General features: G+C 72.0%; 47 protein-coding genes (1 of these 47 running past the window's edge). 26 read left to right on the forward strand and 21 right to left on the reverse strand.

Going from position 1 to position 57,671, the window contains the following annotated elements:
• The 5 genes from ACZ3TI_RS35030 to ACZ3TI_RS35050 form a co-directional block, all read right to left on the reverse strand.
• Positions 1–1,671: glycoside hydrolase family 10 protein (locus tag ACZ3TI_RS35030; protein WP_465733658.1), on the reverse strand; the 1,671-nt coding region annotated here is incomplete at its 3' end.
• A gap of 283 nt (positions 1,672–1,954) precedes the next feature.
• Positions 1,955–2,767: a hypothetical protein gene (locus ACZ3TI_RS35035; RefSeq protein ID WP_465733543.1), complete on the reverse strand. Its 813-nt coding sequence runs from the start codon at positions 2,765–2,767 to the stop codon at positions 1,955–1,957.
• Positions 2,764–3,297: a SigE family RNA polymerase sigma factor gene (locus ACZ3TI_RS35040; protein ID WP_465733545.1), complete on the reverse strand. Its 534-nt coding sequence runs from the start codon at positions 3,295–3,297 to the stop codon at positions 2,764–2,766. The genes ACZ3TI_RS35035 and ACZ3TI_RS35040 overlap by 4 nt, the downstream gene beginning before the upstream one ends.
• 131 nt (positions 3,298–3,428) lie before the next feature.
• A complete protein-coding gene (locus ACZ3TI_RS35045) occupies positions 3,429–4,397 on the reverse strand; it encodes an expansin EXLX1 family cellulose-binding protein (RefSeq protein WP_465733547.1) in 969 nt (322 codons plus the stop codon).
• A 211-nt stretch (positions 4,398–4,608) separates the two neighbouring features.
• Positions 4,609–7,230 carry an RICIN domain-containing protein gene (locus ACZ3TI_RS35050; RefSeq protein ID WP_465733549.1) on the reverse strand — a complete coding sequence of 874 codons (2,622 nt, stop codon included), beginning with the start codon at positions 7,228–7,230 and terminating at the stop codon, positions 4,609–4,611.
• Between the two features lie 397 nt (positions 7,231–7,627).
• On the opposite strand from ACZ3TI_RS35050, the gene ACZ3TI_RS35055 reads away from it, so the two are divergent.
• Positions 7,628–7,990 (forward strand): DUF1304 domain-containing protein, encoded by a 363-nt coding sequence (locus ACZ3TI_RS35055; RefSeq protein WP_465733551.1) that lies wholly within the window; start codon positions 7,628–7,630, stop codon positions 7,988–7,990.
• A gap of 90 nt (positions 7,991–8,080) precedes the next feature.
• Here ACZ3TI_RS35055 and mmsB read toward each other — a convergent pair whose 3' ends face one another.
• The 3 genes from mmsB to chvE form a co-directional block, all read right to left on the reverse strand.
• A complete protein-coding gene (mmsB, locus tag ACZ3TI_RS35060) occupies positions 8,081–9,316 on the reverse strand; it encodes a multiple monosaccharide ABC transporter permease (protein WP_465733553.1) in 1,236 nt (411 codons plus the stop codon).
• Positions 9,317–9,319: 3 nt separating this feature from the next.
• Positions 9,320–10,867, reverse strand: a complete 1,548-nt coding sequence (gene mmsA, locus ACZ3TI_RS35065; protein ID WP_465733555.1) for a multiple monosaccharide ABC transporter ATP-binding protein — start codon at positions 10,865–10,867, stop codon at positions 9,320–9,322.
• A 95-nt stretch (positions 10,868–10,962) separates the two neighbouring features.
• Positions 10,963–12,057 (reverse strand): multiple monosaccharide ABC transporter substrate-binding protein, encoded by a 1,095-nt coding sequence (gene chvE / locus ACZ3TI_RS35070; protein ID WP_465733557.1) that lies wholly within the window; start codon positions 12,055–12,057, stop codon positions 10,963–10,965.
• Between the two features lie 581 nt (positions 12,058–12,638).
• On the opposite strand from chvE, the gene ACZ3TI_RS35075 reads away from it, so the two are divergent.
• The 5 genes from ACZ3TI_RS35075 (at position 12,639) to ACZ3TI_RS35095 (ending at position 19,059) form a co-directional block, all read left to right on the forward strand.
• Positions 12,639–13,631, forward strand: coding sequence for a LacI family DNA-binding transcriptional regulator (locus ACZ3TI_RS35075; protein ID WP_465733660.1), 993 nt, complete (start codon positions 12,639–12,641; stop codon positions 13,629–13,631).
• Positions 13,632–13,957: 326 nt separating this feature from the next.
• Positions 13,958–15,667, forward strand: coding sequence for a ribulokinase (locus tag ACZ3TI_RS35080; RefSeq protein ID WP_465733559.1), 1,710 nt, complete (start codon positions 13,958–13,960; stop codon positions 15,665–15,667).
• Positions 15,664–16,371, forward strand: a complete 708-nt coding sequence (locus ACZ3TI_RS35085) for an L-ribulose-5-phosphate 4-epimerase (protein WP_465733561.1) — start codon at positions 15,664–15,666, stop codon at positions 16,369–16,371. The genes ACZ3TI_RS35080 and ACZ3TI_RS35085 overlap by 4 nt, the downstream gene beginning before the upstream one ends.
• Positions 16,372–16,382: 11 nt before the next feature.
• Positions 16,383–17,891, forward strand: a complete 1,509-nt coding sequence (araA, locus tag ACZ3TI_RS35090) for an L-arabinose isomerase (protein WP_465733563.1) — start codon at positions 16,383–16,385, stop codon at positions 17,889–17,891.
• Between the two features lie 97 nt (positions 17,892–17,988).
• Positions 17,989–19,059 (forward strand): aldose epimerase family protein, encoded by a 1,071-nt coding sequence (locus ACZ3TI_RS35095; RefSeq protein WP_465733565.1) that lies wholly within the window; start codon positions 17,989–17,991, stop codon positions 19,057–19,059.
• Positions 19,060–19,126: 67 nt separating this feature from the next.
• Here the strand turns inward: ACZ3TI_RS35095 and ACZ3TI_RS35100 are convergent, their stop codons facing one another.
• Complete coding sequence (locus tag ACZ3TI_RS35100; RefSeq protein WP_465733567.1) at positions 19,127–20,200, reverse strand: beta-galactosidase trimerization domain-containing protein; 1,074 nt, start codon at positions 20,198–20,200, stop codon at positions 19,127–19,129.
• A gap of 181 nt (positions 20,201–20,381) precedes the next feature.
• The gene (xylA, locus tag ACZ3TI_RS35105; protein ID WP_465733570.1) at positions 20,382–21,554 is read right to left on the reverse strand and encodes a xylose isomerase; all 1,173 of its coding nucleotides are present in this window, start codon (positions 21,552–21,554) and stop codon (positions 20,382–20,384) included.
• Positions 21,555–21,650: 96 nt separating this feature from the next.
• On the opposite strand from xylA, the gene xylB reads away from it, so the two are divergent.
• Together xylB and ACZ3TI_RS35115 are read left to right on the forward strand one after the other, a co-directional pair.
• Positions 21,651–23,081, forward strand: a complete 1,431-nt coding sequence (gene xylB / locus ACZ3TI_RS35110; RefSeq protein WP_465733572.1) for a xylulokinase — start codon at positions 21,651–21,653, stop codon at positions 23,079–23,081.
• Between the two features lie 72 nt (positions 23,082–23,153).
• Complete coding sequence (locus ACZ3TI_RS35115; RefSeq protein ID WP_465733574.1) at positions 23,154–24,347, forward strand: ROK family transcriptional regulator; 1,194 nt, start codon at positions 23,154–23,156, stop codon at positions 24,345–24,347.
• Between the two features lie 81 nt (positions 24,348–24,428).
• Here ACZ3TI_RS35115 and ACZ3TI_RS35120 read toward each other — a convergent pair whose 3' ends face one another.
• Together ACZ3TI_RS35120 and ACZ3TI_RS35125 are read right to left on the reverse strand one after the other, a co-directional pair.
• A complete protein-coding gene (locus ACZ3TI_RS35120) occupies positions 24,429–26,378 on the reverse strand; it encodes an alpha-amylase family protein (RefSeq protein ID WP_465733576.1) in 1,950 nt (649 codons plus the stop codon).
• A gap of 219 nt (positions 26,379–26,597) precedes the next feature.
• The gene (locus tag ACZ3TI_RS35125) at positions 26,598–27,398 is read right to left on the reverse strand and encodes a FadR/GntR family transcriptional regulator (protein WP_465733578.1); all 801 of its coding nucleotides are present in this window, start codon (positions 27,396–27,398) and stop codon (positions 26,598–26,600) included.
• A gap of 359 nt (positions 27,399–27,757) precedes the next feature.
• Here ACZ3TI_RS35125 and ACZ3TI_RS35130 point away from each other — a divergent pair, with 359 nt between their 5' ends.
• The 13 genes from ACZ3TI_RS35130 (at position 27,758) to ACZ3TI_RS35190 (ending at position 40,590) form a co-directional block, all read left to right on the forward strand.
• Positions 27,758–29,173, forward strand: a complete 1,416-nt coding sequence (locus tag ACZ3TI_RS35130) for an ABC transporter substrate-binding protein (RefSeq protein WP_465733580.1) — start codon at positions 27,758–27,760, stop codon at positions 29,171–29,173.
• Positions 29,170–30,078 carry a carbohydrate ABC transporter permease gene (locus tag ACZ3TI_RS35135; protein ID WP_465733582.1) on the forward strand — a complete coding sequence of 303 codons (909 nt, stop codon included), beginning with the start codon at positions 29,170–29,172 and terminating at the stop codon, positions 30,076–30,078. Before ACZ3TI_RS35130 ends, ACZ3TI_RS35135 begins: the two co-directional genes overlap by 4 nt.
• A gap of 55 nt (positions 30,079–30,133) precedes the next feature.
• Positions 30,134–31,042 carry a carbohydrate ABC transporter permease gene (locus ACZ3TI_RS35140; RefSeq protein ID WP_465733584.1) on the forward strand — a complete coding sequence of 303 codons (909 nt, stop codon included), beginning with the start codon at positions 30,134–30,136 and terminating at the stop codon, positions 31,040–31,042.
• A 35-nt stretch (positions 31,043–31,077) separates the two neighbouring features.
• Positions 31,078–33,078, forward strand: coding sequence for a DUF8034 domain-containing protein (locus ACZ3TI_RS35145; protein WP_465733586.1), 2,001 nt, complete (start codon positions 31,078–31,080; stop codon positions 33,076–33,078).
• The gene (locus tag ACZ3TI_RS35150) at positions 33,075–33,422 is read left to right on the forward strand and encodes an L-rhamnose mutarotase (RefSeq protein ID WP_465733588.1); all 348 of its coding nucleotides are present in this window, start codon (positions 33,075–33,077) and stop codon (positions 33,420–33,422) included. Before ACZ3TI_RS35145 ends, ACZ3TI_RS35150 begins: the two co-directional genes overlap by 4 nt.
• A 42-nt stretch (positions 33,423–33,464) precedes the next feature.
• Positions 33,465–34,346, forward strand: coding sequence for an amidohydrolase family protein (locus ACZ3TI_RS35155; protein WP_465733590.1), 882 nt, complete (start codon positions 33,465–33,467; stop codon positions 34,344–34,346).
• 107 nt (positions 34,347–34,453) lie between these two features.
• Entirely contained in the window at positions 34,454–35,497 is a 1,044-nt protein-coding gene (locus tag ACZ3TI_RS35160; protein ID WP_465733592.1) for a zinc-dependent alcohol dehydrogenase, read from the forward strand.
• Positions 35,494–36,255, forward strand: a complete 762-nt coding sequence (locus ACZ3TI_RS35165) for an SDR family oxidoreductase (protein ID WP_465733594.1) — start codon at positions 35,494–35,496, stop codon at positions 36,253–36,255. Before ACZ3TI_RS35160 ends, ACZ3TI_RS35165 begins: the two co-directional genes overlap by 4 nt.
• On the forward strand, positions 36,252–36,893 hold the full coding sequence (locus ACZ3TI_RS35170) for a bifunctional 4-hydroxy-2-oxoglutarate aldolase/2-dehydro-3-deoxy-phosphogluconate aldolase (RefSeq protein WP_465733596.1): 642 nt from the start codon (positions 36,252–36,254) through the stop codon (positions 36,891–36,893). The genes ACZ3TI_RS35165 and ACZ3TI_RS35170 overlap by 4 nt, the downstream gene beginning before the upstream one ends.
• Complete coding sequence (locus ACZ3TI_RS35175) at positions 36,890–37,927, forward strand: sugar kinase (protein ID WP_465733598.1); 1,038 nt, start codon at positions 36,890–36,892, stop codon at positions 37,925–37,927. Before ACZ3TI_RS35170 ends, ACZ3TI_RS35175 begins: the two co-directional genes overlap by 4 nt.
• 43 nt (positions 37,928–37,970) lie before the next feature.
• Entirely contained in the window at positions 37,971–38,822 is an 852-nt protein-coding gene (locus ACZ3TI_RS35180; RefSeq protein WP_465733600.1) for a fumarylacetoacetate hydrolase family protein, read from the forward strand.
• Between the two features lie 11 nt (positions 38,823–38,833).
• Entirely contained in the window at positions 38,834–39,595 is a 762-nt protein-coding gene (locus ACZ3TI_RS35185; RefSeq protein WP_465733602.1) for an SDR family NAD(P)-dependent oxidoreductase, read from the forward strand.
• Positions 39,592–40,590, forward strand: coding sequence for an aldo/keto reductase (locus ACZ3TI_RS35190; RefSeq protein WP_465733604.1), 999 nt, complete (start codon positions 39,592–39,594; stop codon positions 40,588–40,590). Before ACZ3TI_RS35185 ends, ACZ3TI_RS35190 begins: the two co-directional genes overlap by 4 nt.
• Before the next feature lie 257 nt (positions 40,591–40,847).
• Here the strand turns inward: ACZ3TI_RS35190 and ACZ3TI_RS35195 are convergent, their stop codons facing one another.
• The 5 genes from ACZ3TI_RS35195 to ACZ3TI_RS35215 form a co-directional block, all read right to left on the reverse strand.
• Positions 40,848–43,538, reverse strand: coding sequence for an RICIN domain-containing protein (locus ACZ3TI_RS35195; protein ID WP_465733606.1), 2,691 nt, complete (start codon positions 43,536–43,538; stop codon positions 40,848–40,850).
• 326 nt (positions 43,539–43,864) lie between these two features.
• The gene (locus ACZ3TI_RS35200) at positions 43,865–44,560 is read right to left on the reverse strand and encodes a FadR/GntR family transcriptional regulator (protein WP_465733608.1); all 696 of its coding nucleotides are present in this window, start codon (positions 44,558–44,560) and stop codon (positions 43,865–43,867) included.
• Between the two features lie 309 nt (positions 44,561–44,869).
• Positions 44,870–47,329 (reverse strand): SpoIIE family protein phosphatase, encoded by a 2,460-nt coding sequence (locus ACZ3TI_RS35205; RefSeq protein ID WP_465733610.1) that lies wholly within the window; start codon positions 47,327–47,329, stop codon positions 44,870–44,872.
• 119 nt (positions 47,330–47,448) lie between these two features.
• Positions 47,449–48,369, reverse strand: coding sequence for an NADP-dependent oxidoreductase (locus tag ACZ3TI_RS35210; RefSeq protein ID WP_465733612.1), 921 nt, complete (start codon positions 48,367–48,369; stop codon positions 47,449–47,451).
• 179 nt (positions 48,370–48,548) lie between these two features.
• Positions 48,549–49,448: an aminoglycoside phosphotransferase family protein gene (locus ACZ3TI_RS35215; RefSeq protein WP_465733614.1), complete on the reverse strand. Its 900-nt coding sequence runs from the start codon at positions 49,446–49,448 to the stop codon at positions 48,549–48,551.
• Between the two features lie 302 nt (positions 49,449–49,750).
• Here ACZ3TI_RS35215 and ACZ3TI_RS35220 point away from each other — a divergent pair, with 302 nt between their 5' ends.
• Complete coding sequence (locus tag ACZ3TI_RS35220; protein WP_465733616.1) at positions 49,751–51,139, forward strand: jacalin-like lectin; 1,389 nt, start codon at positions 49,751–49,753, stop codon at positions 51,137–51,139.
• Positions 51,140–51,641: 502 nt separating this feature from the next.
• Here the strand turns inward: ACZ3TI_RS35220 and ACZ3TI_RS35225 are convergent.
• Complete coding sequence (locus ACZ3TI_RS35225) at positions 51,642–52,367, reverse strand: nucleoside/nucleotide kinase family protein (protein ID WP_465733618.1); 726 nt, start codon at positions 52,365–52,367, stop codon at positions 51,642–51,644.
• 781 nt (positions 52,368–53,148) lie between these two features.
• Between ACZ3TI_RS35225 and ACZ3TI_RS35230 the strand changes: the two genes are divergently transcribed.
• From ACZ3TI_RS35230 to ACZ3TI_RS35240, 3 genes are read left to right on the forward strand one after another with little or no spacing between them, the layout of a single operon-like run.
• Complete coding sequence (locus tag ACZ3TI_RS35230; protein ID WP_465733620.1) at positions 53,149–53,601, forward strand: hypothetical protein; 453 nt, start codon at positions 53,149–53,151, stop codon at positions 53,599–53,601.
• Positions 53,602–53,605: 4 nt separating this feature from the next.
• On the forward strand, positions 53,606–54,085 hold the full coding sequence (locus ACZ3TI_RS35235; RefSeq protein ID WP_465733622.1) for a hypothetical protein: 480 nt from the start codon (positions 53,606–53,608) through the stop codon (positions 54,083–54,085).
• 43 nt (positions 54,086–54,128) lie between these two features.
• Complete coding sequence (locus ACZ3TI_RS35240) at positions 54,129–54,503, forward strand: hypothetical protein (protein ID WP_465733624.1); 375 nt, start codon at positions 54,129–54,131, stop codon at positions 54,501–54,503.
• Between the two features lie 84 nt (positions 54,504–54,587).
• Here the strand turns inward: ACZ3TI_RS35240 and ACZ3TI_RS35245 are convergent, their stop codons facing one another.
• The 3 genes from ACZ3TI_RS35245 to ACZ3TI_RS35255 all read right to left on the reverse strand — a co-directional run bounded on the left by ACZ3TI_RS35245 (position 54,588) and on the right by ACZ3TI_RS35255 (position 56,029).
• On the reverse strand, positions 54,588–54,923 hold the full coding sequence (locus tag ACZ3TI_RS35245) for an STAS domain-containing protein (RefSeq protein WP_465733626.1): 336 nt from the start codon (positions 54,921–54,923) through the stop codon (positions 54,588–54,590).
• A complete protein-coding gene (locus ACZ3TI_RS35250; RefSeq protein ID WP_465733628.1) occupies positions 54,914–55,432 on the reverse strand; it encodes a J domain-containing protein in 519 nt (172 codons plus the stop codon). Before ACZ3TI_RS35250 ends, ACZ3TI_RS35245 begins: the two co-directional genes overlap by 10 nt.
• A 285-nt stretch (positions 55,433–55,717) precedes the next feature.
• Positions 55,718–56,029: a helix-turn-helix domain-containing protein gene (locus ACZ3TI_RS35255; protein ID WP_465733630.1), complete on the reverse strand. Its 312-nt coding sequence runs from the start codon at positions 56,027–56,029 to the stop codon at positions 55,718–55,720.
• A gap of 162 nt (positions 56,030–56,191) precedes the next feature.
• Between ACZ3TI_RS35255 and dnaK the strand changes: the two genes are divergently transcribed.
• Positions 56,192–57,671 carry the 5' portion of a molecular chaperone DnaK gene (gene dnaK, locus ACZ3TI_RS35260; RefSeq protein WP_465733632.1) on the forward strand. Its footprint extends 374 nt past the window's final position, so the window shows 1,480 of its 1,854 coding nt (coding positions 1–1,480); the start codon lies at positions 56,192–56,194; its stop codon lies off the right edge, out of view.

The following is a 57,671-nucleotide window of genomic DNA, read 5'->3' on the forward strand; positions in this document are numbered from 1 at the left end:
CGACCAGTTGGTGAACGGAGCGAACGCCATCGAACCGTACGAGGAGCCGTTCACGTTCGAGGCGTAGACCAGGTGCTTGCCCTGGTACACCACGTCCGTGAAGTCCTTCAGCGCGCCCCACCCGTTCGCCGGCTGCGCCAGCGCACCGGTTGACGACCAGTGGTACGTCGACGGAAGAGCACACGAGCCACCCGGCGGCGTCGGTGCCGGAGTCGACGAACCGGACGGCCTGATGTTCCAGTGCTGGTTGGTGGCGCCCCAGGAGTCCCAGATCTGGACGGGAGTGCCGTTGGCGGTCTGGTTGCCGGGGGTCTCGAGGGCTCGGCCGCTGGCGACGTTGGTCAGCGTGTACGAGCCGTCGCTGTTCCTGGCGGCCTTCCAGTGCTGGTTGGCGCCGGTGTTGGAGTCCCAGACCTGCATCCGCGTCCCGTTGGCGGTCCGGCCCCCGGGTTCGTCCAGGACCCGGCCGCTGGCGACGTTGGTCAGGGTGTAGGAGCTGTCGTTGTTCTTGGTGGCGCGCCACTGTTGGTTGGCGGCGCCGCTGGCGTCCCAGACCTGGAGCGGGGTGCCGTTGCCGTTCTGTCCCGCGGGCTCGTCGAGGACGCGACCGGAGGCCACGCCGGAGAGCGTGTAGACGGTGCCGGAGGTGATGCCGCCGTCCGGGGTGCCGCCGCCGGCGCTGCCCAGGGTGGTGAGTACCGCGTTGTAGGCGGGCTTCCTGTTGCCGTTGTTGTCGAACAGCAGCGGGTTCTCACCGGTGCGCCACGAGTCCCTGTCACGGATGCCCCACACGGTCATGCCCGTACAGCGAGGGACGTTGAGGCAGTCCTGGACGGCGTTGGTGTACGCCGTGGTGGACGCCTGGGCGATGTCGAGTTCGGTGATCTGGACGTCCACGCCCAGCGCGGCGAAGCTGGACAAAGTGGTCTGGAAGCTGGTCGGCGGGCCGCTCGCGGCGAAGTGGCTCTGGAAGCCGACGCAGTCGATGGGTACGCCGCGGGACTTGAAGTCCTTGACCATGGTGTAGACGCCCTGGGTCTTGGCGTCGGACCAGTTCTCGATGTTGTAGTCGTTGTAGCAGAGTTTGGCCGCGGGGTCGGCGGTGCGCGCGGTGCGGAAGGCCTCCTCGATGAAGCCGTTGCCCAGCACGTTCTGGAACACCGAGTCGCGGTGCTGACCGCTGCCGCCGTCGGCGAAGGCCTCGTTGACCACGTCCCAGGCGTAGATCTTGCCCTTGTAGTGGCTCATCTCCTGGGTGATGTGGTTGGCCATCACGCTGCGCAGGGTGTTGGGGTCGGTGGTGGACTTGACCCAGTCGGGCAGTTGGGAGTGCCAGACCAGGGTGTGGCCGCGCATGCGCTGGCCGTGCGCGGAGGCGTGGCCGACGATCGAGTCGGCGGGAGCGAAGTTGAACGACCCGCGAGAGGGCTCGACGGTGTCCCACTTCATCTCGTTCTCCGGCGTGACCATGGTGAATTCCCGGTCGAGAACGCTGGAGTACGTCGAGTCGCCGAGCCGGCCCGACGCCACCGCCGTACCGAAGTAGCGGCCGCTGCCGGCCGCTGCCGCACCGAGTGCGGTCGGCGTGCCGGCATTCGGTGTGCGTGCGGCCTGGGCCACCAGCGGCACGGCAACACCCACGGCGGCGAGCACCACGGCGGTGGCGATCAGGCGGCGGGTTGCCGGACGGCGGCGATGAGAGCGGTTCTGATCTGGCAAAGGCTTGTCCTTCTGGTGTGATGGGGCCTTGGTCCCGGCCCTGGTTACCCGTCAGTTGCCGCCACGCGTGAAGAGGTTGCCGTGATCTCGGAGGATTTTTCGTCGAGCCGGAGAAGGGTGCGGTCCTCGTCCCGTCGGGGCGAGGCTGCGCGGACCGCGAGGGCGTCTGCGGCGGCCCGAAGGCGCCCGGACCCCGCCCCGCGGACCCCGCTCCGCGGACCCCGCCGTGCCGGCCTCAGCGTGCCGGGCCGAACCCTCCCCAGACCGAGGCGGGGCCGCCGGCCGACTGGGCGTCGACCCGGTAGCTGTCGTTCGCGGCGCTGCGCACGCCGGTGGCGTGGTTGAACTGGCCGGCGAATTCGTGCTGTCCGACCGGAACCGTGCGCCCCGGCTTGAGGACCCAGCGGTAGACCAGCACACCGCCGGACTCCTGGACGGTGACCGTGAAGTCCTCGCTCGGCAGGGTCCGCCAGTTCCCTGTGTCCCGGACCTCGCCGGTCTGGGCGATCCGCAGCTCGACGGTGAGCGAGGTGAGCGGCTGGCCGGTCTTGAGGACGAGGTCGTGCTGGGCCCAGTAGATCGTGCTGTGCGAGTCGACCGATCCCTCCGACCACAGCGATCCGTTCACGGGGCGGCTGCTCGTCGAGGGGGTCGGGCGTGGACTGCCCGGAGTGGTGGCCGGGGCGGTGCCCGGGGTGGGTGCGGGGAGCGGGGCGACGGTGCCCGGGGCGGCCGATGGCGTCGGCGAAGCGGTGACCGCCGGGGACGGGGTCTTCGTCGGGAGCAGGCTGGCCGGAGCGGTGGTGACGGTGTCCGACGGCGGTGGTGTCCGGACGATGCCGGCGACGGCCAGGCCGCCGGTCGCCAGGATGCCGGCGGTGGCGAGGCCGGCGAGGGCGGCCCGGGGCCACGACCTCACGACCGCCGGCGCGCGGTGGCGGACGGAGGGACCGGCCGCTCCGCGTTCGACGCGGGCCAGGATCCGTGCGCGGTCGGGTTGGTGGGCTTCGGCTGCCTCGCGCAGCTGCCGTGTGATGTGCTCGTTCACCGTACGTTCCTCCTTCCTGTCGCCAGTTCGCCGACCGCTCGTGCGCCGAGTGCGCGTTCCAGCTCGGCCATCCCCTTCGAGGTCTGGCTCTTCACCGTACCGACCGAGACGCCCAGCACCGCAGCGGTGTCCTTCTCCGACAGGTCGAAGGCGTGGCGCAGTACCACGCACGCCCGCTTGCGGAACGGCAGCCGGGCGAGCGCCGTACGGACGTCCAACACGGCGGCCACGTCCGGGCCGTCCGTTCTCTCGGGGGCGCGGGACCAGAACAGCAGGACCCGGCGCCGCTCGCGGACCGCGCTGCGGATCCGGGCCCGGGCCATGTTGGCGACCACCCCGCGCGCGTAGGCGAGCGGGTGGTCGGCCGCGCGGAGCCGGTCCCAGCGTTGCCACAGGGCGATCAGAGCGTCCGCGGCGAGGTCGTCGGCCGCGTCCGTCTCGCCGGTCAGGAGGTGGGCGAGACGGGCGAGTTCGGAGTAGTGGCGTTCGAAGAAGTCGTGGAACTCCGCGGACGCGTCATCGAGGAGCATTTCCCCCGGTCGCCCTCTCCCTGCAATGTGAGCGTTAACAAGCGGCATGAGCGTAGCAGTGCCCGTCTCCGGGGCAGGGCGGGGGCCGCCCCGGAGGGGGAGCACCGACGGCCGGTGGGCGGGCGGCGCGTTCAATGCCGGGCGAACTGGACTCGGGTCGGCTGGACGACGTTCGGCTTCACCGCGATCCCGTCGACGGTCAGTTGTTCGCCGTAGACGTCGGTGACCCTGATCGATCCGCCACATCCGCTGCCGTCGGGGGAGAGGAAGTAGTTGTAGTCGGTGCGGGACAGCTGCCGCCAGCCGCCGTTGGTCCGGACCTCCAGCGTCGCCACCGGGTTCCGGTGGCCGATCACCTGGATCCCGCACCACCACTGGCTGGACCCGGTCTTGTAGCGGATCGACAGTGTGTCCGGCGACGTGCCGGGGCTCAGCACCGTCCAGGTGACCGGGAGGCGGCCCACCGAGAGATCGGCCAGTTTGGCGAAGGCCTCGTGGCTGAGGTCGAGCTGCCCGGGCGCGCAGGGCAAGGGGCACTCGTTGACGATCCGCACCCTGATGCTCGCCCCGTTTGCGGCGCGGACGAGCACGGACGCCCCGCACGCCCTGGACGACTCGTAGTCGGTGTGGTTCATCGCCGCGATCATGAGGTCGTCGGACGGCCCGAACGAGCACGCACCGTTGCCGTCGGCGGCGTCGTAGGAGGTCGCGACGCCCTGGTAGTCCGTCCCGGGCTTGATCCGCCCGGACAGGGACGCCGTGGCGGATGCCGTGCCGGCACCGCCGGTGACGGCCGCCGGTGGCGGGGTGGCCCTGGTGGAGGTGGCGGTGGGGGCCGACGGCTGCGGCGTGGGACTGGCCGAGGGCGACGGGGTGCCGGCGGCGGTGGCGGCGGCCGCCGGTGGGTTGGTGACCGGCGGCGGTGCCGCCGAGGGCGTGGGATCGGCCGGGACGTCCGTGCCGGGGGGATCGCTCGGCTCGGCAGCCGCGGCCGAGGCAGCGGCAGCCGGCTGCGCGGCTCCGGTGCCGCCGCCCGGAAGGAGCGCGAAGGCCAGGCACACCAGTACACCTACCGCCACCAGCGCCAACGGAATGCCCATGACCAGCCCACGCCTGCGGTTCGACTGCGGGGCGGCGTGCTTCGTTGCCCTCATTCCCGTCCATTCGGTAGATCGACTCGACGTTGCACTGCCCAGTGGGCGCCGGGAACGGAAAGGTTGCCGCGCCGGCGCAGGTTTCTTCCCTGCGTTCTCCCGGGGCCGGCCCGTGGGAGGGCGGCGCAGGTCCCCGCCCGCCCACGGGCCGTGCCGGTCAGGACGGGTCGCCGTAGACCACGCCGCGGCCGTAGCCTCCGAGGTACACCCGGCCGTAGACGTCGGGGTCGCCGGCTATGACGTTGATGACGCTCCCGCCGAACTGGTGCTGGTCGTCGTTGATCCGGACCCAGGTCGAGCCGCCGTCGGTGGAGCGGAACAGGCCGATGACGCCCTTGACCTTCCCGCTCAGGTAGAGGGCCTGGTAGCCGGCCCCGGGCGCCGCCTTGCCGAAGCCGACGGCGCTCGCCTGCTCGACGCCGTCGAGCCTGCGGAAGGTCGCCCCGCCGTCGGTGGAGTGCCGCAGCCCGTTGCCCCCGCCGGCGATCCACAGGTCACCGGCGACGCCGGGAAGGGCCTTGAGCGGCCCGTCGCCCAGCCCGGTGGCCCGGGGGGCGAAGTGCCGCCCACCGTCGGTGGAGGCGTACAGGGTGCCGCCGCTGAGGGCGTAGAAGGTGTTCGCCGCCGAACGGTCGGCCACCACGGCCGCGTCCTTGGGCAGACCGGAGACCGCCGTCCAGGACGCGCCCCGGTCGGTCGAGAGGAACGGCGCCCGGCCCGCCGGGGTCCACACCACGGTGCCGCCGTCCGCCGAGACGGCCGTGGAACCGCCGCCCGCGTCGCCCACCGGAGCCGCCGCGAAGGGCGTCCAGCCGACCCCGCCGTCGGTCGACCAGGCGCCGTGCTGCGCGCCGCCGAGGCCGACCCGCACCACGAACGCCGGCTTGCCCTGGGCGAAGTCGATGCCGGTGGTGTTGGTGAACAGCGGACCGCTCAGCGCCTTGGCGGGGACCTTGGTCAGGTCGTCGTGCCGGAACCCGCTGACGTCGCCGAGCGCGCTGATCAGCGGCTGGCCGGGCGGCTTGACCAGACCGAGCGTCGCGGTCTCCTCCAGGCCCCTGGCCGGGACGGTCCAGTGCGTCGGACGCCCGCTGTCCGCCGCCGTCACATCGCCGCTGCCCCACAGGCCGGAGCCGGTGCCGTACAGCACGTGCCCGGAGTCGAAGGGGTCGATGGCCAGCGTGCCCATCCAGTGCCCGATACCGGTCCCTACGTAGGGCGCGGCCGAGTTGTCGCGTTCCGAGGTCGCGCCGAGCGCCTTCCAGGTGGCGCCGCCGTCGGTCGAGCGGTAGAGCTCGTCGGACGGCCACCAGCGGTCCAGCGTGGTGACCATCACCGTGGCCGGGTGCTGCGGGTCGACCGCGAGGCCGGCGAAGCCGTAGCTGCCGCTGGACGGCGAGACGTTCTTCCAGACTCCGGTGGCGGGTGTGTACTTCCACACCGAGCCGGCCGTCACCCCGTTCGGACCGGGCGCGTTGGTGTACGTCAGGTAGAACGAGCCGTCGCCGGACAGCACGCCGTGCTGCGGCAGCTGGCCGGTCGGCTGGCCGGGGACGGCCTGCCAGGTGGCGCCGCCGTCGGTGGACCGGTACAGCGACGTCGACTTGTCGGCGACCCCGACGTAGATCGTCCTGCTGCCGGACGGGCCGAAGGTCACGAAGGACAGCCCGACCCCGCTGCTCGCACCGTCCTTGACGGGGAAGGCGGCGACCTGGCTCCAGGTCACGCCGAAGTCGGTGCTGCGCCAGAGGCCGTTCTTGCGGGTGCCCAGGTAGAGCGTGCGGTGGTCGTCCGGGTCCACCACCAGGCGCTCGCCCATGGACCGGCCGTCCTCGTTGCCGCCCAGCTTGAAGGGCAGATCGGTGCGCTGGAACGTCCGGCCCTGGTCGGTGGAGCGCAGGATCGCGCCGTTGCCCGCCCAGTCGTTGGTGTAGGTGCCGCTGGCGAGGTACAGCCGGTCCGGGTCGACCGGGTCGGTCGCCAGGCTCTCGATCCCGAGCAGGTTCCAGTCGGCGCCGCCGATCCAGTCCGTCAGCGAGATCCACCGACCGGCGGCGGCGTCCCAGCGGTACGCGCCGCCGATGTCGGTCCGGGCGTACAGCAGGTCCTTGCGGGCGGGGTTGAAGACCAGTCCGGTGACGAACCCGCCGCCGACGATCTGCGCGTTGTGCCAGGTGTACCCGGCCGTGCCGGACACCTTGACCAGTCTCCACTGCTGGTTGGTGCCGCCGATGTCGCCGTACTGGATGAGGGGCACGCCCTCCTCCTTGCCGCCGCCGCGGACGTCCAGCACCATGCCGCTGCCGCGGGAGACGAACTTCACCGCGCCGCCGCCGACGTCCTGCATCCGCCACTGCTGGGCGGCGGCGGCGCGGTCGGTCTGCTGCTCGACGGCGGCAGCGGGCTGAGAGGAACCGCCGCGCACACCGAGGACCTTGTGGGTGCTGCGGTTCTCCAGCTCGTAGTAGCCGTCCCCCGCCAGCCGCAGTCGCCACTGCTGGCTCGCGGCCCCGGCGACGCGGCTCATCTGCCGGGCCCAGGCGCCGTCGGCGGCGTCCGCACCGGGCACGTCCAGGGCCTTGTCACTGCGGACGGACACCAGCGTGTAGTAGGCGTCGGGATCCACCGACGCCGCGTTGGAGTCGGCCTGCACGAAGAGCAGGTACGGACCGAGCACGCCGGGCACGCCCAGTGCCAGGCCCAGTGTGGTCCAGCGCCGGCGGTGGCGCCCGCGGGGGCGTCGACCACGACCGTTCGTCGTGGGGTCCGTCTCGTTCATGCGGGCTACTCCTTGCTTCGGCCCCGCCGCCGTGAACCGGCCCGTTCGGGCGGGGACACAGCGGTGGGCGGCGGTGTGATGGGGACGACCCGAGGGGCTCTCCGCCCTCGCTGTCACCTGTCAGTTGCCGCCGGTGCGACAGGGGTTGCCGCCGACCGGAAGGAATGTCGGCCGGGGCGTGAGCCGGAAGGACGGCCCGCCCGACCGGCCGAGGGTCACCGGGCGGGCACCACGGCCGGCCGCCCACCGACTCGGCCCGAGCGCGTTCCCGTGGGCCGTCGAGGTCTGCCTCGTGTCCGGGAAGGCGCCGGAGCGAGGCGGATGGCCCAAATCGGCGATTGGCAAGGGCCCGAACAAAATGCCGGTCGCGCTCCGGTCGCGGCGTAGTATGCCCGGCATGTCCACAGCTGCCGTGATCGCCGTTGTCGCGCTCGCCCTCCTTCACGTCTACATCCTGGTCCTGGAGATGTTCCTGTGGACCACGCCCCGGGGCCGGGGCGCTTTCGGCACGTCAGCGGAGTTCGCGGCCTCGACCAAGGCGATGGCCGCCAACCAGGGCCTGTACAACGGCTTCCTGGCGGCGGGTCTGCTCTGGGGCGCCTTCGCCTCCGACCCGGTCGGGTTCCAGGTGCGGGTCTTCTTCGCCTCCTGCGTCGCCGTCGCCGGCCTGTTCGGAGCCGCGACGTCCTCCCGCAAGATCCTCGTCGTGCAGACGGTGCCGGCACTGGTCGTGCTCGCCCTGGTGCTGTCGGCCCACTGATCCTCGTCCGAGGAGGGGCGTCCCGCCCTCCTGAAAACGGGACGGGCCGCGGTGCCTCCGCACCGCGGCCCGTCCCCGCCGAGCAGTTGGTCAGGAGCCGGCCCGGCGCTTGTTGTAGACGTCGAATCCGACGGCCGCGAGCAGCACCAGGCCCTTGATGACCTGCTGGTAGTCGGTGCCGACACCGACCAGGGACATGCCGTTGTTCAGCACGCCGAGCACCAGGCCGCCGATGATGGCGCCGAGGACGGTGCCCACGCCGCCGCTGGCGGAGGCGCCGCCGATGAACGCGGCGGCGATGGCCTCCAGTTCGAAGTTGATGCCGGCCTGCGGGGTGCCGGCGTTGAGGCGTGCCGCGAAGACCAGTCCGGCGAGGGCCGCGAGGACGCCCATGGTAGTGAAGGCGAGGAAGACGACCCGCTTGCTCTTCACTCCGGACAGCTTCGCCGCCGCCTCGTTGCCGCCGATGGCATACGTGTGGCGGCCGATGATGGAGTTGCGCATCAGGTAGCCGAAGCCGACCAGCAGTGCGCCGAGGATCAGCAGCACGATCGGCACGCCGTGGTAACTGGCCAGCAGCAGGGTGAAGGTGGCCACGGCCGCGGTGATCACGGCGAGCTTCGCCAGGAACAGTCCGAGCGGGAGCGGCTCCAGCCCGTACGAGGCGGTCTGCCGCCGGCCGCGCAGCTCCTGGAGGATCACGACGGCCAGCACCGCGAGGCCCAGCAGCAGGGTGAGGTTGTGGTAGTCGGTGTGCGGGCCGACCTCGGGGAGGAAGCCGCTGCTGATGCTCTGGAAGCCCTTGGGGAACGGCGCCACCGACTGGCCCTGCAGGAGGATCTGGGTGCCGCCGCGGAACAGCAGCATGCCCGCCAGGGTGACGATGAACGAGGGGATCCCCAGATAGGCGATCCAGAAGCCCTGCCAGGCGCCGGCGAGGGCGCCGATCGCCAGTGCGGCCAGCACCGCCACCGGCCACGGCACGTGGTGCTTGACCATCATCACCGCGGCGGCGGCCCCGACGAAGGCGGCCAGCGAGCCGACCGAGAGGTCGATGTGCCCGGCGATGATGACGATCATCATCCCGATCGCCAGGATGAGGATGTAGCCGTTCTGCTGGATCAGGTTGGTGATGTTGAGCGGCTGGAGCAGGATGCCGTCCGTCCAGATCTGGAACAGCAGCACGATCAGCGCGAGCGCGACCAGCATGCCGTACTGGCGCACGTTGCCCTGCAGCGCGCGGGCCAGGACGGAGCCGAGGGAGGGGCTCGGGCCGGCCTGCGGTGCCTTCGGGGACGTATCCGGGATGATCTCGGTCGGGGCCATGCCTCACACCTGCTCGTTGCTGGATGCGGCGCTCATGGTCATGAGCCGCATGAGGGATTCCTGGGTGGCGTCGGCACGGGCGACCTCGCCGGTGATCCGGCCTTCGGCCATGGTGTAGATCCGGTCGCACAGGCCCAGGAGTTCGGGGAGTTCGGACGAGATGACGAGCACGGCCTTGCCCTGGGCGGCGAGTTCGGCGATGACGGTGTAGATCTCCGCCTTCGCGCCGATGTCGATGCCGCGGGTGGGCTCGTCGAGGATCAGCACCTCCGGCTCGGCGAAGATCCACTTGCTGAGGACGACCTTCTGCTGGTTGCCGCCGCTGAGCGTGCCGGTCCGGGTGAACACCGTCGGGGCCTTGATGTTCATGGTCCGCCGGAACGACTCGGCGACCTTGGCCTCCGCATGCCGGTCGACCCGGCCGTACCGGGCGACCTTGCCGAGCGCGCTCAGCGAGATGTTCCGGCTGATGTCGTCGATGAGGTTGAGGCCGAGCTGCTTGCGGTCCTCCGTGACGTACGCGATGCCGTGCCCGATCGCCTCGGGTACCGTCCGGGTGCGGACCTCCCGGCCGTGCAGCCGTACCCGGCCGGCCGCCCAGCGCCCGTAGGAGCGGCCGAAGACGCTCATGGCCAGCTCGGTGCGGCCGGCGCCCATCAGTCCGGCGATGCCGACGATCTCACCGCGCCGCACGCTCAGCGAGGCGCCGTCCACCACCATGCGCTGCTGGTCGATCGGGTGCCGCACGCTCCAGTCCTCGACCTCGAAGGCGACCTCGCCGATATCGGGGACGCGTTCGGGGTAGCGGTGCTCCAGATCGCGGCCGACCATGCCGCGGATGATCCGCTCCTCGGAGATGCCCCCGGGGCCGATCGCGATGGTCTCGATGGTCCGCCCGTCGCGCAGGATGGTCACGGAGTCCGCGACCCGGGCGATCTCGTTCAGCTTGTGCGAGATGACGATGCAGGAGATGCCCTGCGCCTTGAGTTCGAGGATCAGGTCGAGCAGCTTGCGGCTGTCCTCGTCGTTCAGCGCGGCCGTCGGCTCGTCGAGGATGAGCAGCTTGACCTTCTTGGCCAGCGCCTTGGCGATCTCGACCAGCTGCTGCTTGCCCACACCGAGGTCGGCGATCCTGGTGTGCGGACTCTCGGCGAGGCCGACCTGGCGGAGCAGTTCGGCGGCGTGGGTGAGCGTGCGGTGCCAGCTGATGATGCCCCGGGAGGCGTGTTCGTTGCCGAGGAAGACGTTCTCGGCGATGGACAGGTACGGCACCAGCGCCAGTTCCTGGTGGATGATGACGATGCCGCGCTGCTCGCTGGCCCGGATGTCCTTGAACCGGCAGGGCTCGCCCTCGAAGAGGATCTCGCCCTCGTAGCTGCCGTGCGGGTAGACGCCGCTGAGCACCTTCATCAGGGTGGACTTTCCGGCGCCGTTCTCGCCGCAGATGGCGTGCACCTCACCGGCGGCGACGCTCAGGTTGACCTCGGAGAGCGCCTTCACGCCGGGGAACGACTTGCTGATCGACCGCATTTCGAGAACGGGTCCAGCCATGGTTGTGCGTCCGTATCGTTCGGGGCGCTGCGGGCCGGTCTCCCGGGCGCCGCACCGCCGGTTCGGCAGGGGCCCGGCGGACCGGGCCCGGCGGGCTACTTGAGCTGGTCCGCGGTGTACTGGCCGCTGTCGACCAGGACCTTCTGGTAGTTGTCCTTGTCGACGCTGACCGGCTGCAGCAGCTGCGCCGGGACGGTCTTCACGCCGTTGTTGTACTGGCTGGTGTCGTTGACCTCGGGCTTGCCGCCGGTGAGCAGTGCGTCGCCCATCTGGACGGCGGCCTTGGCCAGTTGGCGGGTGTCCTTGTACACGGTCTGGGTCTGCTCGCCCGCGATGATCGACTTCACCGAGGCCAGCTCGCCGTCCTGGCCCGTGACGACGGGCAGGGACTTCGCGGTGCCGTAGCCGACGCCCTTCAGGGAGGAGAGGATGCCGATCGAGATGCCGTCGTACGGCGAGAGCACGGCGTCGACGTGGGCGCTGGTGTACGACTTGCTCAGCAGGTTGTCCATCCGGGACTGGGCGAGCCCGCCGTCCCAGCGCAGCGTGGCGACCTGGTTGAAGTCGGTCTGGCCGCTCTGCACGACCAGCTTCTTCTGGTCGATGTACGGCTTGAGGACGCTCATCGCGCCGTTGAAGAAGAAGGTGGCGTTGTTGTCGTCCGGGGAGCCGGCGAAGAGCTCGATGTTGAACGGGCCCTTGCCGTCCTTGAGGCCGAGCTTGTCGGCGATGTAGCCGCCCTGGAGGACGCCGACCTTGTAGTTGTCGAAGGTCGCGTAGTAGTCGACGTTCGCCGTGCCGCGGATGAGCCGGTCGTAGGAGATCACCGGGATGTGGGCGTCGGCGGCCTTCTGCAGCACGTTGGTGAGGGAGGAGCCGTCGATGGCGGCGATCACCAGCAGCTTGGCACCCTTGGTGATCATGTTCTCCACCTGGGAGACCTGGTTCTCGACCACGTTGTCGCCGTACTGCAGGTCGGTCTTGTAGCCCTTGGCCTGGAACTCCTTGACCATGTTGGTGCCGTCGTTGATCCAGCGTTCCGACGACTTGGTGGGCATCGCGATGCCGACCAGGCCGCCCTTGGCGTCCCCCTTGGCCGCACCGTCGCCGCCGCCGTTGGCGCTCTGGCCGCAGGCCGCCAGCGAGAGCACCAGGCCCGCGGCGACCAGGCCCGCCGAAATCTTCCGCACAGTTCCTCCAGTGGTGTTCCACGACCGGCACAGTGCGTCCTCTGACTGGGCGCCTGGGAGCGGTCGGGCGGGGGGCCGGCCGGGAGCGGTCCCTCGGGCTGTGGGGCATCGGGGTTACGGTCACCCTGGCCTGGCGTGACATGAGTGTTAACGCTAACAAGAGCGACGTCAAGGGGCCTGGGATCACCGTTGGATCGCAGTGTGCCGCCGGTCGGTTCGGCCGGGACGGGGCGAGCGGACCCGGGCCCGTGCGGCCGACGGCCGGCTCACCGTGAACCTCCCCGGCGCCACGCTCCGGACGGGTGGCACGACCGCGAACCGTGAAGGCGTCGGCGGGGCCGAGATCACGTCCGCGCCGTGGCGGCCCGACCGGCCCTTTTGGCGGTTGGGGCGAACCCGTGCGCGTTCACCCGCCGCAACGGCCACATGTGGGCGGCCCGAATGGCTGGTAAGAAGAGAGCCGCTCGCTGAACCGAGGGTGACGGATCGGTGTGGACCCGGTCGCGTACTGTGGTCCGCAGCCGAGGAGGGGACTACGCGTGGGAACCGAGAGCGCTGGGACGGAACAGCGACAGCCCGTGATGGCTGACGTGGCGAAACTGGCTGGGGTGTCCCACCAGACGGTGTCCCGGGTGCTCAACGGTGCTCCGCACGTCCGGCCGGACACCCGGGACCGGGTGCTGGCGGCCATCCGGGAGCTGGACTACCGGCCCAACTCCGCCGCCCGGGCCCTGGTCACCCGCCGGTCGCAGACGCTCGGCGTGGTCAGCTTCGACTCGACGCTCTACGGCCCCGCCTCGATGCTGGAGGGCATCGAGCGGGCCGCCCGCAGCGCCGGGTACTTCGTGAGCGTGACCAGCCTTCGCTCCCTCGACGGCCGTTCGGTCCAGGAAGCTGTCGACCGGCTGCGCGACCAGGGAGTGGAGGGGGTCGTGGTGATCGCGCCGCAGACCTCCGCCGTCAGCGCGGTGGCCCGGCTCTCCAGCTCGGTGCCGGTCGTCGCGGTCGGATCGGGCAACCAGACGCAGGTGCCCATGGTGTCGGTGGGCAACCGCGAGGGTGCGGGGGAGGCCACCGGGCACCTCCTCGACCTCGGCCACCGCACCGTGCACCACCTGGCCGGACCGTCCAACTGGCTGGAGAGCCAGGACCGCGAGGAGGGCTGGCGCCTCACGCTGCAGGCGGCGGGGGCTCCCGTGCCGGACGTGGAGCGCGGGGACTGGAGCGCCCGCTCGGGCTATGAGGCGGGGCTGCGGATCGCACAACTCCCCGATGTCACGGCCGTCTTCTGCGCCAACGACCACATGGCCCTCGGGCTGCTGCGTGCCCTGCACGAGGCCGGTCGGGCAGTGCCGGAGGAGATCAGCGTGGTCGGGTTCGACGACATCCCGGAGGCCGCCTACTTCATCCCGCCACTGACCACCGTGCGGCAGGACTTCGGCGAACTCGGCAGGCGGGCCCTGGAACTGCTCGTGCGGGAGTTGGAGGGCGGCGCCAAGCCCTCCCCGGCCCATGAGCGGATCCCGCCGGAGCTGGTGCTGCGCCGAAGCGTCGGGCCGGCCGCCCGGTGGTGAAGCGCCGGCGGTTCGCGGCGCCCTGAGTCGCCCGGCTTTCGCAGTGGTCTACCAGGTGATCTCCCTTGACACCGTGAATGTTAGCGCTAACAATTCCTGTGAGCGCTAACAAGTAGCGCTCCTCCGAACTCCGCCGGCCGGGCGCTGCCATCCCGCTTCGGGTGCCCGGCCGGTGGCCCCTCGTTCCGCCCTTCATGAGGGAGAGGTAGCGGAACGGAGCCTGTCGCCGGTGCGCTCCCCCTGCCCCGGCCACGGACCGCGCCGGCGACAGGCGACCCAGGTTGCTCACGGCTCCAACGCCGTTCCCCCGTACGAAGGATGAGCACGTGACCGTCAATTCCGTTGCCCCCGACGCTGTCTCCGATCCGGACCGGTACGTGGTCGGAATCGACTTCGGAACCCTCTCCGGCCGCGCCGTGGTGGTCCGCGTACGGGACGGGGAGGAGGTCGGCACCGCCGTCCACGACTACCCGCACGCTGTCATCGAGCGCGAACTGCCCGGCATCGGGCGGCCGCTGCCGCCCGACTGGGCGCTGCAGCACCCCGCGGACTGGCGCGAGGTGCTGCGCACCGCCGTCCCGGCCGCGCTCGCCGCCTCCGGCGTCGATCCGGCGGACGTCATCGGGATCGCCACCGACTTCACGGCCTGCACCGTCCTGCCGGTGCTCGCCGACGGTACGCCGCTGGCCGAGACGTCCGCGTGGGCGAGCCGCCCGCACGCCTGGCCCAAGCTCTGGAAGCACCACGCCGCCCAGGCCCAGGCGGACCGGATCAACGCCCTGGCCCACGCCCGGGGGGAGAAGTGGATCTCCCGCTACGGCGGGCGGATCTCCGCCGAGTGGCAGTACGCCAAGGCGTTGCAGGTCCTGGAGGAGGACCCGGCCGTCTACGCCGCGACCGCCCGCTGGATCGAGGCCGCCGACTGGATCGTCTGGCAGCTCACCGGTGCCGAGAGCCGCAACACCTGCACTGCCGGCTACAAGGGCATCCACCAGGACGGGAGTTACCCGAGCGAGGACTACCTCGCCGCGCTCCACCCGGACTTCGCCGACTTCGCCCGCACCCGCCTGGAGCACCCGCTCTCCACGCTGGGCTCCCGGGTCGGCTCGCTCACCGCGCAGGCCGCCGAGTGGACCGGCCTGCCGGAGGGCATCGCGGTCGCCGCCGGCAACGTGGACGCCCACGTCGCCGCACCGGCCGCCCGCGCCGTGGACAACGGCCGGCTCCTCGCCATCATGGGAACGTCCACCTGCCACGTCGTCAACGGCGCGACGCTCGCCGACGTCCCCGGCATCTGCGGCGTGGTCGAGGACGGCATCGTCGCCGGCTCCTACGGTTACGAGGCCGGGCAGAGCGCCGTCGGCGACATCTTCGCCTGGTGGCTGCGCCAGGGCGTGCCCGCCGAGTACCTGGCCGAAGCCGAAGCCAACGGCGAGGACCTGCACCGGCTGCTCACCCGCAAGGCCGCCGCCCAGCCCGTCGGCGGGCACGGCCTGGTGGCGCTCGACTGGATGAACGGCAACCGCTCCACCCTGGTCGACCACCACCTGTCCGGCGTGATCGTCGGACTCACCCTCGCCACCCGCCCCGAGGAGATCTACCGCGCCCTGCTGGAGGCCACCGCCTTCGGCACCAGGGTCATCGTCGAGGCGCTGGAGCGGGGCGGGGTCCCGGTCACCGAGTTCATCGTCACCGGCGGCCTCAAGAAGAACGCCCTGCTGATGCAGATCTACGCCGACGTGCTGCGCCGCCCGGTCTCGGTGGCCGAATCGGAGCAGGGCCCGGCGCTCGGCTCGGCCATCCACGCCGCCGTCGCCGCCGGGGCCTACCCCGACGTACGGACCGCGGCCGACGCCATGGGCCGGGTGCAGCAGGGCGCCTACCAGCCCGACCCGGCCGCCGCGGACACGTACGACCTGCTGTTCGCCGAGTACCGGGCCCTGCACGACCACTTCGGCCTCGGCGCCGACAAGCTCCTGCACCGCCTGCGCGATATCCGGAACGCCGCCCTCTCCACCCCGAGCGAGGCCTTGTGAACGCGACCAAAGCGACCCACGGAACCAACGGAAGCAGCAACGGGACCGTCGACCTGATCCGCCGCCAGGTGAGCGACCTGCACCAGGAGCTGGTCCGCTACAACCTGGTGGTCTGGACTGCCGGCAACGTCTCCGCCCGCGTCCCCGGAGAGGACCTGCTGGTCATCAAGCCCAGCGGCGTCTCCTACGAGGAGCTGACCCCGCAGAACATGATCGTCTGCGACTTGGACGGCAACGTCGTCGAGGGCGACCACGCGCCCTCCTCCGACACCGCCGCACACGCCTACGTCTACCGGCACCTGCCCGAGGTCGGCGGAGTTGTCCACACCCACTCCACCTACGCATGCGCCTGGGCGGCCCGCGGTGAGGCCGTCCCCTGCGTGCTCACCGCGATGGCCGACGAGTTCGGCGCCGAGATCCCGGTCGGCCCGTTCGCCCTGATCGGCGACGACTCGATCGGCCGGGGCATCGTGGACACCCTCAAGGGCCACCGCTCGCCCGCCGTCCTGATGCAGAACCACGGCGTCTTCACCATCGGCAAGGACGCCAAGGCGGCCGTGAAGGCCGCCGTGATGTGCGAGGACGTCGCCCGCACCGTCCACCTCTCCCGCCAGCTCGGCGAACCGCTGCCGATCGCCCAGGCGGACATCGACAGCCTCAACTTCCGCTACCAGAACGTCTACGGCCAGCCCCAGGCCCGGTGAGGAGCCACCCCATGAAGAAGCCACTGGAGGGCCGCCAGGTCTGGTTCCTGACCGGAAGTCAGGGGCTCTACGGCGAGGACACGCTGCGCCAGGTGGCGGAGCAGTCCCAGCGGATCGCCGAGGCACTGGACCGCGACCCCCTGCAGCCGGTCGAGATCGTCTGGAAGCCCGTCCTCACCGACGCCGCGGCGATCCGCCGGGTCTGCCTGGACGCCAACTCCGCGGACGACTGCATCGGCCTGATCGCCTGGATGCACACCTTCTCCCCGGCGAAGATGTGGATCGCCGGGCTGGACGCCCTGCAGAAGCCGCTGCTCCACCTGCACACCCAGGCCGACGTCGAACTGCCCTGGCAGACCATCGACATGGACTTCATGAACCTGAACCAGGCCGCCCACGGCGACCGGGAGTTCGGCTACATCCAGTCCCGCCTCGGGGTGCCGCGCAAGACCGTCGCCGGCCACGTCAGCGACCCGACCGTGTCCGCCAGGGTCGCCACCTGGGCCCGCGCCGCCGCCGGCCGCGCCGAACTCCGCAGCCTCAAGCTCGCCCGCTTCGGCGACAACATGCGCGACGTCGCCGTCACCGAGGGCGACAAGGTCGAGGCCCAGCGGCGCTTCGGGGTCTCCGTCAACACCTACGGCGTCAACGACCTCGTCGCCGCCGTGGACGCGACGGAGGACGGCGACGTCACCGCCCTGGTCAAGGAGTACCAGGAGGCCTACCACCTCGCGCCCGAGCTGCGGACCGACGGGGAGCGCCACGAGTCGCTGCGCTACGCGGCGCGGATCGAACTCGGCCTGCGCGGCTTCCTCGAGCAGGGCGGCTTCCGGGCCTTCACCACCAACTTCGAGGACCTCGGCGGACTGCGCCAGCTGCCCGGCCTCGCCGTGCAGCGGCTGATGGCCGACGGCTACGGCTTCGGCGGCGAGGGCGACTGGAAGACCGCCACCCTGCTGCGCACCCTCAAGGCGGCCGCCACCGGACTGCCCGGCGGCACCTCCTTCATGGAGGACTACACCTACCACCTGGAATTCGGCCAGGAGCTGATCCTTGGCGCCCACATGCTGGAGGTCTGCCCGAGCATCGCGGCGGCCACCCCCTCCTGCGAGATCCACCCGCTCTCCATCGGCGGGCGCGAGGACCCGGTCCGGCTGGTCTTCGACGCCGAACCCGGCCCCGCGGTGGTGATCGGCCTCGCCGACCTCGGCGACCGCTTCCGGCTCGTCGCCAACGAGGTCGACGTGGTCGAGCCGCCGGCGCCGCTGCCCAACCTGCCGGTCGCCCGAGCGGTCTGGAAGCCGCGCCCGGACCTGCACACCTCCACCGAGGCCTGGCTGACGGCCGGCGGACCGCACCACACCGTGCTCTCCGGCGCGCTCGGCACCGAGGAGCTGGAGGACCTGGCCGAGATGCTCGGCGTGGAGCTGCTGGTGATCGACGACGACACCGACATCCGCCGGTTCACCAAGGAACTGCGCTGGAACCAGGCCTACCACCGCCTGGCCCAGGGGCTGTGAGACCCCGTCCGGCACCGGCGACGCCCGCCCGGCGGGCGTCGCCGCCTTCCCACCGGTCCCGCGAGAACGGAGCAATCCCGTGCCGGAAGAAGCGCTCGTGTCCCCGGGTGAACTGACCGTCTGCCAGGAGCTCGCCGCCGTCCTGCCGGGCGGGCGGCCGGTCACCCGCTGGACCATCGGTTCGACGGAGGGCCCGACCGCGGAGGTGCTCAGCCTGGGCGCCCGCCTCCAGGCCCTGCACGCCCCGGACCGGTACGGCCGGCTGGCGAACGTCGTCCTCGGTTGCGAGGGCGTCGAGGACCTGCTCGGCGAGGCCGCCTACCTCGGCGCCACCGTCGGCCGCTACGCCAACCGGATCGCCGACGGACTGCTGCCGCTCGGCGGTACCACGCACCGGCTGACGACCCAGCCGGGCGGCCACACCCTGCACGGCGGAACGGACGGCTTCGCCACCCGGCTCTGGGACGGCGTCCCGGTCCGGCAGGGCCGGCGGGCCGGTGTGCGACTGCGGCTGCACAGCCCCGACGGCGACCAGGGGTTCCCGGGGGCGCTCAGCGCCGAGGTGACGTACCTGCTCGACCCGGCGGGCGCGCTCTGGATCGGCTACCGGGCGACCACGGACGCCCCCACGGTCGTCAACCTCACCAACCACGCGTACTTCAACCTGGCCGGTGAGGGCAACGGCACGGTGCTCGACCACCTGCTCCGGGTGGACGCCCCGGGGTACCTGCCGGTCGACGCGGAGCTGATCCCGATCGGCCCGGTCGCCCGGGTCGCCGACACGCCCTTCGACCTGCGCGAGGCGGCGGTGCTCGGCGAGCGCGTCGCCGACCCGGACCCGCAGATCCGCCGGGCCGGCGCGGGCTTCGACCACAACTGGGTGCTCGACGGGAACGGGTTCCGCAGGGCCGCCGTGCTGAGCCACCCGGCCAGCGGCCGGCGCGTGGAGTGCCTGACGACGGAACCGGGGATCCAGGTCTACACCGGCAACCACTTCGACGGCTCGCTGACCGGCCGCTCCGGCCGCCCCTACCGCGCGTACGCGGGCGTCGCGCTGGAGACGCAGCACTTCCCGGACTCGCCCAACCGTCCCGAGTACCCCTCCACCGTCCTGCGCCCGGGCGAGGAGTTCCGCTCGACGACGGTCTACTGCTTCTCGGCGGATTAGCGGACCGTCCGTCGAGGGGAGCGGGGCGGCGGGCCGGCAGTGGCCCCCGCCCCCTTCACGTCGTTCGTCAGTCCGAGACGAAGACCCGGACGTCCCAGGCGCCGAGGGAGACCGACCCGGCGGCGGGCACCGAGGCACCGCCCAGCACGTCGACCAGGGCCACCGGAGCCTGGGTCCGGACGGGCTGCCGGCTCCAGTTGTGCACCACGTGGACGCGTCGCCCGTCGGGGGCCGTACCGGTGGTCGCGGTGACGGAGGCGGGCAGGTCGCGCCAGCCGCTCGCGGGGGCGGGCGCCAGCCAGGCGGCCAGCGCCCTGGCCAGGTCGCGTCCGGGCACCGCGCCGACGCAGGTCACCCGGCCCGCGCCGTGGGCACGGGTGGTGACGGCGGACCAGCGGCCGAAGTGGGGGTGGTCGTACCCGGCCAGCACCGTCGCGTCGGTGACCGTCAGGCCCTCGACCCACCGGTTCACGGTCGCGCCGGCCGGGAGCTCCAGCGGACTGCCGGGGACGGCGCGCAGCGGCAGGTCCGAGGACAAGTTGCTGAACTCGTCGTAGCACGCGCCCGCGGCGGCGGCCAGCCGCGGCGGAGCGGCCTCGTGGCGGGCCCGGGCCTCGTGGTCGGCGTAGCCGGTGCGGGGGCCGAGCACGAGGTGGCCGCCGGCCTCCGCGTAGGCCACCAGCCAGTCCAGCAGCGCGTCCTCGGCGAGGTAGAGCGCCGGGACGACCAGCACGGGGTGGCGCCGCGCGGCCTCGTCGGGTGCCGGACCCCGGCGCCCGCCCCGGGCGTCGTGCAGCTGCCGGGCGTGCAGGATCCGCACCTGGCGGCCGGCCTCGAAGGCGCCGCGGTAGAACGGGTCGAAGAAGCGCTGGTAGGAGGCCGGGTCCGGGCGGCCGTCCGGGGTCGCCAGCGGCGGGTACTTCTGCCCGCGCTCGTGGGCGCCGTCGAGCACCGGGGCCAGCCAGTCCAGCTCGAACCGGCCGTTCTCGGGCTCCCAGGTGGACCAGACCGACTCACCGACCCGGATGACGGTGAACCTCGCCCCGGCCATCAGGTCGAGGTCTTCCTTCAGCCGCTCGTACGGCTGGTACTCGGGGTAGTAGGCGGCGCCGAACAGCACGCGCGGGGGCAGCGGGAACACGGGTGCACCTCGGAACGTGGCGGGCCGCGGCTGCCGGGGCGGGGAGGAACTGCGGTGTCAGGAGGTGGTTCCGCTCACCGTGCCACCGGACCGGGCGACCGTGTGGGCGGCGGTGGAGCGACCGGCATGCGTCGGGGCCAGGTCGCGCCGGTGGCACGACCCGGCCCGGTCGGCGGTCCGCTCAGCGGGCGCCGAGGAGGTGTTCGAGCGCCAGCTGGTCCAGCTGCTCGAAGGCCATGCCGCGGCGCGCGGCGGCCTCGACGTCGAACTCCTCGAAGGCGGAGCGGTCCGCCAGCAGCCCGGCCAGGCCGTCCCCGGCCGTGGGCAGGGCCAGTTCGGGCAGCCGGGAGGCGGTGAGTGCGGCCTGCACCTCCGGGTCGGCCCGGAAGGCGCGGGAACGCTCGGCCAGCAGCAGGTAGTTGCGCATGCAGCCGGCCGCCGAGGCCCAGACGCCGTCGAAGTCCTCGGTGCGCGGCGGCTTGAAGTCGAAGTGCTTGGGGCCGTCGTAACCGGCCGTTTCCAGCAGGTCGACCAGCCAGAACGCCTGCCGCAGGTCGCCCGCGCCGAAGCGGAGGTCCTGGTCGTACTTGATGCCGGACTGGCCGTTGAGGTCGATGTGGAACAGCTTGCCGTGCCACAGCGCCTGGGCGATGCCGTGCGGGAAGTTGAGCCCGGCCATCTGCTCGTGACCGACTTCCGGGTTGAGGCCGACGCGCTCGGGGCGCTCCAGCTCGTTGATGAACGCCAGGGCGTGGCCGACGGTGGGCAGCAGGATGTCGCCGCGCGGCTCGTTGGGCTTGGGCTCGATCGCGAAGCGCAGGTCGTAGCCCTGCTGCTCGACGTACTCGCCGAGCAGGTCGAAGGCCTCCTTGAGCCGGTCGAGCGCCGTGCGCACGTCCTTGGCCGCGCCGGACTCGGCGCCCTCGCGGCCGCCCCAGGCGACGTAGACCGAGGCGCCGAGCTCGGCGGCCAGGTCGATGTTGCGGATGGTCTTGCGCAGTGCGTAGCGCCGGACGTCGCGGTCGTTGGCGGTGAAGGCGCCGTCCTTGAAGACGGGGTGGGTGAACAGGTTGGTGGTCGCCATCGGGACCTTCAGCCCGGCGTCGTCCAGGGCGGCGCGGAAGCGCTTGACGGTCTCCTCGCGGGTGGCGTCGCCCGCGCCGAAGGGGATCAGGTCGTCGTCGTGGAAGGTGACGCCGTGGGCGCCGAGTTCGGCCAGCCGCTGCACCGTCTCGACCGGGTCGAGGGCGGGGCGGGTGGCGTCGCCGAAGGGGTCGCGCCCCTGCCAGCCCACGGTCCACAGGCCGAAGGTGAACTTGTGCGCGGGGGTGGGGGTGAGGCTGTCGCTGGACATGGAGCGGCTCCGGAACAGTGCGGAGGGGTGTTTGTCAGGGCTCTCAACAAATTAGTATGCCCGAACCTGAGAAGGAACCCCCCATCGGAGGAACGCATGGCTGAGCAGCGTGTCGTGATCGGCGTCGACAGCTCGACCCAGTCCACCAAGGCCCTCGCCGTCGACATCGACACGGGCGCCGTGCTGGGCGAGGGCCGCGCCCCGCACCAGGTGAGCGAGGGCGCCGGCCGGGAGAGCGATCCCGAGCAGTGGTGGCGGGCGTTCGAGGAGGCCACCGCCGGGACGGGCTGGGCCGAGCGCGCCGCCGCCGTCTCGATCGCCGGCCAGCAGCACGGCCTGGTCACCCTGGACGCGGCCGGAGCGCCGGTGCGCCCCGCCCTGCTGTGGAACGACGTCCGCTCCGCCCCCCAGGCGGCCGAGCTGCGCACGGCGATCGGGCCGGCGGAGCTCGTCCGGCGCTCCGGAAGCCTGCCGACCGCCGCCTTCACCGCCCCCAAGTGGGCCTGGCTGCGCGCCCATGAGCCCGCCGCGGCCGACCGCGTCGCCGCCGTCCGCCTCCCGCACGACTTCCTGACCGAGCGGCTGACCGGCGAGGCGGTGACCGACCGCGGTGACGCGTCCGGAACGGGCTGGTGGGGGCCGGACGGCTACGACAAGGACCTCCTCGACCGCATCGGCCTCGACCCCGCCCTGCTGCCGCGGGTCCTCGCGCCCGGCGCGCGGGCCGGCCTGGTCCGCCCGGGGACGGTGCTGCGCGCGGGGGCCCCGGTGGCCAGCGGGACCGGCGACAACATGGCCGCCGCCCTCGGGCTGGGCCTGCGGCCCGGACAGCCGGTGCTCAGCCTCGGCACCTCCGGGACGGTCTACGCCGTCGGCCGGGAGCGGCCGGTGGACCCGAGCGGGACGGTCGCGGGCTTCGCCGACGCCCTCGGCGGCTGGCTGCCGCTCGCCTGCACGCTCAACTGCACCCTCGCCGTGGACCGCTTCGCCACCCTGCTCGGACGCGGGCGCGAGGAGGTCGAGGACGGCGGCACCGCCGTGGTGCTGCCCTATCTGGACGGTGAGCGCACACCGGACCTCCCCGGTGCCTCCGGTCTGGTCCACGGGCTGCGCCACGACACCACCCCGGGCCAGCTGCTCCAGGCCGCCTACGACGGCGCCGCCCACGCCCTGCTCACCGCCCTCGCCGACGTGCTGCGCGCGGGCGGCGGGGACGGGACCGGTGACGAGCCGCTGCTGCTGATCGGCGGCGGCGCCCGCGGCCGCGCCTGGCAGCGGACCGTCCTGCGGCTCTCGGGCCGGGCCGTCCGGGTGCCCGAGGCCCGGGAGCTGGTCGCGCTCGGCGCGGCCGCCCAGGCCGCCGCGCTGCTGACCGGCGAGCCCGCCGACGCGGTGGCGCGCCGGTGGCGCACCGCCGAGGGCCCGCTGCTGGAGCCCGTGGCACGGGACGACGTCGCACTCGAACGGATCGGCGATACCCTGCGTCAGGCCGGGGCCTTGCAGGGAGCCCCGGCCGAGGACCGGTAGGAGGGGCGGCGCGTGACAGTGGTCGGCAGAGCGGGGAACAGCCAGGGGAGCGGGCCCGCGTCGCAACAGGACATGCGGCGGCGGAACCTCTCGGTGGTCCTTGGCGCGGTCGCCGGCAACGGACCGCTCGCCCGCCCGCTGTCGCGCGCCGACGTCGCCGGACGCGTCGGTCTGACCAGGGCGGCCGTCTCCTCACTGGTCGACGAGCTGATCGGACGGGGTGCGCTCACCGAGGCGGAGACCGCACCCGACGGACGGGTCGGCCGCCCCGGACGCGCGCTCTCGGTGAGCGACGAGGGCCCGGCCGGCCTCGGTCTCGAGGTCGGCGTCTCGCACCTCGGCGCGTGCGTCGCGGACCTGCGCGGAGAACCCCGGGTGTGGCGCCGGGTGGAACGGACGAACTCCGGCCGGCCGCCCGGGCAGGTGCTGGCGGAGGTCGCCGAGCTGGCCGCCGAGGCGGAGACCGAGGCCCGCGCCCTCGGGCTGCGCGTCGAGGGCCGGGTCCTGGCGGTGCCCGGTGTGGTGCCGAACGGACCGGCCGGGCGGGTCGAGCGCGCGCCCAACCTCGGCTGGTGCGCGCTGGACGTCGCCGCGCACTGGCCCGAACCGGGCACCGTGCCCGAACCGGAGAACGAGGCCAACCTCGGGGCCCTGGCCGAGTACTGGAACGCCGAGCGGGCCGCGGCGACCTTCGTGCACGTCTCCGCGGACGCCGGGATCGGTGCCGCCCTGGTCCTCGACGGGCGGCTGTTCCGCGGCGCCCGTGGTTTCGCCGGCGAACTGGGCCACGTCCCCGTCCACCCGGACGGCCTGCCGTGCGCCTGCGGCGCGCGCGGCTGCCTGGAGCAGTACGCGGGACAGGCGGCCGTGCTGCGCGAGGCCGGCCTCGCGCAGCACATCCCGGCCGCGCCCGGTGCCGCGGAGGCCGGCGACCCGGTCGCCCTGCTGGCGGAACGGGCCGCCGCCGGGCACGCGCCGACCCTGGCGGCGCTGGACCGCGCGGGCCGCGCCCTGGGCCTCGCCCTCACCTCCGCCGTCGACCTCATCGACCCGGACGGCCTCGTCCTCGGCGGCACCTACGCCGAACTGGCCGAGTGGCTGCTGCCGTCCGTCCGGGCCGAGCTGGCCGACCGGGTCACCGTCCGCCCCTGGGCACCGGAGGCGCTGCGTCCGTCCGCCCTGGGCCGGCGCGGACCCGTGCTGGGCGCGGCGCAGACCACCGTCCGCCGGATCATGGCGGACCCCACCCTGCTGCCCGTCCTCTGACGGACCGGGAGCGCCTCGGGGCCGAGGGGCGCCCGGACCAAGGAGCGTCCCGGACCAGGGAGCGCGCCCCGGGACACGCGGTCAGTCGTGCTCGACCACGACCATCGCGTGCCCGTCCGGGGTGGTGACCCGCACGTGGACGTACTCGCCGTCGTGCCGCCAGAGCAGGTCCTGCCCCGCGGGCTGCAGCCGCACCGAGCGCGGCGCGTCCGCGAGCCGGACGGCGACGGGCACGTCGAGCAGCGGGAAGGGGTCGTGCACCAGGTCGAGCTCCGGCGTCTCGCGGGCCGGGACGAAGCTGATGAGCTGCACCACCGTGCCCGTGGCGGTGCGCTGCACGGTGGTCTCCAGATGGACCGGCCCGCCGGCCCGGACGAGCGGATCCGGGAGGAGCCGGTCCAGCGCGGCGCCGAGCAGCCGGCGGTACGCCTCCAGGCCGTGCTCGTGGAACGCCTCCAGCAGCGGGACGGTCACCACGGCCACCCCGTCGCCGACGACCACGGCCGCCTCGTCGGTCGGGCCGGCCGGGGGCGTGTAGGAGTGGCCGCAGAACCGGTCCCAGGATCGCGGGAAGTAGGGGGCCACCACCCGGGCCAGGACCTCGGTGCCGGGCAGCGCCCGGGCGCTCAGCCGGGCACCGTGGCTGATCACCGGGAAGTCCTCCGGGACGCCGGGCACGTTCTGGCAGGCGAGGAAGGACTCGCCGGCCGGAGCCGGTGCCAGGTCCTCGACCGGTAGGCCGGGGAGGGCGGGCTCGGTGCCGTTCCTGAGCAGGGCCGGACCGACCAGCAGCACCGCGCCGCCGCCCCGCCGGTAGGAGTCGAGGCGCTCGGCCAGGTCGTCGTCGACGGGAGTGCTCTCCGGCACCACGACGGCCCGGTACCCGCCCAGGTCGGCGGTCGGCGGGACCATGTCGAACTGCGCGCGGAGCTGCTGGAGCGCCCGGACGGCGCCGATGTTGGCGGCGCCCGGGTTGTCGCCGAGAGCGGGGTCGACCACGACGGCGACCTCGCTGACGACCCGGCCGCCCTCGAGGAACGGCTCGCACGCCGCGATGTGCCCGTAGGCCGAGCCGATCAGCTCGTACACCGCCCGCGAGGGTACGCCCCGCGGGTGCAGCACGTCACCGACGCCGCCGGTCAGGCCGTGGCTCAGCATCTGGCTGGTCTCGTAGCGCAGGGCCGCCCGGGGCTTGAGGGCGGCGTTGTCTCCCCAGCTCTCGTGGAAGCGCCCGGTGTGGCTGAGCACGGGCAGCCCGAGCGGGCGGACGAAGCGGGCCACGTACGGCAGGAAGGCGTAGCCCCAGCCGCCGGTGGGCAGACCCTCGATCTCGACGTGCCGCACGAAGCGCTGCTCCTCGGACAGCCCGGTCTTGGGCCGGCTGTTGTACCAGGCGCCCTGGACGGCGTCCGCCGGGAGGGCCTTCTCCACCATGGCGGAGTAGCGGGCCATGTAGCGCTTGGCCACGAGGTCGGCGTAGCGGTCGCGGTGGTCCGCGTCGGCCGGGTCGAGGCCCTCGCGGCGCATCCCGTCCACCGCCCAGCGGCTCACGCTCGGCTGGTTCCAGCACATGTCGATGAAGATCCCGTCGACCGGGGCGAAGCGGCGCAGCACCTCGTCCAGCTGGTCGGCGAAGTAGTCGGCGTACGGGCTGGACATGTCGAGGATGTGCCAGGCCGCCTCGAAGGCCGAGGCGCTCCAGCGGGCGAGCTTCAGGTCCTCGCCCTGGGCGATCCACTCGGGGTGCTCCCGGGCCGCGTACTCGTCGACCTGGAGGGACAGGTAGATCGGCGTGCGGATGCCCACGGCGTGCAGGGCCTCGACCTGTCCGGCCAGCAGGTCCAGGTCGGGGGCGAGGCCCGGGTGGCGCTCCGGCCGGTCGGTCCCGTAGTAGAGGTGACCGTGGTGGCACTTGGCGAAGAGGGTGACGCTGTCGACGTGGGCGTCCTGGAAGGCCCGGGCGAAGGTCACCGGGTCGAAGTCCCGTCCCACGTCGGGGATGTCGGGCCCGGTGTGGAAGTCCAGGTGCACGGTTCGCCGGGGGAAGCGGGCGCTCCTGTGAGCGCTAACATCTCCGAGAGTCATGGGACGGGTCTATCGGAGATGCGGTCATGGCGTCCAGAAGGTTCGCGGGACGAGCCGCGAAATCGCTTGTCAGGTCGGTGAATCCGCGAGGGGTATGGCGTCCGGCCCGGGGTCGGGTGATCCCGCCGCCGCCGAGACATGGGATCTCTTTCGGTGTTGGCGTGGCTATCCGAACAGGCGCCGCTGGATCTCCCGCCGGTAGTCCTCCAGCGTCCGGTCGAGGTGCGCCGCCGTGGCCGCCGCCGCCTCGTCGGGCCGGCCGTCGCGGATGGCCCGGTAGATCGCCTCGTGCTCCTCGACCGCGGCCCGGGTGCCCTCGCTGAGCATGTCGTGGATGCCGATGGCGCTCGACTGGCGCTGCAGCCGACGCGCGTCGCGCACGGCGCTGAGCAGGAAGGTGTTGTGCGCGGCAGTGGCGACGGCGTTGTGGAAGTCGTCGTCGGCCTGGTTGAACACCTCGACCTGGCCCTGGACGAACCCGTGGCGGCACTGCTGCGCGGCGACCTCGATCGTGCGCAGCTCGGCCGGGGTGGCGCGGGTGGCCGCGAGACTGCTGGCAGCCGTCTCCTGGACCTTGCGGAACTCGAAGAGCATGAGGACGTGGTCGATGTCGACGGGGCGGAAGAATCCGCCCCAGCGGCTGGTGATGAGCATGCCCTCGTCGTCCGCGACGAACAGGCCCCGCCCCTTGTGCGCCCGGACGCGGCCGAGCGCGGAGAGGATCTTCACGGCCTCCCGGACCACCGCCCTGCTGGTGTTCAGCGTGTGGGCCAGGTCGTGCTCGGTGGGCAGCCGGTCGCCCGGGACCAGGCGCATCTCGGCGATGTACTCCAGGATCTGCTCCGACACGATCTCGTACCCGGGCCGGTAGTCCCGGCGCTCACCGGCCGAGCCGTTCACCGCTGCCGCGGCAGCGGGAGAGGCCTGCGCGGGCAAGGCCGTGTCGGACGTGGGCGTGTCGTTCATCTGTCCTGCCTCCGGTGTGGCTGGCGCGAGGGGCGACTGGCTTTGGAGCTGGGTCATCATATCGCAGGACACTATGAGTACTACTCATTTGCCGAGGTCTGCGGGCTTGGGTCGGGGAATCAAAGGTGACAGAAGCGATGAAACGCCTCTTGTGAGCGCCATCATGGCCGTCCGCCCGGCCAGAACTGTTCTGGATGAGGTTGTGAGAACTCTTGACGAACCTTTCGATAGGGCGGCTAATTAATCCCCCGAGGGCGGCAGTGAACGGCAGCCTTCGGCATCGACGCCAGAGCGGGACGGCCGGCGTCGCCCCACCCCCACCTCCCGACCCGTTCGGGGCCTCTGCAGTGGAGTCGCGCATGACCGTCAACACGCCACCGACCGTCAACACGCCACCGACCGTCAACACGCCACCGACCGTCAACAAGCCTCCGACCGGCGAGGACACCGTGCCCGGCAGGAGACGATTCGTGCTGCTGGCCGCCTGCACGGCCGCCCTGGCCCTGGCCTTGGCCGCCTGCAGCAGCAGTTCTCCCGGCAAGACCACCAAGGACGGCTTCGCCCAGGCGGCGCAGCGCGACGGAGCCCTCACCGTCTGGGTCGACGCAACCCGGCTGGCCGCCGCCAAGCAGTACCAGGAGCTGCACCCGGAGGTGAAGTTGGACATCGTCTCCTACGACGGTGACGCCAACGGGTCCAACTACCTCCAGACCAAGGTCCAGCTCTTCAACCGGACCGGCAAGGGCTGGCCCGACGTCGTCTTCAGCTCACAGAACAACGAAGCCTCCTGGGCGGTCGACGCGGGCTTCGCCGCGCCGCTCGACAAGGGTCTGATCCCGGTGGACACCCTGTCCGGCTTCGCCAAGGGTGCCAACGACGTCTGTACCGTCAACGGCACCGTCTACTGCCTGCGCAACGACCTCTCGCAGGCGGTGCTCTGGTACAACGCGCCGCTGATGCAGCAGTTCGGCTACACCGTCCCGAAGACCTGGGAGGAGTACCAGCAGCTCGGCGAGAAGGTGGCCGCCGAGCATCCCGGCTATCTGGTGGGCGACGCGGGCGACTCCTTCGCCCCCGAGATCTACCTCTGGGCGAGCAAGTGCGGGGCCAACAGGATCACCGGTCCCAAGGCCGTGTCGGTGAACACCACCAGTGCGAACTGCACCAAGATGGCCACCCTCCTGGACGGGCTGATCAAGAACAAGTCCATGTCCATCAGCGGGGTCTTCAGCACCGACTTCGCCAAGAACGAGGCCGACAGGATCCTCCTCATGCCCGGCCCGGCGTGGTTCGGCGGCGCGGTGCTCAAGGACACCCTCAAGACCCCGGAGAAGACGATCGCGGTGGCCCCGATCCCCCAGTGGCAGGGCGACACCGAGCCCGCCACCGGCAACGTCGGCGGCGGCACCTGGCTGGTGTCCCAGCACTCCACCCACCTCAAGGCGGCCACCGACTTCCTGAAGTGGGTCACCACCGACAACGCCTACCAGGGCGCGAAGGCCCCCGGATTCCCGGCGTACGCGCCCGCCGCCGAGAACTGGCTGAAGGCCCAGAGCGCCTCCGGTTACTTCGTCGGGGACCTCGGTGCGCTCAAGGACGCCGCCTCCCAGGTGTGGTCGGGCTGGGGATCGAGTCAGTTCAGTCAGGAGGGGATCTGGGCCGCCACGGTCAAGCCCGGCCTGACCCAGGGGCAGACCATCACCTCCCTCCTCCCCGCCTGGCAGGACTCGATCGTCAAGCATGCCCAGTCCTTCGGATACCAGGTCTCCCAGTGACCGTCACCTCCTCCTCGGTCGGCTCCGGCCGGCGCCGCAACGGTGCCGCCCGGAGCCGGGCCGGCCTCGCGTTCGTCGCCGGCTACGCACTGCTGCTGGTCGCCTTCGGCGTCCTCCCGACCGGCTACGCGATCTACTTCGCGTTCACCGACGCCGGGGGCTCGTTCACCGGCTTCGCCAACTTCGTCTCCACGGCACAGGACTTCCGCTTCGTGGACGCGATCGGCCACGTGGCGCTCTACCTCCTGTTCTGGCTCGTCTCGCTGGTGGTGTTCGTGGTCGGGCTGGCGCTGCTGCTGCACCGCCTGTCCTCGGGGCCGATCAGCCGCACGCTGCGCTTCCTCTACTACATCCCCGGGGCACTGGCGGGCGCCGCGAGCGTGCTGGTGTGGCTGTTCATGCTCGACCCGACGGTGAGTCCGGTCGGTTCGCTGCTGGGGGTGCTGGGTTTCGACACCTTCGGCCAGGTCATCGCGCCCGGCAACCTCCCGGTACTGTTCACCGCCATCGCCTTCTGGACCGGGGCGGGCGGCTGGATCGTCGTGATGTACGGCGCGCTCAACAACATCCCGCAGGACGTCCTGGAGGCCGCGCGGATCGACGGCGCGGGTGCCTGGCAGACCGCCTGGCACGTGCAGATCCCCATGCTCCGCAAGTGGATCGTCTACATGGTGATCCTCGCCTTCGCGGGCGGCGCGCAACTCTTCGTCGAGCCGCAGCTGCTCTCCCTCGCCAGCGTGGGCGTCGCCGGTCGCGACTACTCGCTCAACCAGCTGACCTACGACTTCGCCTTCCAGATGAACGACGTCAACGGCGCCGCCGCGGTCTCGATGGAGCTCCTGGTGGTCAGCGTGTCGGTCGCCGGCGTGTTCGTCGCACGGTCGGGGTTCTTCGATGCCGACTGAGACCGCTGCCACCCCGGCAACCGCCCACGCACCCACGGAACGGGAGCCGAACGTCATGAGCCGAGCTCCGCACCGGGCGCCGCGACGGGCACCCGGCGCCGTACGGAACACCTCGTACCGGCTGCTGACCGGCTCCGTCCTGGCGGTGTTCGTCGCGTTCTTCGTGCTGCCGGTGCTCTGGCTCGTCCTCGCGGCGACCAAGACCGACCGGCAGCTGGTCCACGACCACCCGCTGTCCTTCGGCTCCTGGCAGGCGCTCAAGGCCAACTGGGACGCGCTGTCGGCCTTCCAGGACGGCGCGATCCTGCAGTGGCTCGGCAACTCCGCCCTGTACGCGGTGATCTCCCTGGTCATCACCCTGTGCGTGTCGGTGCCGGCGGGGTACGCGCTGGCCATGACCGAGTTCCGAGGCCGGCGCCTGCTGCTGGTCTCGACCCTGGTCGTGATGCTGATGCCGAGCGCCACGCTGGTCGTGCCGCTGTTCCTGGAGGTCAACGCGGCGCACCTGATCGGCACCATGTGGTCGATCGTCCTGCCGTACGCGTTCTACCCGTTCGGGGTGTACCTGACCTACATCTACTTCACCACCGCGGTGCCCAGGGACCTGCTGGCGGCCGCGCGGATGGACGGCTGCTCCGAGCTCGGCGTGTTCCGCCACGTGGCGCTGCCGCTGGCGACCCCGGTCATCGCGCTCGTGGGCTTCTTCAGCTTCGTCGCCAACTGGACCAACTACTTCCTGCCCTACGTGATGCTCCCCCAGGACGACCAGATGCCCGTCCAGGTGGGCGTCGGCAACCTGCTCAGCAGCGTGCCGCAGTTCAACCCGACCGCCGGATCGCTCGCGATCGAGCGCCCGCAGCTGGCCCTCGCGACGCTGGTGGCCATCACGCCCGTCCTGGTCGTCTTCCTCTTCGCCCAGCGCTTCCTGGTCAGCGGGATGCTCGCCGGCGCCACCAAGGAATGACGCCCGTGCCGTCACCCCGATCGGAGATCCTCCCCATGGCCACCAGTTCCACCGACCGTTCCCCGGGCGAGGACGCCGCGGCCACCCCGGCCGAGATCCGGGCCTCGGTACCGCTGCTCGAACCGCCCGGCTGGGCGCCCGCGCAGCGCGCCCTGTTCGACCTGCTCGACCACGGCTGGCGCCGCTTCGCCCGCGACTTCACCGGCCCGGACGGCCGGCTGAACTACACCGGCCGGCTGACCACCCGCGACGGCGTGGACGACTTCTACGAGGTGTTCTTCAACTGGCCGCAGCTCTACCTCCTCGGCGGCGCCGACGACCTCCTGGGCGCCAGTGAGAAGCACTGGGAGGGCGTGACCAGGCACCTCACCGAACTGGACATGCTCCGCGACGAGTACGAGCGGGGCTACGACTGGTTCCACCAGGGCGAGAGCCTGCTGCTGCTCTACTTCCTGTGCATGGCCGACCCCGAGCGCTGGTCGGAGCGCGCGCTGCGGTTCGCCGAGCTGTACGTCGACCCGGCCCACGGCAACTACGACCCCGCGCACCGCATCGTCACCCGCCCACACAACGGCAGCGACCCCGACCGGCGGGGCGTGTCCGACGGTGACGTCTACCCGTGGCTGCAGAAGGAGGCGGACACCTACGGCTACCCGCTCGAATGGCTCCCCGAGGCGCAGGACGGCCCGTACCCGCTCTCGGCGGACCCGCGGCTGGGCGCCCGGATGCGCGAGCGCATCGGAGTCGGCGACACCGCAGTCAACCTCGCCGTGGCCGGGCTGGTCCTCAACGCCTGGATCCTGTCCGGCGAGCAGCGCTACCGCGACTGGATCGTCGAGTACGTCGGCGCCTGGCGCGAGCGCACCGAGGCCAACGGCGGTCTGATCCCGGACAACGTCGGCCCGGACGGCGTCGTCGGCAGCCGGCTCGAAGGGCGCTGGTACGGCGGCCACTACGGCTGGTCCTGGCCGCACGGCTGGCACAGCGTGGGCCACGCGGCCTGCGTGGCGGCGCTCGCCGCCGCGGTCAGCACCGGGGAGGACGACTACCTCGCGATGGTCGGGACCTCGCTCGACGAGATCATCTCCCGGGCGAAGGTGATGCCCTTCACCGAGGCGGACTCCAGCCTGCAGTCCAAGTGGGCGGTCGAACTCGGCCCGGACCGCGACCGGCCGACGCTCCACCTCCCGTTCCGGCGCAACGACGCGGGCTGGTTCGACTACAACCCGGTCACCCTGCCGGTGCCGATGGCGCTGTGGCACCACACCGCCTCGGACGCCGACCGCGCCCGCATCGAGCGGCTGCGCGAAGCGGACGAGCTCGACTGGACCACCGTGCGGTCGTTCCGGGCCAAGGAGGAGTCCGGGCACGAGAAGGCGTGGTTCGCGTTCCTCGCCGGCGACGACCCCGACTACCCCGAGCGGATCCTCGCCGCCGCCCAGGCGCAGGTCCGCCACCGGCTGCGGCGGATCGACCGCTACCGCGACCTGGAGGTGGAGGAGGCCGACATCCACGTCTGGCAGCAGTGCAACCCGGTGGCCACCGAGGCCCTCGTCCAGCTGACCTGGGGCGGCCCCCAGGTGCTCTACAACGGCGGCCTCCAGCAGGCCCGGCTGCGCTACCACGACGCCGAGGCCCGCCGGGCGGGGCTGCCGCAGGACGTGGCCGCCCTGGTCACCTCCATCGACCCCGAGGCGACCACCGTCGAGCTGGTGAACCTCTCGCCAGAAAAAGATCGGACGATTATCATTCAGGCGGGTGCCTTCGCTGAGCACAGCATCACCTCGGTCCGGTACACGACGTGCACGGACGAGGGCTGGATCGGCGACATGTACGACTACGGCCACACCGAGCCGATGGTCGGCGAGTCGGAAACAGCCGTCAACGGCGCCCACCTGACGGTGCGGATGCCAGCGTCCACCCGGATCCGGCTGACGCTCCGGCTGGAGCTGCGCACCCGTACCCCCAGCTATCGTTCGCCCTTCGGCGCCCCGTCCGACGTGTCGAACGCCGAAACATCGGAGGAATCTGCATGAGGCGCTTCGCTCAGACCATCAGGCTCCGCCCCGAACACCGGGAGAAGTACCTGGAGCTCCACTCCGCCGTCTGGCCCGGAGTCGAGGCGGCCCTCCACCGGGCGCGGATCCGCAACTACAGCATCTACCTCCACGGCGACGTGCTGTTCGCCTACTTCGAGTACCACGGCGAGGACTTCGACGCCGACATGGCGGAGCTCGAGGCCGACCCGGTGACCCAGGAGTGGTGGACGCACACCGACCCCTGCCAGGAGCCCTGGCCCGACCGGGGCGAATCCCGCCAGTGGACCGAACTCCCCGAGGTCTGGCACCTGAGCGAACCCGGCGCCGCCACCGCCGGCTGACCCGACCCCACGCCGGACCGACCACCCGAACCGGAGCCGCCCGTGACCTCCCCGCCACCCCCCGGACTCATCGACGCCCACCACCACCTGTGGGACCTCGCCCGACGCCCGCAAGCCTGGCTCGACGACCCCGATCTCACCTCGATCCGCCGGACGTTCACCCCCGACGACCTGCGCTCCACCGCCACCCGGGAGGTGGCCGGCCGCCGGCTGCGCGGCACGGTCGTCGTGCAGTGCATCCCGGACGTGCCCGAGACCGAGGACCTGCTCGCGCTCGCCGCGCGGGACCCGCTGATCGACGCCGTGGTCGGCTGGGCGGACCTCACGTCCCCCGCGATCGGTGACGAGCTCGACCGGCTGCTCGCCGGACCGGGCGGCGGCCACCTCCGCTCGCTGCGCCACCTGGTCCAGGGCGAGTCGGACCCGCACTGGCTGCAACGCCCCGACGTCGAACGCGGCTTGGCGGCGCTCGGGGAACGCGGGCTGGGCTACGACGTGCTCGTCCGCAGCCACCAGCTCGACCAGGCGATCCGGCTGGCCGAACGCTTCCCGCAGCTGCCCCAGGTGCTCGACCACGCCGGCAAACCGGACATCGCCGGCGGCGAACTGGAGAGCTGGGAAGGCCGGTTGCGCCGGCTGGCCGAGCACCCCCAGGTGGTCTGCAAGGTCTCGGGACTGATCACCGAGGCCGACCACGCCACCTGGACCACCGCCGACCTCCGCCCGGTCTGGGACGTCCTGCTGAGCGCCTTCGGTACCGACCGGTTGATGTTCGGCTCGGACTGGCCGGTGGCGAACCTCGCGGGCGGCTGGAACCGCTGGGCCGCCACCGTGGACGAACTGCTCGACGGGTGTTCCGCCGACGAGACGTCGGCGATCCTCGCGGGCACCGCGACCGGCTTCTACCGCCTTGCCCGTACCTGACCCGCCCGCACCGACCCCGTCCGCACCGACCCCGCCCGCACCGACCCCACCCGCACCGAACCCACCAGCACCGAACCCACCCGTTCCGAAGGGACCCGGGAACCACGATGACGCTTGCTGTGCGATACACGGCCGCCCGCACGCTGGACACCGCTCCGGTCGAACCGTCCGAGCCCGGCCCCGGGGAGGTGCTGCTGGCTCCCGCGTACGTCGGGATCTGCGGCACCGACCTGCACATCTTCCACGGAGACATGGACGCCCGGGTCGCCGCCCCTGCCGTCCTGGGCCATGAGATGTCCGGCCGCGTGGTCCGGGTCGGGCCAGGGGTGGAGGGGTGGCGGCCCGGGGACGCCGTGACGGTGATGCCGCTGCGCTGGGACGGCACCTGTCCGGCCTGTCTGAGCGGCTACCGGCATGTCTGCCAGAACCTGGACTTCATCGGCATCGACTCGCCGGGGGCGATGCAGCAGCGCTGGACGGTCCCGGCCGACACGCTGATCCGGCTGCCGGAGTCCCTCGCGCTGGACCGGGCCGCGCTGGTGGAGCCCACCGCCGTGGCCGTACACGATGTCGGGCGGGCCCAGGTGCTGGCGGGGGAGCGGGTCGTCGTCGTGGGCGGCGGCCCGGTCGGGATCCTGATCGCGCTGGTGGCGCGGGCGGCCGGGGCCGAGGTCCGGGTGGTGGAGCCGAGCGCCCACCGCCGGAAGCTGGCCGAGGAGTCGGGCCTCGCCACCTGGGACCCGGCGGCCGAGGACGTCGTCGAGGCGGTGCGGGAGTGGACCGGCGGCGCCGGCGCGGACGTCGCGTTCGAGGTGTCCGGTGCGGCGGCCGGGGTCGACACGGCGGTGGAGGTGCTGGGGGTGCGCGGCCGGCTGTGCCTGGTGGCGATCCACCCCCGGCCCCGGGAGGTGAACCTGCACCGCTTCTTCTGGCGCGAACTCACCCTGGTGGGCGCCCGGTTGTACGACCGCTGCGACTTCGAGCGGGCGGTGGCGCTGGTCGCCGACGGCACGATCCCGGCCGAGCGGCTGATCAGCAAGGTCGTACCGCTCACCGAGGCACCCGCGGCCTTCGAGGCCCTGGAGGGCGGCGGCGACGTGATGAAGATCCTGGTCGACTGCACCGGCGACACCCAGGAGGTCACAGCGTGAACGCCTTCGACCTGACCGGCAGGCTCGCCGTCGTCACCGGCGCCCGGCGGGGCATCGGCCGGGCCATGGCCCGCGCCCTGGCGGAGGCCGGCGCGGACGTCATCGGCGTCAGCGCCACCCTGGAGGAGAGCGGCAGCGAGGTGGAGAAGGACGTCCTGGCCGCCGGCCGCACCTTCGAGGCGCTGCGCACCGACTTCGCCGACCCGGGCGCGGTGCGCGCCCTGGGCGCGGACCTCGCGGTCCGCGAGCGGCCGGTGGACATCCTGGTCAACAACGCCGGCACCATCCGCCGCGCCCCCGCCGCCGAACATCCGGACGAGGACTGGGACCTGGTGCTCCAGGTCAACCTGAGCGCGCAGTTCGCGCTGGCCCGGGCGGTGGGCGGCGCGATGGTGGCCCGGGGCCGGGGCAAGGTCATCTTCACGGCCTCGCTCCTCAGCTTCCAAGGCGGCATCACGGTGCCCGGGTACACCGCGGCCAAGCACGGGGTCGCCGGTCTGACCAAGGCGCTGGCCAACGAGTGGGCCGGGCGCGGCGTCAACGTCAACGCCATCGCACCGGGCTACATCGCCACCGACAACACCGCGGCGCTGCAGGCCGATCCGGTGCGCAACACGGCGATCCTGGAGCGGATCCCGGCCGGTCGCTGGGGCCGGGCCGAGGACCTGGCCGGCGCCACCGTCTTCCTGGCCTCGGACGCCGCCGCCTACGTCCACGGCACCGTCCTGCCCGTCGACGGCGGATGGCTGGGCCGATGACCGCCGACCTGACCGCCGACCTGGCCACCGTCCTGGCCGGCGCCCGCGTGATGCCGGTGCTGACCGTGCGCGAACCCGCCACCGCCGACCCGCTGGCCGAGGCGCTCGCCGCGGGCGGCGCCCGGTGCGCGGAGGTCACCTTCCGCACCCCGGCCGCCGAACAGGTGCTCAAGGCGATGGCGGCCCACGGCGGCCTGACCGTCGGTGCGGGCACTGTGCTCACCGCCGAGCAGGCGGAACGCGCGGTGGCGGCCGGGGCCCGGTTCGTCGTCTCTCCCGGCCTGGACGAGGACGTCGTGGCCAGGTGCCGGGAGTCGGGCGTGCCCGTGGTGCCCGGCATCGCCACCGCCACCGAGCTGATGCGGGCCCTGCGCGCGGGCATCACCACCGTCAAGCTCTTCCCCGCCGAGCCCCTCGGCGGCCTGCCCGCCCTCCGCGCGCTCGCCGCGCCCTTCCCGCACGTGCGGTTCGTCCCGACCGGCGGGATCGGCCCCGGCGGGCTGACCGGCTACCTCGCCGAGCCCGCGGTCCTCGCCGTCGGCGGCAGCTGGATGGCCACGCCCGCGCATCTGGACACCGGCGCCTACACCGAGATCCGCCGGCTGACGGCCCAGGCCGTGGAAGCGGGTGCGCCGTGACGGAGGTGGTGGCGCTCGGCGAGGTCATGCTGCGGTTCGACCCGGGGGAGGGGCGGATCAGCACCGCCCGGACCTTCCGCGTGTGGGAAGGCGGCGGCGAGTACAACGTCGCCCGCGCGCTGCGCCGCTGCTTCGGGCGGCGGACGGCCGTCGTCACCGCGCTCGCCGACAACGCGGTGGGCCGGCTCGTCGAGGACCTCATCCTGCAGGGCGGTGTCGACACGTCGCTGATCCGCTGGGTGGCCGACGACGGCATCGGCCGCTCCGCCCGCAACGGTCTCAACTTCGTCGAGCGGGGCTTCGGCATCCGCGGCGCCCTCGGGGTCAGCGACCGTGCCCACACGGCCGCCTCCCAGCTGCGCACCGGGGACGTCGACTGGGACGCGGTCTTCGCCGCGGGGGTGCGCTGGCTCCACACCGGCGGCATCTTCGCCGGCCTGTCCGACACCACCGCCGACGTCGCCGAGGAGGCGATGACGGCGGCCCGCCGCCACGGCCTCACCGTCTCCTACGACCCCAACTACCGCCCGAGCCTGTGGGCCGACCGCGGCGGACCGCAGCGGGCCCGCGAGACCGACCTGCGGCTCGCCCGGCACGCCGACGTCATCGTCGGTGCCCTGGGGCTCGCGGGCAGCCACCCCGGGGCCGACCGCTTCGGCGCCGACGAGGTGCCCGACGCGCTCGCCTCGGTGGCCGGCCTGCTCCCCGGGGCGCGGGTGCTGGCGACGACCCTGCGCGAGGTCCCCTCGGCGGGGGTGAACGACTGGACCTCGGCCGCGTGGTCGGCCGAGACCGGTCACGTCACCGGCCCCTCGATGCCCGGACTGCACGTCCTGGACCGCATCGGCTCCGGCGACGGCTTCGCCGCCGGGCTCATCCACGGCCTGCTCGCCGAGGCCGGTCTGGAACGCGCCCTGGCGTACGGCACGGCCCTCGGCGCCCTCACCATGACCACGCCCGGAGACGTCGCCATGGCCTCGCTCGCCGAGGTCGAGGCACTGCTCGCGGGCGCCTCCGCCGCCGTCAGACGCTGACCGGCGCCCACATTCCGTATTCCGCTGTCTAGTTGGGAGTCCCATGAAACTGCTTCGGATCGGCGAATCGGGATCGGAGATCCCGGCGGTCCTCGCCGAGGGCGGCCGCGTGTTCGCGCTGTCGGAGCTGACCGGCGACATCGACGGGGAGTTCCTCGCCTCGGGCGGGATCGACAGGGTCCGTGCCGCCCTGGCCGAGGGCTCGCTTCCCGCGGTGGACACGGCGGGACTGCGGGTCGGCGCGCCCGTCGCCCGCCCGGGCAAGGTGGTGTGCATCGGCCTCAACTACCGCGACCACGCCGAGGAGACCGGCGCCGCCGTGCCCGAGCGGCCGGTGGTGTTCCTGAAGGACCCGTCCACCGTGGTCGGCCCGTACGACCCGGTGCTGATCCCGCGCGGCTCGGTGAAGACCGACTGGGAGGTGGAACTCGCGGTGGTGATCGGCCGCGAGGCCCGCTACCTGGCCGGCCCGGACGTGGCACCGGCGCACATCGCCGGGTACTCGATCAGCAACGACGTCTCGGAGCGGGAGTTCCAGCTGGAGTACTCCGCGCAGTGGGACCTCGGCAAGTCCTGCGAGACCTTCAACCCCCTCGGTCCCTGGCTGGTCACCCCCGACGAGGCGGGCGACCCGGGGGCGCTCGGGCTGCACCTGGCCGTCAACGGCGAGACGAAGCAGAGCGGCCACACCAAGGACATGGTCTTCGACGTCGCCCACCTGGTCTGGTACCTGAGCCAGTTCATGGTGCTGCGCCCCGGTGACGTCATCAACACCGGCACCCCGGCCGGCGTGGCCCTCGGCCTGCCCGGCACCCCCTTCCTGCGCGAGGGCGACACCGTCGAGCTGTCCATCGACGGCCTCGGCACCCAGCGCCAGACCTTCGTCAACGCGTGAAGGGCGCCGGCATGACGAAGGATCTCGAAGGCCTCTCGGCCATGGTCACCGGCGGCGCGTCCGGGATCGGCCTGGCCACCGCGACCCTGCTCGCCGAACGCGGCGCGCGGGTGGCCGTCCTCGACCTCGACCCCGGTTCCGTGCCGGAGCCCCTGCTGGGCTTCTCCACCGACGTCACCGACGACGCCTCCGTGCGCACCACCGTCCAGTCGGCCGCCCGTGTCCTCGGCGGGATCGACATCCTGGTCAACAACGCCGGGATCGGCGCGGTCGGGACGGTGGCGGACAACCCGGACGAGCAGTGGCAGCGCGTGCTGGACGTGAACCTGCTCGGGGTGGTCCGCACCACCCGGGCCGCGCTGCCGTACCTGCGCCGCTCCGCCCACGCCTCGGTGGTCAACCTCGGCTCGATCGTGATCACGACGGGTCTGCCGCAGCGCGCGCTGTACGCGGCCAGCAAGGGCGCGGTCCTGGCCCTGACCCTGTCCATGGCCGCCGACCACGTCCGCGAGGGCATCCGCTTCAACTGCGTCAGCCCCGGCACGGTCGACACCCCCTGGGTCGGCCGGCTGCTCGACGCCGCCGACGAGCCCGCCGCCGAACGCGCCGCCCTGAACGCCCGCCAGCCCCACGGCCGCCTCGTCACCCCCGAGGAGGTGGCCGCCGCCATCGCCTACCTCGCCTCCCCGGCCGCCGCGAGCACCACCGGGACGGTCCTGCAGGTCGACGGCGGCATGGCCAACCTGCGCCTGCGGGCGGAGGCCACGCGGTGAGCCCGCGCCTGCGGCCGCTGGGCCGGACCAAGGTGACGGTCAGCGAGCTCGCCTTCGGCGCGGCGGGCATCGGCAACCTGTTCACGCCGGTGACGGACGAGCAGGCGCGGGAGGCCGTCGACGCCGCCTGGGAATCGGGCGTGCGATATTTCGACACCGCCCCGCACTACGGACTGGGCCTGTCCGAGCGGCGGCTCGGACAGGCCCTGCGGGGCCGCCCCCGCGACGAGTACACGATCTCCACCAAGGTCGGCCGACTGCTGCGCCCGGCCCCCGAACCCCACGGCGACGACCTCGCCGACGGCTTCGCCGTGCCCGCCACCCACCAACGGGTCTGGGACTTCAGCGCCGTGGGCGTGCGCCGCTCGATCGAGGACAGCCTGGAACGGCTCGGCCTGGACCGGATCGACATCGCCTACCTCCACGACCCCGACGACCACGCCGAGCAGGCCCTCACCGAGGCGTACCCGGAACTGGAACGCCTGCGCACCGAAGGGGTGGTCGGCGCCATCGGCGTCGGCATGAACCAGGCCGAGCTGCCCGCCCGGTTCGTCCGCGAGACCGACGTCGACGCCGTCCTGCTGGCCGGCCGCTACAGCCTGCTCGACCAGCGGGGCCTCGCCGAACTGCTGCCGCTGGCCGCCGAACACGGCGTAGGAGTCGTCATCGGCGGGGTCTTCAACTCCGGCCTGCTCGCCGACCCGAAGCCCGGCGCCACCTACGACTACACCGCCGCCCCCGCCGAACTCATCGACCGGGCAATGCGGTTGAAGGACGTGTGCGAGAACCACGGCGTGCCACTGCGGGCCGCAGCGCTCCGTTTCCCCTTCGGGCACCCCTCCGTCGCGTCGGTCCTCGTCGGCACCCGCAACGCCACCGAGGTCCGGGACGCCGCCGCCATGCTCCGCCACCGCGTCCCGGACACGCTCTGGGCGGGGCTCAAGGAACGCGGGCTGCTGCCGCCGGGCGTCCCCACCCCGCAGGAGGAGCACTGATGCGCGTCGCCGTGCACGGCCCCCGCACCCTGGACGTCATCGGCGTCGACGCCGACGGCCAGGTCTGAGAGCACACCGAAGCCGGCCCCCTCACGAAGGGGCCGGCTTCGGTGTGTGCGGAGAGAGGACCGTGTGCGGGGGAGTGGAGCACCTGCCGGGGGCGGGGAGAAGCGGGGGGCAGAAGCGAACGGGCGGTGGGGCCGGAACGCCTTCCGTTCCGGCCCCACCGCCCGCTGCCCTACGGCGGGTTCACCGCGTCACTGGACCGTCCAGGCCTGGCCGGACTGGTTCACGGGCATCGACTGGTCGATGGTGGCGCCGTTCGTCGTCGATCCGCCGCTCACCTCCAGGATCTGCCGGCTCTCGAAGTTGCGGATGAGATAGCCGCCGCTGGTCGGCTCGAAGTACCAGAGCTGGTTGTTGCCGCCGCCGTAGGTGTACTGCTGCAGCGCCGTCCCCCGCCAGTGGCTGGAGAAGTTCATGTCGAGGACCTTGCCGCTGTTGCGGTTCACGATCTTGAAGAGCTGCCCGCTGACCGGGACGATGGTCCACTGCTGGTTGGCACCGCCGCTGCTCGGCCACTGGACGACGCTCGCGCCGTCGGCCGAGGACCAGCCGGACACGTCCATGACCTGCCCGCTGTTGACGTTCTTGATCGTGTAGAAGGTCGACGGGTCGGTGTTCGGGGCGCCGGTCGAAGCCGCCGGCGCCCCGCCCGCCTGCTGCACGCCGAAGTCCGCGATGAAGAAGTACGAGCCGTCGGTCTTGGCGACGCGGACGTAGCGGAAGGCCTGGCGGACGTCGATGTCACCGGTGAGCGTCGAGGCGTACGGCAGGGTGGCGGTCTGGCGCCCCACGACGGTGTAGCTGCCGAAGTTCGGGTCGTTGGAGGCCCGGACCTCGAAGTTGCCGCGGGTCGAGGACTGGTCCACATCCTGACGGGTGGTCAGCGAGAACTGGCCGAGCTGGTAGGACTGGCCCAGGTCGACCTGCCACCAGGCGGAGGTGTCGCTCCCTGTCGGCGACCAGCCGGTCGAGGCGTTGTTGTCGACGGCCTTCGAGGCCTCCCAGCCGCTGCCGAAGACCGAGGAGGAGGACGCCGGCTTGTCGGCGGCGAGGTTGGGCTTCGCGGCCAGCCACTGGTACGCGGACTCGAGACCGGAGGCCTTGATCACCGCGGCGCCGGAGGTCGTGTTGTCGGTGAGGGTGACGTTGGAGCCGTTGCGGTTCCGGTTGATGAAGCCGTCGGTGTGCGAGAGCACGTTGTTCGAGACGGTCATGCCGTCCGACCCCTCGTCCAGGTAGATGCCGTGCACCGGCGAGCCGCAGGCGGCGGGGCTCCGCACCACGTCGTGGACGTAGTTGCCGTTGAGGACCGTGCCCGGGTCGTTCGAGAGGTGGTAGATGCCGGCGGAGTCGCAGAGCCGGTTCATCACGTTGCCGATCCGGTTGAAGCTGATGCTGTTGTTGCCTTCGGCGTTGGCCGCCGACTGCCAGCCCCAACCGAGGGAGATGCCGGCCCACGGGGTGTCGGAGATGTCGTTGTGGTCGATGACGGTGCTGTTGACGAAGCCCGCGTTGATGCCCGCCGTGCCCAGGTAGTCCTGACCGATCCGGGTGATCAGGTTGTTCTTGACGGTGACGTTCTTGACCACCTCCCGGGCGTCCTCACCCGCCGGGGTGGTGGGCGGGTTGTAGACGGTGTGGAACTCCACGGTCGGGTCGGAGAACTTGCCGACCATGATCCCGTTCCCGGAGATGTCGGAGACGACGTTGCCGGTCGCGCTGCTGTCGTGGACGCCGTGGGACAGGTCGAGGGCGGTGGAGCCCAGCTGCGTGAAGGTGTTGTCGGTGAAGGACAGGCGGTCGGCGTCCGCGGCCTGGACCCCGGCCGGCGGCCGGCCGACGAACTGGTGGTTGGAGTTGTCGGCGGAGATGTTGTAGTTGCCGCCCTGGCCGTTCAGGTAGCCGTTGCGGGTGGGCTCCATCCAGGTGGTCTGGGTGAACGTGATCCCGGAGAAGCGCAGGTCGTGGGCGGGACTGCCGAGGTTGCTGCCCTTGATGTCGAAGAGCGTCTCCAGCGCCGGTGCCTGCACGGTGGCCGTGGACATGTCCTCGCCGGGGCGGGGCTTGTAGTAGACGGTCCGCGCGGCCGTGTCGACGTAGAACTCGCCGGGTTCGTTGAGGAACTCGTGGGCGTTCTCGAAGTGCAGCGGGGAACCGTCGGCGAGCTGCGGCCACGGGCGCTGGAACAGGATGCCCGCCTCGTGGTCCTGGATCGACACGTTGGCGGTGCCGTTGGCGGAGCTGATCGACTTCAGCCGCAGGTAGCTCTCGCCCCACTGCGTCTCCAGCATCATCTCGACCTGGTTGAGGTTCGACCAGTTCGAGACCTGTGAGGCGGCCAGCTTCAGCAGCTTGTTGGTCTTGTCGCTGCCCTGCAGCTGGAGATCGGTACCGATGTCGGGGTAGCGGGCGCGGGTGGCGCGGACCCCGTTGACGTACAGCTGCCGGAAGTTGAGGGTGCCGACGGACGCCTTGTACTCGCCGTTGGCCGCCGGGGTCCAGCCGGTGACGGCCTTGCCGCCGGTGACCACCGGGGTCTCGCCGTTGTACGCCCGGTAGACGACCGCGTGCCCGTTGGTGCCCGAGTCGGTGGTGCCGAAGGTGACCGGGGCGGTGAGCGGGTAGGTTCCACCGCGCAGGTTCACGACGATGTCGTCGGACATGTTCGCGTTGACGGCCCGGACCGCGGCCTGCGCGGCCTGGATGGTCCGGAAGGCCGTGGCGGTGCTGGTTCCCGAGTTGCTGTCACTGCCGTTGACGGGGTCGACGTAGAAGTTCGTCGTGGCCGCGAAGGCGGGTTGCACCGGCAGGACGGCCGCGAAGACGGCGGTCGCCACCGCGAGTGCCCTGACCGCCGGTGGGCCGATCCGTGGGGGCCTCATGTGTGGTATCCCTCCTGAAGACCCTGCTCCTATGAGTGGTATTTATCAGGGCGCATGGCTTACCGTGTCAAGGTGATGGACAGCCCTATTTTTCTTCGGCGCAACACCGACGAAACGAGGGTGCGTCAGGTTCTGGCGAGCCCAACGCACCCCCGTCGGAAGAAAAGACCAGGTGGTGCCGGCTGTGAAGGTGACGGTCGGCGGGCCAGGCGTCGAGCTTCAGATCCGCGTGTGAATGCCCATGCCGAAATGAGTACGACTCATTTTATTGGCCGTTCGTAGAGGTGGCGCCCACTGGCAGGCAGCGGACCCCCACACCGCTCCCTTCAGCCGAGCGGCGATCCCGCTTCGCCGAGGATGCCGCGGAGCCACTGCTCGACCCCGGCGACGTGCACGGTGGCCCAGGAGTGGGCGAGGTCCGGGCGGCGGCCGGCGATCGCGTCGAAGATCGCGCGGTGCTGCCGGTGGGTGTCGGCCACCGCGTTCTCCTCGGTCAGCCCGCGCCAGACCCGGGCCCGCATGGTGGGGCCGGACAGGCCGTCGATCAGCGAGCAGAGCACGGTGTTGCCCGACCCGGCCGCGATCCTGCGGTGGAACTCCAGGTCGTTGGCGATGAGTTCCTCCGGCGACGGGTCCGCGTCCAGGCTCGCCAGCACCTCGCCCAGGGCTGCGATGTCCTCGTCCGTCATGACCCGGGCGGCCATCGCGGCTGCGGCGGGCTCCAGGATGCGTCGGACCTTCAGGAACTCCAGCACCGTGTCGTCCTGGTGGAAGTCGACGACGAACCCGAGTGCGTCCAGGAGGATTTCGGGCTCCAGACTGGTCACGTAGGTGCCGTCGCCCTGGCGCACGTCGAGCACGCGGATCAGTGAAAGGGCCTTGACGGCCTCCCGCAGGGAGTTGCGGGACAGGCCGAGCCGCTCCGCGAGGTCGGCCTCCCTCGGGAGGCGGGCACCGGGACTGAGCTCGCCGCTCACGATCATGGCCTTGATCTTCTCGATCGCCTCGTCGGTGACTGGCACGGCTTGCCTTTCCTGGTCATCTGATCTTCGCAGCATAAAGGTCCGCCCGGCGCGGTCGTGAGTGCTTCCGGATCCTGGGGCGGGACGGGGTGGTCGGGGTGGTCGGGGCGGTCCAGGTGGAACGGCTCGGAGTCGGTGGTCGTGGTGGATCCCCGCAATACATCGGATGTCTCTAGCGTGTCCTGACCCTACGAGGCCGCGGTGGGCGTGGCAAGGACTCGGCCGGCGCCTCCCGGCCGTCCGCCGAGGGAGATCGTGACGGCACCGGTCAGAAGTGGCGCCTGTCGGCCCGCTCGCGGGGAGTTCAGGTCACGTGCTGCGACCGGACATCCGGGCGAAGACATCGGACGGCTGCTCCGTCGACTCGATGCTCTGCGCGCACCAGATGGTCTTGCCGTCGGTGGTGTGCCGGGTGCCCCAGCCCTGGGTGAGCTGGGCGACCAGCATCAGGCCGCGGCCGCCCTCGTCGAAGGCGCGCGCCCGGCGCAGGTGCGGGGTGGTCTCGCTGGCGTCGGCGACCTCGCAGATCAGCGCGGTGTCGCGGATCAACCGCAGTCTGATCGGCGGCTCGCCGTACTTGATGGCGTTGGTGACCAGCTCGCTGACGACCAGTTCGGTGACGAAGGAGAGGTCCTCCAAGCCCCAGGCGGCCAGCCGCCCGACGGCGAACCGCCGGGCGTGCGGCACCTGCGAGACGTCGGGCTCGCCGTGCCAGTCGGCGACGCGGTCGGGGGACAGCGCGTGGGTGCGGGCGAGCAGCAGGGCCGCGTCGTCGGTGCGGTGGTCGGGGAGCAGGGACTTCATCGCCGCGTCGCAGAGCGCCTCCAGCGAGGCGGTCGGCTCGGTCAGGACACGGAGCAGTTCGGCGACGCCGTGCTCGGCGTCGCTGTCGCGGTTCTCCACCAGTCCGTCGGTGTAGAGGGCGAGCAGGCTGCCCTCGGGCACGTCGAGCTCGGTCGCCTCGAACGGCAGGCCGCCGACGCCCAGCGGGGGGCCGGGCTGCACGGATACCTCGGCCCGGGTGCCGTCCGGCGCGATGACCAGCGGCAGCGGATGGCCGGCACTCGCCAGCACGCACCGGCGGGAGACCGGGTCGTACACGGCGTACAGGCAGGTGGCCCCGGACTCGCCGGTCGACTCGAAACCGTCCTCGGGCCGGGAGTCGTCGGGGAGGTGGAGCACCAGGTCGTCCAGGTGGGTGAGCAGCTCGTCCGGCGGCAGGTCCACGTCGGCCAGGGTGCGGACGGCCGTGCGCAGCCGGCCCATGCTGGCGGAGGCGTGCAGGCCGTGTCCGACGACGTCGCCGACGACCAGGGCGACCCGGGCCCCGGACAGCGGGATGACGTCGAACCAGTCGCCGCCGACGCCCGCGCCGGCCCCGGCGGGCAGGTAGCCGGAGGCGACCTCGATCGCCTCCTGGCGCGGCAGCCGCTGCGGCAGCAGGCTGCGCTGCAGGGTCAGCGCGGTGGTGTGCTCGCGCGAGTACCGGCGGGCGTTGTCGATGGCGACGGCGGCCTTGGCGGCCAGCTCCTCGGCGAGGATCAGGTCGTCGGCGGTGAAGGCCTCGGGCCGGTCGCGGCGGGCGAACGCCACGACGCCGAGCACGGCGCCGCGCGCCAGCAGCGGCACGGTGATCCGGCCGGTCAGCCCCTGGGCGGCGATGGTCCGGTCGATCAGCGGGTTGCCCGGCGGCCAGTGCGCCGGGTCGGCCGCGAGACCCGGGCCGAACGCCCACTCACCTCCCTGGTCGGGCTCGGCGGCGAGTTGGACCATGGAGGTGCCGGCGGCCATGCACCGGGCGGCGACCGATCCGGGGGCGTAGCCGACCGCCGCCGGGGATCCGTCGGTCCGGCCGGGGCTCTCCTTCCCGCCGTGGTGGGCGGCCCGGCTGAGCGTGATGGTCCCGCCGGCGGTGACCTCGGCGGCCGAGGGCGGTTCCTCCCCGTGCAGCACCTCCTCGAGAAGGTCCACAGTGACCACGTCGGTGAAGCCCGGCACCGCGGTCTCGGCCAGTTCCCGCGCGGTGCTCACCACGTCGAGGGTGCGGCCGATGCCGCTGCTGGCCTCGTTGAGGATGAGCAGGCGTTGGCGGGCCCAGTACTCGGCGCTCATGTCGAAGCCCCAGTTGGCGACAGCGCGCACCGTGCCCTGGGCGTCCCGGACGGGCCACATGCTGGTGGCCCAGGCGTTGGCGTAGGCGCTGCCGAGCGGGCGGAAGACGGTGATGAGCCGGGCGGGCTCGCCCGTCCTCGCCACCTCGGTGAGCTTGTCGGTGTACGCGGCGTCGTCCAGCTCGGGGAACAGCTCGCGGTACTTCTCGCCCAGCACCTGCTGCTCCGAGTGCGCCATCACCCGGCACGCGGCGGCGTTGACCCACAGGAACCGCAGCTCGGGGTCGTACACCCCCAGGGCGAAGGGGCACTGCTCGAAGGCCCGGTCGGCGATCACGGGACGGCGTCCCCAGCGCTGGAAGGTCAGGGCGCGGCCCAGCGGCCGCCCGTCGGCTCCTCCCATGGGGTGGGTCGTCACCACGGCGTCCAGCGTGGACCCGTCGCGGTGACGCAGCGCGACCAGGCCGACGGGGGCGGCGCCGTCCCCGGGGAACCCGGGCGCGGGGTCGACCAGCAGGTCGGTCACCGGCCGGCCGACGGTCTCCGCCGCGGTCCGGCCCAGCAACAGCAGTCCGCCTTCGCTCCAGCCCGTCACCACGCCGTCCGGGTCGACCACGACAACGGCGGTGGGTGCGTCCTGCTCGCCTGTCGTCTCCACGCGTGCCTCCGTGCGGGCAGCGGTGTCGGCCGGACGGTGATTCCGGCGCCTTGCTCCAGACTAGGTCGGGCCTACGGGACGCGCGCTCCCGGCGGGGTCGCGGCGCGGGGGCGGGGAGGTCACGGTGTGACGACCAGCTTCCCGCGGGTGTGCCCGGTGCGGCTGGCATCGAAGGCCTCGCCCGTCCGCTCCAGCGGGAAGGTCCGGGCGACCTTCACGGTCAGGGCTCCGCGGTCGACGGCCGCCGCGAGTTCGGCGAGTTCGGCGCCGTCCGGGCGGACCCAGATCCAGTGGCCGCCGTGCTGCTCGACGGTCGGATCGGCGACGGAGACGTGCCGCCCGCCGGCCGCGAGCACGGCCAGGGTCGTCTCCAGCTGGCCGCCGACGAAGTCCGCGACGGCCGACACGCCGTCGGGGGCGAGCGCCCGGACCCGCTCGGTCAGGCCGTCCCGGTAGTCCACCGGTTCGGCGCCCAGCTCGCGGACAAACGCGTGGTTGCGTTCCGAGGCGGTGCCGATCACCCGGGCCCCGCGGTCGCGGCCGAGCTGCACCGCGAGGCTGCCCACCCCGCCGGCGGCGCCGTGCACCAGGAGCACGTCGGCGGGGCCGACCCCGAGCCGCTCCAGACTGCGCAGCGCGGTGAGGCCGGCCAGCGGCAGCCCGGCCGCCTGCGCCCAGTCGAGCCCGGCGGGCTTGCGGGCCACCGCGGGCGCGGGGACCGCGACGTACTCGGCGAAGGTGCCGGCCTGCACCACGTCCTTGCGGGCGTACGCCATCACCTCGTCCCCGGGGGCGAACTCGGGCGTGTCCGGGCCGGTGCGGGTGACCACACCGGCCACGTCCCAGCCGGGGACGACGGGGAAGACCGTGTCCATCATGCCGTCCAGGCCGCCCGCCATGACCTTCCAGTCGACCGGGTTGACGGAGGCCGCCCGGACCTCGATCAGCACCTGGCCGGGGCCGACCTTCGGGTCGGGCACCTCGCCGTACCGCAGTCGGGAGTTGTCCGGGGCGTACGCGTCGTACGTCACCGCGCGCATGGATCGACCTCCGAGGAGCCGGTGATGCGGCCTCGCGCACCGCCACGGGGCGGACGGGCGCCTCGGCCACGCTATGCCGGGGGCGGGCGTCCGGCACCCGCGCACCGCCGTCGGAGCGGTCCGGGCCCCGGCCGGCGCCCGACGCCGCGCGCAGATCCGACAAGATCCACCAACCCTCCCTAGCCGATGAGGGCCTCGGTGATCTGACGGGTGGTCTGCGCGGCGACCCGGGGGTTGACGGTGGCGTAGTGGGTGTGGGCGTTGAGGGCCGTGGCCAGCGCCCAGCCGCGGCCTCGGAGCCAGGTGGCGTCGTCCACGCCGAGCGCGGCGCGGAAGGCGGCCCGGCTCCCGGCCGACATCAGCGTGAAGGCGATCGTCAGGTCGCAGGCCGGGTCGCCGATGCCGAGCCCGCCGAAGTCGATGACCGCGCTGAGACGGCCGTCGACGGTCAGCAGGTTGCCGGTGTGGAAGTCGCCGTGGAACCAGACCGGGGGACCGTCCCATCCGGGGGCGCTGATCGCCGCGTCCCACAGCTCGGTCATGGCCGCGCCGTCGAACGCGCCGTCGACCGCCGCGATGGCGGCCCGCGTCGCCCGATCCCGTGCGACCAGCGGCTGGGACGTGAGGTCCTCGCGGGCGCCCAGAGCCGGAATCCGCTCGGGCTCGAACCGCTGGAGGGCGTGCAGGAACCCGGCCAGTTCGACGGCGGCCTCGGAGGAATCGGCCAGTGCCTCGACGGCCGCCACCTCGCCCTCCAGCCAGCGGGACACCGCCCACGGCCACGGATAGCCGAAGGCGGGTTCCCCCACCCCCACCGGTACCGGGACCGCCAGGGGCAGGTGCGGGGCGAGCCGGAGCAGCCACTCGGACTCCTTCCGCGCCTGCCCGGTGGCGCCGCCGTGACGGGGCAGGCGGACGGACAACTCCTCGCCCAACCGGTAGATCACGTGGTCGGAGCCGGCTGGATCGAGCAGTGTCAGGGGCAGGCCGGCCCAGTGCGGGAACTGCGCATCGACCAGGCGCCTGACCAGTGCGGCATCGATCGTGGGGCGGGTGTCCGCGGTCGTCTCGGTCGCCAACAGCAACTCCTGGAGTCGGCCCACCCCGTGCGGCGAGCGGTCGAGGCCATCACAGTGGGTCGCGGGCCGGCCTGTCGACCGGTTTTCCCCACCCGTGCCATCCGCTGCGGGACTTGGCGGGCCGACTCGTCGAAGAACATCATGTTAACGCTAACAAAACCTTTGTGTGAAACATCGCATGAACCGGTAAAGCCCCAGGCCAGAGGCAGTTGAGGGAACCGTCGGCCATGTTGACGTGCTCATGGTTCGCTCATACGCTCCGTGGCGCCGGATCCCGTGGCCGTACTCCGATCGGAGCGCCGATGTCCCAGCCCCGCCCCCGCCGTTCCCTCCTCAGCTCCGCCCTCGTGGGCGCGCTCGGCGCCGCCGTCACGCTGGGCGGCCTGATCGGCGCACCGGCCGCGCAAGCCGCCGAGGGCGCGCCGGCCGCGCAAGCCGCTGCCGGGGGCGGGTCGTTCTCCGTGCTGACGTACAACGTCGCCGGCCTTCCCCAGGTGCTGTCCAGCGCCTCGACCGACCGGCAGAGCAGCACCACCACCATCGGGGGCCGACTGGCGCCGTACGACGTGGTGAACGTCCAGGAGGACTTCAACTACCACGCCGCGCTGTACGCCGCCGACACCCACCCCTACCGCACGGCGACCAGCGGCGGTGCGGGCATCGGCAGCGGCCTCAACACCCTCTCCGCCCTCGCCTACGACACCGACGACTTCGAGCGGGTCAAGTGGAAGGACTGTCAGCTGGACTCCGGTGACTGCCTCACACCCAAGGGCTTCACCTTCATGAGGACCCGGCTGGCCGAGGGCGTGTACGTGGACTTCTACAACCTCCACGCCAACGCCGGCACGAATCCCGGCGACGAGACCGCCCGCGCCGCGAACCTGGCGCAGCTCACCGGTTACATCAGGACCCACTCGGCCGGGAACGCCGTCGTCGTGATGGGCGACACCAACACGCGCTACACCCGGGCCGACGACACCATCGCCGCCTTCGCCGCCGACAACCGGCTGACCGACGCGTGGGTGCAGCTGGAACGCGGCGGCGTGGCACCGGCCCGCGGCGCCGACCCGCTGCTGTGCGACCAGAAAGCGCCCACCGACACCTGCGAGATCGTCGACAAGGTCCTGTACCGCAGCAGCGCGCTGGTCTCGCTGAGCGCGACCTCGTACGCCAACAAGCACGCCGACTTCCTGGACGCCTCCGGCACGATGCTCTCCGACCACGACCCGGTCGCCGTGGGCTTCACCTGGAGCCGGAACCCGGCCTACCTGGCGAGCGAGCAGTTCGGCGGCCCGCACGGCGACTTCTACGACGACATCGACCGCGTCCCGGCCGGTGCGCGCGCCACCGCGATCAGCCTGCGGGCCGGCAGCCGGGTCGACCAGGTCGGACTGACCCTCGCCGACGGCACCACTCTCACCCACGGCGGCTCCGGCGGTGCGGCTTCCTCGCTCACCCTGGGCAACGGCGAGTATGTCAACGCGGCCACCCTCTGCCAGGGCTCGTACAACGGACACACCCGCGTCTTCTACGCCTCCTTCAGCACCAACCTGGGCCGCACCCTGGCCGGCGGCAGCACCACCGGCGACTGCGTGACCCGCACCGCGCCCGACGGCTGGCAGATCGCCGGGTTCCACGGACGCGCCGGCGACGAGGTCGACAAGCTCGGCTTCCTGTTCACCCGTCGCTGACCCCCCTCACCGGGCGTTTCATCCCTGGTTTCGGACAGGCGGCCTGCTGACCCCGACATCCCCTCGAACGGCGAGAATCCCAGCACCCTGCTCGGCCGGGCCATCACCCAGGTGGTCAGCCCCGGCAACGTCTACGGCGACGCCTCCGACCAGGCCTGACACGCGCCCCGGGCGACGCGAGGGAGGTCACGGCAGCAGGGCACAACTCCGGGCGTCGCCTGGACAACGGGCACTCGATTACTGACCTCGGCGCTTCAAGGTGAATGGCCTGTTTGTGTAGCTGACTGATGGTCATTTGCGCGCTATGCCGTTGGTATGCGCTATGCGGATGGGGGCGGTCTGACAGCGAAGGCACGTCAGCAGCGCACGGCACGCTACGACGGACCCACAAGGTCAAGTGAGACAACCGCACCGAATTGCACCTGAGCCGCCGACCGGAACAGATCAGCTGAGGGAAGATCTGTTCGGTTCGCACGCTGGGGAGCGGGTCGCTGAGCCAGCGTTACGGCGTCAGGATGCGAGGGCTGGCAAACGTCGAGTTGTCGATGGTGACGTCCACCATCGAGACGGGGTCGACTTCCTGAAGGTAGATCCCCTCTGCCACCAGATACCGGTTGCGGTGGATCGATTCTGCCCCGGATCCGGCCCAGTCCTGATCACGGTCGGCGCCGCGCTGGACGCCCAGCTCCGCATCCACATGCAGCCAGACCCGGAAGTCCCAGTACCTGTTGATCTCCGGTCGGAAGGCGAAGACGCCATCCACGATCAGTACCGTGTCCGGAGCGAGCGCCGTCGTCTCCGCAGCGTGACTCTGCTGCGTTAGCGGGTCGATGCTGCACAGAACAGCGGACGTTGCCTCCGGTGTCCTGCAGGGATCGAGCAGGAGCCGCTTGACCTCGTCATAGTCGTACGCGTTGCGGTAGTACCCCTCCCCTGACTCCCGGTCATAGAGGTGTCGGTCCTTCCACGGCTTCTTGAAGTCATCGAGGGTCGCCCGGAGCACAGGGCGCCCCGCAGCACTGATCCGCTCGGCAAGTTCGTGTCCGAAGCTCGTCTTGCCGGAAGCGGTGAAGCCGTCGATCCCTACCAGCAGACGGCCCGGGCCAACAGTCAGGATGCGTTTCGCCATCGACTCCACCAGCGCACTGCGTTCGGGGGAAGCCGCCGAAGGCGCGGGCTGTCGCCACGTCGAAGCCGAATGATGCACGTTCGCCCGCTGCAGTCCCATGAGGCGAACCTACCGGCTTCATCATCACCGGGGAAGATCGCGCTGCCCTCGCAGTGGGAGACAAGAATGTCGGAGACATCTCCGCTCCGGTTGCCGCAGCAGGTCTCTCGCCCGCGTTTGGGTTGCACCTCTGGACGCCCGTCGAAGCTCCACGATCACCAGATCAACGGACTCCTCCAACTCCGCGCCGCCGGCACCCTGACCCGCCATCTCACTCTTGGCTCGATGTCTCCCCGGCAACTGCCTAACGCCTCGTCAGCCTGCCGAACCTCGTGATGTGGGCGAGCGACAACACAAAGTGAGACAACCCCAGCAGAATGCAGTTCAGCAGCAACATAAGGTGAGGCGGGCCTCCGAAGCAGTCAGGGCGCTGCGCGGCCCGCCGTGGACGACGTGGTGCTGCCGGTGATCGGCGGTCGGGCGCCGCAGGGCGGGTTCGGCCGTGTCACGTGGACGTGGAGGGGTACCGGGCGACGCCGCTGTACCACCACGACGGCCTGGCGGTGCGGCTGACCCGCCGCTGAACCCACGACCGACCGCGCCCGCTGCCGACCGTGCCCGGCGTTCCTGCTCCACGGCCGGTTCTCGGTGCGCCGAGGCCCGCAGTGGCAGCCCCCGGAAAACCTCCAGATCGGTTCCGAGGGAACCTGGAGCTCGGGTTGCCTCGATGGGTCATCCGGAGGTATACGGACTAGTGGGGGCGTCGCCGGATGCCGACGGGGCCCCGTCACGTCGCGCCGGGAGCCGAAGAGGGCGAAGAGCCGCCGAGGAGGTGTCGGTAGTGATCACGGAACTGGCACTGGAGCGTGTGGAGTTCACCTGCGGCCACTGCTGGCAGCAGTGGAGCATCGACTACGACGTCCAGCACTACCGCGATGCCGAGGGACGTGACTGGGAGTACTTCTCCCGCGACGGTGTCGCCGTGGACTCGCCCTACACCCCAGCGGGGGCGCCGCCGTGTCCGGAGTGCGGGCGCCACTGGGTGGGGCGCTGCGCGGCCCGCCGTGCGATCCCCATGCCGCCGGGCGCGCTCGACACGCCCCGCCAGCCGATCCCGGATGAGGTGGGCCACCGGCCGGAGCGGCATGGCGCGCCGCTGCTCGCAGCGCGGGCTCACCGTCAGCCGGACCAGCTCGGCCCGCCCGCTTCCGGCGCCGGTGGGACGAGGGCGGTGGAGACGGCCTCGCCCGCACGGAAAACGGAGTCCGAGGTAGGCGCCGGCGAGGGGGTGTGAGGCGATGGCGAGCCTGATGATCGAAGGCGCGGACCTGGTGGTGCGGCTGCGATGGTGGGAGCGGCTGGCGGCGCGCTCGGGACCGGTGCGGGTGCCGCTGACGGCGGTGGAGAGGGTGGCGGTCACCAGGGAGCCGTGGCGGGTTCTGCGTGGTGCCCGCGAGAGCGGCGTGCTGGTGCCCGGCAGGCTGTGCCTGGGGGTGTGGCGCCACCCCGGCGGCCGGGACTTCGTGGCCCTGCGCCCGTTCACTGACACCGTGGTCAGCGTCGACCTGCGCCGGCCCTCGCCGTTCGCGCGCATCGCGGTCCACTCGACCGGGGCGCCGCAAACGGTGGCGGAACTGCGCACGGCGGCGAGCCGGGCCGCTGTCGCCGCGGACGGGCGCGATGAGGATGCCCCCGAGGCGATGCCGGAGCCCGAGAAGCCGTTGCCGGCTCGGACCGGCGGCCGAGGCCGATCGATGGGCGTTCCGGCCTACGTCTGAGCACTGGCCTGCGTCGCATGGGGCGCGGGCGTGAGGAGGTCGCGTGATGCTGACGGAGCGAACGCCGCGCGAGATCGCGGTGGCGGCAGCCGACGAGATCCGCCGCCTCAACGCGTGTACCGCGCGGACCGGTGCCTGTCCGTACCCTACGGACGTCCATCACACGATCGGTGCGCTGGCGGGCCTGCTGGAGCAGCTTCCCCGCACACTGCACCAGCTCGCGGCGGGCCTGAACGCGATCGACCCGGAGCATCTCGCGGTCCTGGAGGATCCGCCGACTCCGGTGCGGAAACAGGCCGATGTCGCCTTCGAGCTGGGACGCGCGATCGCGGCGATCGAACGCGCCGGCACCCATCTGCGCCAGGCGCAGCACACGGCCGCGGAGCTGGTCTACACCGGGCCGCTCCCGGGAGTCTGAACCGCAGCCGGGTGCCGCGCCGGACTACGCGCGAGTCGTGACACCGGGCCGCGGTACGCGGCCCGGTGTCGTCCTTGCCCGGGGTCAGCCGGACGGAGGGGGTTCGACCAGGCCGGTGAGGCCGAGAAGGTCGAACAGCCGGGCGACGATCGGAGCCCGCACATCCGTGACCTTCAGGACGACGCCTTCCTCTTGCGCCCGGCGGTGAAGGCGTTCCAGGGCGTTCGCGCCCGAGCAGTCGCAGAACCTCACCTGCGCGAAGTCGAGGTCGACGCGCCTGGGCCGGCGCGCCAGGCACTCCTTGACACGGCTCTCGAGCTCCGCCGCGGTGGCGAGGTCGATCTCGCCCGTGACCGCGACGGTGACCTGGCCGTCCCACCGGGAGACGGCGGTGCGGAAGTCGTTGCCGTTCACAGCCATGGCTCCACCTCCCACAGCCGATGCACCATCCACTGCCACAGGTCGCCGGGACCATCCCGCGCCCACGCCGACGCACCGGGCGGTGCGCCCCGCACCGGGCCCACCCGAACGAGCGGTTCGGACCCGTGCGGCACCGCTGCACCGGTGGGTGGCGGTGTGGCGCGCACAGGCTCCGCGCCACCGGTCTCCCGGACGATGCGTACGGACACCCGGCGGCCCGGGGCCGGGGAACGGACCGGGGAACGGCCCGAGGCGCGGCCGGCTCCCGGGTGGGGCCGTGCGGTTTCGCGTTCGGCGTCGTAGGCGGCCCGCAGCTCGCGATCGTGCAGGACCTCGTAGGCGGTGATCACCGCGCCGAGTCGCTCCGCCGATCCGGGCTCGGCGGGGCGGGCGTCGGGGTGGAGCAGCCGGACCAGGGCGCGATAGGCAGAGGTGACCTGCCGCGCGGACGCTGTGGGCTCCACTCCCAGCACCGCGTAGTGATCGCGTCGGTCCCGCGATCCCGTCATGGCGGCCCCACCTCCCGGGCGCCCCCCGGCAAACCTCCTCATTGACCTGGATAGAACCTCCTACAGCGCTTGTCAAGATGCCTGAAATGCGGGTATACGGCTCGGCCTCTGAGGGACGCCCTTCCCCGCCCGGTTTCGGCGTGGCGGCGTCTTCAGTGGCGGCGCTGCGATGTGCCGCCGCGGGCCCGGATCGCGGCGCGAGGTCCTGGTCGACCTGCCCGGCGAGGAAGGCGGCGCCCGGGTGCGCCGACAGGCTCCGCCCGCGCTACGCGGATGCGCCCGGCATCACTGGCCGCGGGCCTGGTCGAGGTCGGCCTCCAGCTCCTCCACCCGGGCCTGGAGGTCGAGTACCCGGCGCGCGCCCTCCAGCGTCAGTCCCTCGCTGATCAGCTTCACCAGAGCCGCGATCTTGTCGATCTCCCGGCGCGAGTACCTGCGCTGGCCGCCCGCCGAGCGACCCGGGACGACCGCGCCCTGCTCGTCCAGCCGCCGCAGGAAGGCCACCTGGACGTGCAACATCGCCGCGACCTGTCCAACCGCGTAGAGCGCCGCGTCCGGATCGTCGATCGGCAGCACCACGACCTCACCTTGTCGCACGCTGAAACCTCGACTCCACGCTACAGATTTCCTCCATCCCCAGCCACGCCTGGTGCCACGACCCGCCCGCCCCGCACCCCCAGACTTGACAGGAGGTGACTCAAGTTTTATGTGTCGATAGAGAGAAGTTCTGTGCATCGAAGGTGATGAAGGAGGCTGGAGATGACCCGCGCAGTCGGTATCGATCTCGGAACGACGAACTCGGTGGTCTGCGTTCTGGAGGGCGGCGAGCCCACCGTCATCACGAACGCCGAGGGCGCCCGGACCACCCCGTCGGTGGTGGCCTTCGGCAAGGGCGGCGAGGTGCTCGTCGGCGAGGTCGCCAAGCGCCAGGCCGTCACCAACGTGGACCGCACCGCCCGCTCGGTGAAGCGCCATGTGGGAGAGAGCGGCTGGCGGTTCCCGGAGAAGGGGGACGTGGACGGCAAGCGGTACACCGCGCAGGAGATCTCCGCGCGGGTGCTGCAGAAACTGAAGCGCGACGCGGAGGCGTACCTCGGCGAGGAGGTCAGCGACGCGGTGATCACCGTGCCGGCGTACTTCAACGACTCCCAGCGCACCGCGACCAAGGAGGCCGGTGAGATCGCGGGCCTGAAGGTGGCGCGGATCATCAACGAGCCGACCTCCGCCGCCCTCGCCTACGGGTTGGACAAGGAGAGCGATCAGACGGTGCTGGTCTTCGACCTCGGCGGCGGCACCTTCGACGTGTCGCTGCTGGAGATCGGCGAGGGCGTGGTGGAGGTGAAAGCCACCTCCGGCGACACCCACCTGGGCGGTGACGACTGGGACCAGCGGATCGTCGACCATCTGGTCAAGGAGTTCAAGAACGGCTACGGCATCGACCTGTCCAAGGACAAGATGGCCGCCCAGCGCCTGCGCGAGGCCGCCGAGAAGGCCAAGATCGAGCTGTCCGCCGCGACCGAGACGACGAACAACCTGCCCTACGTCACGGCCTCCGCCGAGGGTGCTCTCCACCTGGACGAGAAGCTCACCCGCGCCCAGTTCCAGCAGCTCACCGCGGACCTGCTGGAACGCTGCGAGGGCCCGTTCCACCAGGCCGTCAAGGACGCGAAGATCGAGGTCTCCGACATCGACCACGTCATCCTGGTCGGCGGCTCCACCCGGATGCCGGCCGTCACCGACCTGGTGAAGAAGCTCACCGGCAAGGACCCGCACAAGGGCGTCAACCCGGACGAGGTCGTCGCCATCGGCGCCGCCCTGCAGGCCGGTGTCCTCAAGGGCGAGGTCAAGGACGTCCTGCTGCTCGACGTCACCCCGCTGTCCCTCGGCATCGAGACCAAGGGCGGCATCATGACCAAGCTCATCGAGCGCAACACGACCATCCCCACCCGGCGCTCCGAGATCTTCAGCACCGCCGAGGACAACCAGCCGGCCGTGCAGATCCAGGTCTTCCAGGGCGAGCGCGAGATCGCCGCGTACAACAAGAAGCTCGGCATGTTCGAACTCACCGGCATCGCACCGGCCCCGCGCGGCATGCCGCAGATCGAGGTCACCTTCGACATCGACGCCAACGGCATCATGCACGTCGCGGCCAAGGACCTCGGCACCGGCAAGGAACAGAAGATGACCGTCACCGGCGGCTCCGCCCTGCCCAAGGACGACATCGACCGCATGATCCGGG

This window comes from Kitasatospora sp. NPDC023120, from assembly GCF_055560835.1.

What these genes read in the sequence shown, in the direction of transcription:
- ACZ3TI_RS35050 (WP_465733549.1), bottom strand. Translation starts at nt 7,230, where the DNA reads ATGAACGAGACGGACCCCACGACGAACGGTCGTGGTCGACGCCCCCGC.
- ACZ3TI_RS35160 (WP_465733592.1), top strand. Translation starts at nt 34,454, where the DNA reads ATGACGCTTGCTGTGCGATACACGGCCGCCCGCACGCTGGACACCGCT.
- ACZ3TI_RS35170 (WP_465733596.1), top strand. Translation starts at nt 36,252, where the DNA reads ATGACCGCCGACCTGACCGCCGACCTGGCCACCGTCCTGGCCGGCGCC.
- ACZ3TI_RS35150 (WP_465733588.1), top strand. Translation starts at nt 33,075, where the DNA reads ATGAGGCGCTTCGCTCAGACCATCAGGCTCCGCCCCGAACACCGGGAG.
- ACZ3TI_RS35195 (WP_465733606.1), bottom strand. Translation starts at nt 43,538, where the DNA reads ATGAGGCCCCCACGGATCGGCCCACCGGCGGTCAGGGCACTCGCGGTG.
- ACZ3TI_RS35145 (WP_465733586.1), top strand. Translation starts at nt 31,078, where the DNA reads ATGGCCACCAGTTCCACCGACCGTTCCCCGGGCGAGGACGCCGCGGCC.
- ACZ3TI_RS35040 (WP_465733545.1), bottom strand. Translation starts at nt 3,297, where the DNA reads ATGCTCCTCGATGACGCGTCCGCGGAGTTCCACGACTTCTTCGAACGC.
- ACZ3TI_RS35180 (WP_465733600.1), top strand. Translation starts at nt 37,971, where the DNA reads ATGAAACTGCTTCGGATCGGCGAATCGGGATCGGAGATCCCGGCGGTC.
- mmsB (WP_465733553.1), bottom strand. Translation starts at nt 9,316, where the DNA reads ATGGCCCCGACCGAGATCATCCCGGATACGTCCCCGAAGGCACCGCAG.
- ACZ3TI_RS35140 (WP_465733584.1), top strand. Translation starts at nt 30,134, where the DNA reads ATGAGCCGAGCTCCGCACCGGGCGCCGCGACGGGCACCCGGCGCCGTA.
- ACZ3TI_RS35225 (WP_465733618.1), bottom strand. Translation starts at nt 52,367, where the DNA reads ATGGGACTGCAGCGGGCGAACGTGCATCATTCGGCTTCGACGTGGCGA.
- xylB (WP_465733572.1), top strand. Translation starts at nt 21,651, where the DNA reads ATGGCTGAGCAGCGTGTCGTGATCGGCGTCGACAGCTCGACCCAGTCC.
- ACZ3TI_RS35045 (WP_465733547.1), bottom strand. Translation starts at nt 4,397, where the DNA reads ATGGGCATTCCGTTGGCGCTGGTGGCGGTAGGTGTACTGGTGTGCCTG.
- ACZ3TI_RS35185 (WP_465733602.1), top strand. Translation starts at nt 38,834, where the DNA reads ATGACGAAGGATCTCGAAGGCCTCTCGGCCATGGTCACCGGCGGCGCG.
- ACZ3TI_RS35235 (WP_465733622.1), top strand. Translation starts at nt 53,606, where the DNA reads ATGGCGAGCCTGATGATCGAAGGCGCGGACCTGGTGGTGCGGCTGCGA.
- ACZ3TI_RS35245 (WP_465733626.1), bottom strand. Translation starts at nt 54,923, where the DNA reads ATGGCTGTGAACGGCAACGACTTCCGCACCGCCGTCTCCCGGTGGGAC.
- ACZ3TI_RS35125 (WP_465733578.1), bottom strand. Translation starts at nt 27,398, where the DNA reads ATGAACGACACGCCCACGTCCGACACGGCCTTGCCCGCGCAGGCCTCT.
- ACZ3TI_RS35210 (WP_465733612.1), bottom strand. Translation starts at nt 48,369, where the DNA reads ATGCGCGCGGTGACGTACGACGCGTACGCCCCGGACAACTCCCGACTG.
- ACZ3TI_RS35075 (WP_465733660.1), top strand. Translation starts at nt 12,639, where the DNA reads ATGGCTGACGTGGCGAAACTGGCTGGGGTGTCCCACCAGACGGTGTCC.
- ACZ3TI_RS35115 (WP_465733574.1), top strand. Translation starts at nt 23,154, where the DNA reads ATGCGGCGGCGGAACCTCTCGGTGGTCCTTGGCGCGGTCGCCGGCAAC.
- ACZ3TI_RS35220 (WP_465733616.1), top strand. Translation starts at nt 49,751, where the DNA reads ATGTCCCAGCCCCGCCCCCGCCGTTCCCTCCTCAGCTCCGCCCTCGTG.
- ACZ3TI_RS35250 (WP_465733628.1), bottom strand. Translation starts at nt 55,432, where the DNA reads ATGACGGGATCGCGGGACCGACGCGATCACTACGCGGTGCTGGGAGTG.
- ACZ3TI_RS35130 (WP_465733580.1), top strand. Translation starts at nt 27,758, where the DNA reads ATGACCGTCAACACGCCACCGACCGTCAACACGCCACCGACCGTCAAC.
- ACZ3TI_RS35055 (WP_465733551.1), top strand. Translation starts at nt 7,628, where the DNA reads ATGTCCACAGCTGCCGTGATCGCCGTTGTCGCGCTCGCCCTCCTTCAC.
- mmsA (WP_465733555.1), bottom strand. Translation starts at nt 10,867, where the DNA reads ATGGCTGGACCCGTTCTCGAAATGCGGTCGATCAGCAAGTCGTTCCCC.
- xylA (WP_465733570.1), bottom strand. Translation starts at nt 21,554, where the DNA reads ATGTCCAGCGACAGCCTCACCCCCACCCCCGCGCACAAGTTCACCTTC.
- araA (WP_465733563.1), top strand. Translation starts at nt 16,383, where the DNA reads ATGAAGAAGCCACTGGAGGGCCGCCAGGTCTGGTTCCTGACCGGAAGT.